The organism is Aquamicrobium terrae (genome assembly GCF_052978165.1).
The window spans coordinates 167,353-222,208 of the sequence record NZ_JBRKLZ010000002.1 but is presented as its reverse complement, the minus strand read 5'-3'; the positions used below and the strand labels follow the sequence as shown (position 1 = coordinate 222,208).

53 protein-coding genes and 1 tRNA gene (1 of these 54 cut by a window edge) are annotated in these 54,856 nt (G+C 64.6%); 22 read left to right on the top strand and 32 right to left on the bottom strand.

Annotated elements, in window-relative coordinates; genetic code table 11:
- Nucleotides 1–270, bottom strand: the beginning of a protein-coding gene (locus tag ACVCNR_RS18325) for an ABC transporter substrate-binding protein (protein ID WP_447075926.1). Its footprint begins 1,335 nt before the window's first position; 270 of the gene's 1,605 nt are visible here — the first part of the coding sequence; it begins with the start codon at nt 268–270; its stop codon lies off the left edge, out of view.
- A 422-nt stretch (nt 271–692) separates the two neighbouring features.
- Between ACVCNR_RS18325 and ACVCNR_RS18320 the strand changes: the two genes are divergently transcribed.
- From ACVCNR_RS18320 to ACVCNR_RS18300, 5 genes are all read left to right on the top strand, one after another.
- Nucleotides 693–1,730, top strand: a complete 1,038-nt coding sequence (locus tag ACVCNR_RS18320; protein ID WP_447075925.1) for a BMP family protein — start codon at nt 693–695, stop codon at nt 1,728–1,730.
- 205 nt (nt 1,731–1,935) lie between these two features.
- On the top strand, nt 1,936–3,507 hold the full coding sequence (locus ACVCNR_RS18315) for an ABC transporter ATP-binding protein (RefSeq protein ID WP_447075924.1): 1,572 nt from the start codon (nt 1,936–1,938) through the stop codon (nt 3,505–3,507).
- Nucleotides 3,497–4,546, top strand: a complete 1,050-nt coding sequence (locus ACVCNR_RS18310) for an ABC transporter permease (protein ID WP_447075922.1) — start codon at nt 3,497–3,499, stop codon at nt 4,544–4,546. Before ACVCNR_RS18315 ends, ACVCNR_RS18310 begins: the two co-directional genes overlap by 11 nt.
- The gene (locus ACVCNR_RS18305) at nt 4,546–5,490 is read left to right on the top strand and encodes an ABC transporter permease (protein ID WP_447075921.1); all 945 of its coding nucleotides are present in this window, start codon (nt 4,546–4,548) and stop codon (nt 5,488–5,490) included. Before ACVCNR_RS18310 ends, ACVCNR_RS18305 begins: the two co-directional genes overlap by 1 nt.
- Nucleotides 5,487–6,773, top strand: coding sequence for an amidohydrolase family protein (locus ACVCNR_RS18300; RefSeq protein WP_447075920.1), 1,287 nt, complete (start codon nt 5,487–5,489; stop codon nt 6,771–6,773). The genes ACVCNR_RS18305 and ACVCNR_RS18300 overlap by 4 nt, the downstream gene beginning before the upstream one ends.
- Nucleotides 6,774–6,873: 100 nt before the next feature.
- Here the strand turns inward: ACVCNR_RS18300 and ACVCNR_RS18295 are convergent, their stop codons facing one another.
- A complete protein-coding gene (locus ACVCNR_RS18295) occupies nt 6,874–8,016 on the bottom strand; it encodes an ABC transporter substrate-binding protein (RefSeq protein ID WP_447075919.1) in 1,143 nt (380 codons plus the stop codon).
- Between the two features lie 170 nt (nt 8,017–8,186).
- On the opposite strand from ACVCNR_RS18295, the gene ACVCNR_RS18290 reads away from it, so the two are divergent.
- The gene (locus ACVCNR_RS18290; protein ID WP_447075918.1) at nt 8,187–9,110 is read left to right on the top strand and encodes a MurR/RpiR family transcriptional regulator; all 924 of its coding nucleotides are present in this window, start codon (nt 8,187–8,189) and stop codon (nt 9,108–9,110) included.
- On the top strand, nt 9,111–10,427 hold the full coding sequence (locus ACVCNR_RS18285) for a type I glutamate--ammonia ligase (RefSeq protein ID WP_447075917.1): 1,317 nt from the start codon (nt 9,111–9,113) through the stop codon (nt 10,425–10,427).
- A gap of 7 nt (nt 10,428–10,434) precedes the next feature.
- On the opposite strand, the gene ACVCNR_RS18280 is transcribed toward ACVCNR_RS18285, so the two are convergent.
- From ACVCNR_RS18280 to ACVCNR_RS18260, 5 genes are read right to left on the bottom strand one after another with little or no spacing between them, the layout of a single operon-like run.
- Complete coding sequence (locus ACVCNR_RS18280; protein WP_447075916.1) at nt 10,435–11,064, bottom strand: cysteine hydrolase family protein; 630 nt, start codon at nt 11,062–11,064, stop codon at nt 10,435–10,437.
- Nucleotides 11,061–12,071 (bottom strand): branched-chain amino acid ABC transporter permease, encoded by a 1,011-nt coding sequence (locus tag ACVCNR_RS18275; RefSeq protein ID WP_447075915.1) that lies wholly within the window; start codon nt 12,069–12,071, stop codon nt 11,061–11,063. The genes ACVCNR_RS18280 and ACVCNR_RS18275 overlap by 4 nt, the downstream gene beginning before the upstream one ends.
- Nucleotide 12,072: 1 nt before the next feature.
- Complete coding sequence (locus ACVCNR_RS18270) at nt 12,073–12,963, bottom strand: branched-chain amino acid ABC transporter permease (protein ID WP_354195422.1); 891 nt, start codon at nt 12,961–12,963, stop codon at nt 12,073–12,075.
- The gene (locus ACVCNR_RS18265) at nt 12,960–13,682 is read right to left on the bottom strand and encodes an ABC transporter ATP-binding protein (RefSeq protein ID WP_354195424.1); all 723 of its coding nucleotides are present in this window, start codon (nt 13,680–13,682) and stop codon (nt 12,960–12,962) included. The genes ACVCNR_RS18270 and ACVCNR_RS18265 overlap by 4 nt, the downstream gene beginning before the upstream one ends.
- Nucleotides 13,675–14,466, bottom strand: coding sequence for an ABC transporter ATP-binding protein (locus tag ACVCNR_RS18260; RefSeq protein WP_354195426.1), 792 nt, complete (start codon nt 14,464–14,466; stop codon nt 13,675–13,677). Before ACVCNR_RS18260 ends, ACVCNR_RS18265 begins: the two co-directional genes overlap by 8 nt.
- A 126-nt stretch (nt 14,467–14,592) precedes the next feature.
- On the opposite strand from ACVCNR_RS18260, the gene ACVCNR_RS18255 reads away from it, so the two are divergent.
- Entirely contained in the window at nt 14,593–15,384 is a 792-nt protein-coding gene (locus ACVCNR_RS18255; protein ID WP_447075914.1) for an N-formylglutamate amidohydrolase, read from the top strand.
- Nucleotides 15,385–15,421: 37 nt separating this feature from the next.
- On the opposite strand, the gene doeB is transcribed toward ACVCNR_RS18255, so the two are convergent.
- From doeB to ehuR, 10 genes are all read right to left on the bottom strand, one after another.
- Nucleotides 15,422–16,408: a N(2)-acetyl-L-2,4-diaminobutanoate deacetylase DoeB gene (gene doeB / locus ACVCNR_RS18250; RefSeq protein ID WP_447075912.1), complete on the bottom strand. Its 987-nt coding sequence runs from the start codon at nt 16,406–16,408 to the stop codon at nt 15,422–15,424.
- 3 nt (nt 16,409–16,411) lie between these two features.
- Nucleotides 16,412–17,602, bottom strand: coding sequence for an ectoine hydrolase DoeA (gene doeA / locus ACVCNR_RS18245; RefSeq protein WP_447075911.1), 1,191 nt, complete (start codon nt 17,600–17,602; stop codon nt 16,412–16,414).
- 35 nt (nt 17,603–17,637) lie between these two features.
- Nucleotides 17,638–18,630, bottom strand: a complete 993-nt coding sequence (eutC, locus tag ACVCNR_RS18240; protein WP_447075910.1) for an ectoine utilization protein EutC — start codon at nt 18,628–18,630, stop codon at nt 17,638–17,640.
- Entirely contained in the window at nt 18,627–19,613 is a 987-nt protein-coding gene (eutB, locus tag ACVCNR_RS18235; protein ID WP_447075908.1) for a hydroxyectoine utilization dehydratase EutB, read from the bottom strand. Before eutB ends, eutC begins: the two co-directional genes overlap by 4 nt.
- A gap of 5 nt (nt 19,614–19,618) precedes the next feature.
- Nucleotides 19,619–20,398 carry an ectoine utilization protein EutA gene (eutA, locus tag ACVCNR_RS18230; protein ID WP_447075907.1) on the bottom strand — a complete coding sequence of 260 codons (780 nt, stop codon included), beginning with the start codon at nt 20,396–20,398 and terminating at the stop codon, nt 19,619–19,621.
- A gap of 3 nt (nt 20,399–20,401) precedes the next feature.
- The gene (gene ehuD, locus ACVCNR_RS18225) at nt 20,402–21,061 is read right to left on the bottom strand and encodes an ectoine/hydroxyectoine ABC transporter permease subunit EhuD (protein WP_447075906.1); all 660 of its coding nucleotides are present in this window, start codon (nt 21,059–21,061) and stop codon (nt 20,402–20,404) included.
- A 16-nt stretch (nt 21,062–21,077) separates the two neighbouring features.
- Nucleotides 21,078–21,737: an ectoine/hydroxyectoine ABC transporter permease subunit EhuC gene (gene ehuC / locus ACVCNR_RS18220; protein WP_447075905.1), complete on the bottom strand. Its 660-nt coding sequence runs from the start codon at nt 21,735–21,737 to the stop codon at nt 21,078–21,080.
- Between the two features lie 84 nt (nt 21,738–21,821).
- The gene (ehuB, locus tag ACVCNR_RS18215) at nt 21,822–22,673 is read right to left on the bottom strand and encodes an ectoine/hydroxyectoine ABC transporter substrate-binding protein EhuB (RefSeq protein WP_354195444.1); all 852 of its coding nucleotides are present in this window, start codon (nt 22,671–22,673) and stop codon (nt 21,822–21,824) included.
- 73 nt (nt 22,674–22,746) lie between these two features.
- A complete protein-coding gene (gene ehuA / locus ACVCNR_RS18210; RefSeq protein ID WP_354195446.1) occupies nt 22,747–23,532 on the bottom strand; it encodes an ectoine/hydroxyectoine ABC transporter ATP-binding protein EhuA in 786 nt (261 codons plus the stop codon).
- A 128-nt stretch (nt 23,533–23,660) separates the two neighbouring features.
- Nucleotides 23,661–25,046, bottom strand: coding sequence for a MocR-like ectoine utilization transcription factor EhuR (gene ehuR, locus ACVCNR_RS18205; RefSeq protein ID WP_447075903.1), 1,386 nt, complete (start codon nt 25,044–25,046; stop codon nt 23,661–23,663).
- A gap of 86 nt (nt 25,047–25,132) precedes the next feature.
- Here ehuR and ACVCNR_RS18200 point away from each other — a divergent pair, with 86 nt between their 5' ends.
- From ACVCNR_RS18200 to ACVCNR_RS18185, 4 genes are all read left to right on the top strand, one after another.
- Nucleotides 25,133–25,624, top strand: coding sequence for an Lrp/AsnC family transcriptional regulator (locus tag ACVCNR_RS18200; protein ID WP_354195450.1), 492 nt, complete (start codon nt 25,133–25,135; stop codon nt 25,622–25,624).
- Between the two features lie 229 nt (nt 25,625–25,853).
- A complete protein-coding gene (locus ACVCNR_RS18195; RefSeq protein ID WP_447075902.1) occupies nt 25,854–27,347 on the top strand; it encodes an NAD-dependent succinate-semialdehyde dehydrogenase in 1,494 nt (497 codons plus the stop codon).
- Between the two features lie 31 nt (nt 27,348–27,378).
- Complete coding sequence (locus ACVCNR_RS18190; protein ID WP_447075901.1) at nt 27,379–28,752, top strand: aspartate aminotransferase family protein; 1,374 nt, start codon at nt 27,379–27,381, stop codon at nt 28,750–28,752.
- 1 nt (nt 28,753) lies between these two features.
- On the top strand, nt 28,754–29,866 hold the full coding sequence (locus ACVCNR_RS18185; RefSeq protein WP_447075900.1) for an alcohol dehydrogenase family protein: 1,113 nt from the start codon (nt 28,754–28,756) through the stop codon (nt 29,864–29,866).
- Nucleotides 29,867–29,876: 10 nt separating this feature from the next.
- On the opposite strand, the gene ACVCNR_RS18180 is transcribed toward ACVCNR_RS18185, so the two are convergent.
- The 4 genes from ACVCNR_RS18180 to ACVCNR_RS18165 all read right to left on the bottom strand — a co-directional run bounded on the left by ACVCNR_RS18180 (nt 29,877) and on the right by ACVCNR_RS18165 (nt 34,993).
- A complete protein-coding gene (locus ACVCNR_RS18180) occupies nt 29,877–31,436 on the bottom strand; it encodes an indolepyruvate oxidoreductase subunit beta family protein (protein WP_447075899.1) in 1,560 nt (519 codons plus the stop codon).
- The gene (locus ACVCNR_RS18175) at nt 31,433–33,586 is read right to left on the bottom strand and encodes a thiamine pyrophosphate-dependent enzyme (RefSeq protein ID WP_447075898.1); all 2,154 of its coding nucleotides are present in this window, start codon (nt 33,584–33,586) and stop codon (nt 31,433–31,435) included. Before ACVCNR_RS18175 ends, ACVCNR_RS18180 begins: the two co-directional genes overlap by 4 nt.
- Before the next feature lie 11 nt (nt 33,587–33,597).
- Nucleotides 33,598–34,083, bottom strand: coding sequence for a MarR family winged helix-turn-helix transcriptional regulator (locus ACVCNR_RS18170; protein ID WP_447075897.1), 486 nt, complete (start codon nt 34,081–34,083; stop codon nt 33,598–33,600).
- 115 nt (nt 34,084–34,198) lie between these two features.
- Nucleotides 34,199–34,993, bottom strand: a complete 795-nt coding sequence (locus ACVCNR_RS18165) for a cyclase family protein (protein ID WP_447075895.1) — start codon at nt 34,991–34,993, stop codon at nt 34,199–34,201.
- Nucleotides 34,994–35,446: 453 nt separating this feature from the next.
- Between ACVCNR_RS18165 and ACVCNR_RS18160 the strand changes: the two genes are divergently transcribed.
- The 3 genes from ACVCNR_RS18160 to ACVCNR_RS18150 all read left to right on the top strand — a co-directional run bounded on the left by ACVCNR_RS18160 (nt 35,447) and on the right by ACVCNR_RS18150 (nt 38,254).
- A complete protein-coding gene (locus tag ACVCNR_RS18160) occupies nt 35,447–36,235 on the top strand; it encodes an ABC transporter substrate-binding protein (RefSeq protein ID WP_354195464.1) in 789 nt (262 codons plus the stop codon).
- Nucleotides 36,236–36,403: 168 nt separating this feature from the next.
- A complete protein-coding gene (locus ACVCNR_RS18155) occupies nt 36,404–37,081 on the top strand; it encodes an amino acid ABC transporter permease (protein ID WP_447075894.1) in 678 nt (225 codons plus the stop codon).
- 24 nt (nt 37,082–37,105) lie between these two features.
- Nucleotides 37,106–38,254 (top strand): aminotransferase class V-fold PLP-dependent enzyme, encoded by a 1,149-nt coding sequence (locus ACVCNR_RS18150; RefSeq protein ID WP_447075893.1) that lies wholly within the window; start codon nt 37,106–37,108, stop codon nt 38,252–38,254.
- Here the strand turns inward: ACVCNR_RS18150 and ACVCNR_RS18145 are convergent.
- Both ACVCNR_RS18145 and ACVCNR_RS18140 read right to left on the bottom strand, forming a co-directional pair.
- Nucleotides 38,241–38,960, bottom strand: coding sequence for a GntR family transcriptional regulator (locus ACVCNR_RS18145; RefSeq protein ID WP_447075892.1), 720 nt, complete (start codon nt 38,958–38,960; stop codon nt 38,241–38,243). The genes ACVCNR_RS18150 and ACVCNR_RS18145 overlap by 14 nt on opposite strands.
- An 84-nt stretch (nt 38,961–39,044) precedes the next feature.
- Nucleotides 39,045–40,214, bottom strand: a complete 1,170-nt coding sequence (locus ACVCNR_RS18140; protein ID WP_447075891.1) for a pyridoxal phosphate-dependent aminotransferase — start codon at nt 40,212–40,214, stop codon at nt 39,045–39,047.
- A gap of 144 nt (nt 40,215–40,358) precedes the next feature.
- On the opposite strand from ACVCNR_RS18140, the gene ACVCNR_RS18135 reads away from it, so the two are divergent.
- Entirely contained in the window at nt 40,359–41,204 is an 846-nt protein-coding gene (locus ACVCNR_RS18135; RefSeq protein ID WP_447075890.1) for an alpha/beta hydrolase, read from the top strand.
- 149 nt (nt 41,205–41,353) lie between these two features.
- Here the strand turns inward: ACVCNR_RS18135 and ACVCNR_RS18130 are convergent, their stop codons facing one another.
- The 6 genes from ACVCNR_RS18130 to ACVCNR_RS18105 are packed head-to-tail and all read right to left on the bottom strand — an operon-like array spanning nt 41,354 to nt 47,338.
- Nucleotides 41,354–42,619 carry an ABC transporter substrate-binding protein gene (locus ACVCNR_RS18130; RefSeq protein WP_447075889.1) on the bottom strand — a complete coding sequence of 422 codons (1,266 nt, stop codon included), beginning with the start codon at nt 42,617–42,619 and terminating at the stop codon, nt 41,354–41,356.
- Nucleotides 42,620–42,647: 28 nt separating this feature from the next.
- Nucleotides 42,648–43,952: an NAD(P)/FAD-dependent oxidoreductase gene (locus tag ACVCNR_RS18125; RefSeq protein ID WP_447075888.1), complete on the bottom strand. Its 1,305-nt coding sequence runs from the start codon at nt 43,950–43,952 to the stop codon at nt 42,648–42,650.
- Between the two features lie 2 nt (nt 43,953–43,954).
- Nucleotides 43,955–44,899 carry a branched-chain amino acid ABC transporter permease gene (locus ACVCNR_RS18120; protein WP_447075887.1) on the bottom strand — a complete coding sequence of 315 codons (945 nt, stop codon included), beginning with the start codon at nt 44,897–44,899 and terminating at the stop codon, nt 43,955–43,957.
- Nucleotides 44,896–45,801, bottom strand: coding sequence for a branched-chain amino acid ABC transporter permease (locus ACVCNR_RS18115; protein WP_354195483.1), 906 nt, complete (start codon nt 45,799–45,801; stop codon nt 44,896–44,898). Before ACVCNR_RS18115 ends, ACVCNR_RS18120 begins: the two co-directional genes overlap by 4 nt.
- Nucleotides 45,801–46,532 (bottom strand): ABC transporter ATP-binding protein, encoded by a 732-nt coding sequence (locus ACVCNR_RS18110; protein WP_447075886.1) that lies wholly within the window; start codon nt 46,530–46,532, stop codon nt 45,801–45,803. Before ACVCNR_RS18110 ends, ACVCNR_RS18115 begins: the two co-directional genes overlap by 1 nt.
- Nucleotides 46,529–47,338, bottom strand: coding sequence for an ABC transporter ATP-binding protein (locus tag ACVCNR_RS18105; RefSeq protein WP_447075885.1), 810 nt, complete (start codon nt 47,336–47,338; stop codon nt 46,529–46,531). Before ACVCNR_RS18105 ends, ACVCNR_RS18110 begins: the two co-directional genes overlap by 4 nt.
- 81 nt (nt 47,339–47,419) lie before the next feature.
- On the opposite strand from ACVCNR_RS18105, the gene ACVCNR_RS18100 reads away from it, so the two are divergent.
- Nucleotides 47,420–47,812 carry a RidA family protein gene (locus ACVCNR_RS18100; RefSeq protein WP_447075884.1) on the top strand — a complete coding sequence of 131 codons (393 nt, stop codon included), beginning with the start codon at nt 47,420–47,422 and terminating at the stop codon, nt 47,810–47,812.
- Nucleotides 47,813–47,958: 146 nt separating this feature from the next.
- Entirely contained in the window at nt 47,959–48,576 is a 618-nt protein-coding gene (locus ACVCNR_RS18095; RefSeq protein ID WP_447075883.1) for a rhodanese-like domain-containing protein, read from the top strand.
- A gap of 84 nt (nt 48,577–48,660) precedes the next feature.
- Here ACVCNR_RS18095 and hppD read toward each other — a convergent pair whose 3' ends face one another.
- Nucleotides 48,661–49,767 carry a 4-hydroxyphenylpyruvate dioxygenase gene (hppD, locus tag ACVCNR_RS18090; RefSeq protein WP_447075882.1) on the bottom strand — a complete coding sequence of 369 codons (1,107 nt, stop codon included), beginning with the start codon at nt 49,765–49,767 and terminating at the stop codon, nt 48,661–48,663.
- Nucleotides 49,768–49,902: 135 nt separating this feature from the next.
- Here hppD and ACVCNR_RS18085 point away from each other — a divergent pair, with 135 nt between their 5' ends.
- Nucleotides 49,903–50,361 carry an Lrp/AsnC family transcriptional regulator gene (locus ACVCNR_RS18085; protein WP_354195612.1) on the top strand — a complete coding sequence of 153 codons (459 nt, stop codon included), beginning with the start codon at nt 49,903–49,905 and terminating at the stop codon, nt 50,359–50,361.
- A gap of 152 nt (nt 50,362–50,513) precedes the next feature.
- Here the strand turns inward: ACVCNR_RS18085 and ACVCNR_RS18080 are convergent, their stop codons facing one another.
- Nucleotides 50,514–50,963, bottom strand: a complete 450-nt coding sequence (locus tag ACVCNR_RS18080) for a MarR family winged helix-turn-helix transcriptional regulator (RefSeq protein ID WP_447075880.1) — start codon at nt 50,961–50,963, stop codon at nt 50,514–50,516.
- Between the two features lie 82 nt (nt 50,964–51,045).
- On the opposite strand from ACVCNR_RS18080, the gene hmgA reads away from it, so the two are divergent.
- Genes hmgA through pcaD form a run of 3 tightly spaced genes read left to right on the top strand, consistent with a single transcriptional unit; the run spans nt 51,046 to nt 54,264 of the window.
- The gene (gene hmgA / locus ACVCNR_RS18075; protein WP_354195497.1) at nt 51,046–52,395 is read left to right on the top strand and encodes a homogentisate 1,2-dioxygenase; all 1,350 of its coding nucleotides are present in this window, start codon (nt 51,046–51,048) and stop codon (nt 52,393–52,395) included.
- 16 nt (nt 52,396–52,411) lie between these two features.
- Nucleotides 52,412–53,428 (top strand): fumarylacetoacetate hydrolase family protein, encoded by a 1,017-nt coding sequence (locus ACVCNR_RS18070; protein ID WP_447075878.1) that lies wholly within the window; start codon nt 52,412–52,414, stop codon nt 53,426–53,428.
- A 38-nt stretch (nt 53,429–53,466) separates the two neighbouring features.
- The gene (gene pcaD / locus ACVCNR_RS18065) at nt 53,467–54,264 is read left to right on the top strand and encodes a 3-oxoadipate enol-lactonase (protein ID WP_447075877.1); all 798 of its coding nucleotides are present in this window, start codon (nt 53,467–53,469) and stop codon (nt 54,262–54,264) included.
- A gap of 62 nt (nt 54,265–54,326) precedes the next feature.
- On the opposite strand, the gene ACVCNR_RS18060 is transcribed toward pcaD, so the two are convergent.
- Nucleotides 54,327–54,422: transfer RNA gene (locus ACVCNR_RS18060), tRNA-Sec, on the bottom strand.
- Nucleotides 54,423–54,856: the final 434 nt, after the last annotated feature.

Below are 54,856 nucleotides of genomic sequence, written 5' to 3'. Positions count from 1 at the left end.
CGATCCTTCCCATGCGGTGGCGAGGCGCGGCGCAAGCCCGTCCGCGCCCTCGAAAGAAGCCTCTGCCAGCGGCTCGATCACCTTGGAGGCGATGAAGAAGACGCCGTTCGAGGCGACGATGGCCGGGTTGAGGTTGCGCGGCTCGGAATCGGCGGCGACGACGAGGCGGCTGCCGCTCTGGGCGAAGCCGAACGGCGGCAGGGCCGTGGAGGCCAGCAGAAGCGCCGAGCCCTTGAGCAGCATGCGCCGGGAATGGGAAATCGGATTCATCTTCTGCTCCACCAGCCTTTAATAGAAGGAAAAACAATGTCCGGCATCTGCCGGAACGGGTGGCATTCTCCTGCAGGGGTGCTGCCCCATACAGTGATGAAATCCCACGTTTCATCGGGCGGCTAGAATTATCTGTTCCTTTTCCAGCGTCAACGGGAACCCCGTGCCGTGGCCCTATCGGTCCTGCCGGCTGGATTTACGGGAAGGAACAAACATTTGTTGCAGGCGCGCCTTGCGCTGCTGCATTATAAGAATTCCAAAATTCATCATTTTTCAATTTGTTAATTTTAATCCTTCCATGACTGCACAAGCTGAACCCTCCGGCCGGTCAATTGCCTCCCTCCCGAAAATCGACTAATGACCAAATGGTAAAAAATGGGGCGGCCCTGAAGTCCGCGCCCGCACAGGGGAGCTGGTTGACGATGCCAAAAATCACGAATCCGGGAAGCGTTTCCGGCCTGTCGCGCCGCACCGTTCTGAAGGCGGCCGGCGCCGGTGCCGCACTCGCCACCATGTCGGGTCTGCCGACCCGTTTGCTGGCCGCCGATCCGCTGAAGGTGGCCGCCGTCTATACCGTGCCGGTGGAGCAGCAATGGGTGAGCCGCATCCACAAGGCCGCCAACGAAGCCAGGGATCGCGGCGATATCGAATACACCTTCTCGGAGAACACCTCCAACAATGACTATGAGCGCGTCATGCGCGAATATTGCGAGGCCGGCCACAAGCTGATCCTTGGCGAGGTGTTCGGCGTGGAGGATGCCGCCCGCGCGGTCGCCAGGGACTATCCCGACGTCGCCTTCCTCATGGGCTCCAGCTTCAAGCCGGACGAGTCGGTTCCCAATTTCTCGCCCTTCGACAACTACATTCAGGATGCCTCCTATCTCTCCGGAATCATTGCCGGTGCGATGAGCAAGACCAAGAATATCGGCATGGTCGGCGGCTATCCGATCCCGGAGGTGAACCGGCTGATGCACGCCTTCATGGCCGGTGTGAAGCAGACCACGCCCGACACCAAATTCCAGATCGCCTTCATCGGCTCCTGGTTCGATCCGCCCAAGGCGAAGGAAACCGCCTTCGCCCAGATCGACGCCGGCGCCGACCTTCTCTATGCCGAGCGCTTCGGCGTGTCCGATGCGGCCAAGGAGCGGAATGTCCTTGCCGTCGGCAATGTCATCGACACCCAGTCCGACTATCCCGATACGGTGGTGGCTTCGGCGCTGTGGCATTTCGAGCCGACGCTCGAAAAGGCCGTGGCCGAGGTCAAGGCCGGGACCTTCAAGGCGGAGGACTATGGCGTCTATTCCTTCATGAAGAACGGCGGCTGCTCGCTCGCGCCGCTGGGCACGTTCGAAGGCAAAGTGCCCGCCGAGGTGATGGAAAAGGTTGCCGAGGCCGAGAAGGCGATCAAGGACGGAACGCTCACCGTCGAGATCAACGATTCGGAACCGAAGTCGAACTAGCAGCATGTCCCGAAAAGTGGGACCCGGTTTTCGGGCCGGATCATGCTCAAACAGGAACCGGGTCGATCGTCTGCCGGGCGGCCGGATCGTCATGAACGTCATGTGGCGGTCCGTTCGCCTTCATCGTCTTCCCCTCGTAATCGGGAGAGGATATGGACCGATCGAACCTTTCCGCAGCACCTGAGAACACTCGGCCGGCTTGCCCTTGACCAACGCTCTCCCAGAACCAGATGCCGGCCCCCAAGCTGATGCCGAGGCAACGCCGGTCCTGCGGCTCGGCAGCATCACCAAGCGGTTCGGGCCGCTGGTCGCCAACGATGCGATCTCCTTCCAACTGCGCAAGGGCGAGGTCATCGCCCTGCTTGGCGAGAACGGCGCCGGCAAGACGACCTTGATGAATATCCTCTTCGGTCACTATGTGGCCGACGAGGGCAGCGTCGAGGTCATGGGCAAGCCGCTTGCCGCCGGCGATCCGCGTGCTGCGCTCGATGCCGGCATCGGCATGGTGCATCAGCATTTTACCCTCGCCGAAAGCATGACCGTGCTCGAGAACATCGCGCTCGGCACCCAAAGCGCGTGGAAGCCGCGCTTCGACCGTTCCGCCGCCCGCCAGCGCATCGCCCGGCTGTCCGCCGATTTCGGCCTCGCGCTGGATCCGGACGCGCCGATCACGTCGCTTTCGGTGGGCGAGCGCCAGCGCGTGGAAATCCTCAAGGCGCTCTATCGCGACGCCCGCATCCTCATCCTCGACGAACCCACCGCGGTGCTGACGCCGAGCGAGACGGACGCGCTGTTCGGCACCCTCAAGCTGCTCGTCGGCCAGGGCCTGTCGATCATCTTCATTTCCCACAAGCTGCATGAGGTGATGGCCGTCAGCGACCGCGTGCTGGTGCTGCGCGCCGGCCGGCTGGTAGCCGAGCGCAAAACGGCCGGTTCCAGCCGTTCCGAACTGGCCGCACTGATGGTCGGGCAGGAAGTGGCAAGTCCGACCGTTGCCGAACCGAAGCCCGGACCGGTCGTGTTCGAATTAAAGGGCGTCTCGACGCAGGGCCAGGGCAATGCGGCGCGTCTCGACGGCGTGTCGCTGGCGCTGCGAGCCGGCGAGATCACCGGGCTCGCCGGGGTCTCCGGCAACGGTCAGGCGACCCTGGCTGCCCTGATGGCCGGAACCTTGTCGCCCGCTTCGGGCGAGATGGCGATCGGGGCGCAAGCGATATCCGACTGGTCGCCGCGCGCCGCCCTCGCTCATGGCATCGGCCGCATTCCCGAGGATCGTCACGCCTTCGGCACCATCGGCGACATGAGCGTGACGGAAAACGTGATCTCCGAGCGCTACCGCACGCCCCGCTTCAGCCGTTACGGGTTCCTCGACTGGAAGGCGGCGCGCGCCTTCGCCGAGGCGATCGTCCGCGACTACGACGTCAAATGCCCGTCGCCCGAGGCCCGCATCCGGCTCCTGTCGGGCGGCAACATGCAAAAGCTCATCCTCGGCCGGGCGCTCGATCCCGATCCGGCCATCATCCTCGCCAACCAGCCGACGCGCGGGCTGGATGTCGGCGCGGTTTCCTTCGTTCACCGCCGCTTGCTGGAAGCACGCGACCGGGGCGCGGCCATCCTGTTGATTTCCGAGGACCTCGAAGAGATCCTGGCACTGTCGGACCAGATCATCGTGATGTCGAAGGGGCGGCTTTCCACGCCCTCGAAACGGGGCCAGCGCAGTATTCGAGAGCTGGGGGAACTGATGGCCGGACAGGGAGATAGCGCCGATGCGGCTTGAACCGAAGCCCGCGCCATCGCTCGGCGTCACCTTGCTTTTTCCGGTTATGGCGATTGCCGCCACGCTGGTCGTGGCGGCGCTGCTGGTGCTCGCCGCCGGCGCTTCGCCCCTTTCCGTGTTTCCCCTGATCGTCAAGGGCGCGGCCGGCTCGCAATTCGCCATCCTCGAAACCCTGACGCGCGCCACGCCGCTGATCTTCACCGGGCTGGCGGTGGCCGTGGCCTTCCGCGCCCGCCTGTGGAACATCGGCGCCGAGGCCCAGCTCTACATCGGCGGCGTGGTTACGGTCGTTCTCGGCACCGGCGCGCTGCCCTTTCCGGCGATCGTGCTGATACCGCTGATCATGCTTGCCAGCATGGCCGCGGGCGCGCTGCTTCTGGCCGGCCCTGCCGTGCTGAAAACGCGCTTCGGGGTCGACGAGGTGGTGACGACGCTGCTCTTGAACTTCATCGTCATCCTGTTCGTCTCCATGCTTCTGGAAGGCGTGCTGAAGGACCCGATGGGCCTCGGCTGGCCGCAATCGCAAAGGGTGATCGCCGATGCGCAATTGCCGCGCATCATCCAGGGCAAGCGCCTGCATCTCGGCTTCGCCATCGCCGTCGTTGCCGCCCTCGTCACCTGGGTCGTCATGAAGAAGACCGTGCTCGGCTACGAGATGCGCGCCGTCGGCCACAATATCGGCGCCGCGCGCTTTGCCGGCATTCCCGTCAATCGCGTGCTGATGAAGACGGCGCTGCTTTCCGGCGGGCTGGCCGCACTTGCCGGCTTTTCGGAGGTCGCGGGCCTGAAGGGCAACCTCACCCTCGACCTGTCGCCCGGCTATGGCTACACCGGCATCGTGGTCGCCATGCTCGCCATGCTCAACCCGCTTGGCGTGATCGCGGCCGCCATTTTCGTCGCCGCGATCTTCGTCGGCTCCGACGCCATGAGCCGCAGCGCCGGCGTGCCGAGCTACATCGCCCAGGTCATGGTGGCCACAGCGCTGCTCACCATGGTCACCGCGCTGCTTTTGACGCGCTACCGGATAAGGTGGAAGTGATGGAGCAGGCGTTCGACATCCTCTTCCAGACCAGCTTCTGGGTGGCCGCGATCCGCATCGCCTCGCCGCTGATCTTCGCAACCATGGGCGAACTGATCTGCGAGCGCGCCGGCGTGCTCAACCTCGGCATCGAAGGCATCATGACGGTGGGCGCCTTCACCGGCTGGTTCACCGTCTATTCGGGCGGCGACCTGTGGACCGGCGTTCTCGTCGCGGCGCTCGCGGGCGCCTGCTTCGGGCTGCTGCACGGGACATTGACCGTACCGCTCGGCCTTTCGCAGCATGTGGTGGGCATCGGCATCACGCTGTTTGCCACCAGCCTCACCTATTTCACCTACCGGCTGGCATTGCCGGAGGTGACGACGCCGCCGAAGATCGTGCCGTTCCAGCCGCTGCCCATCCCCGGCCTGTCCTCCATCCCCGTTCTCGGCCAGGCATTGTTTTCGCAGACGGCACTGACCTATCTGGCCTTCGCCAGCGTGGCGATCGTCGCCTGGGTGCTCTACCGCACGCCGGTCGGGCTGGCGCTGCGGGCGGTCGGCGAGAACCCGGCGGCGGTGGAGGCGCAGGGCATCAGCGTCACCGGCATGCGCATCGGCGCGGTGGTCGTCGGCAGCGCGCTGATGGCCGTCGGCGGCGCCTTCCTGACCATGTCCGCCTTCAACTCCTTCTTCTTCGAGATGATCAACGGACGCGGCTGGATCTGCATCGCGCTGGTCGTGTTCGGTTCGTGGCGGCCGGGCAAGGCGCTCATCGGCGCGATCCTGTTCGCGGCTTTCGATGCCTATCAGGTGCGCCTCCAGCAATTGTCGGGCGGTGTCGTGCCCTACCAGCTCTTTCTGATGATGCCCTATGCGCTGTCGATCCTGGCGCTGATCCTCGTGGCGCGGCGTGCCACCTATCCGAAGGCCCTGATGATCCCCTACCAGAAAGGCGAGAGATGAGCTTTGACCTGATCGTTCGTGGCGGCATCCTGCCCGATGGCGATGTCGCCGATATCGGCATCCGCGACGGCATCATCGCCGCCATCGAGCCGCGGCTGGAAGCCGAGGCCGGCGAGGTTGTGGACGCCGGCGGCAATCTCGTCTCCCAGCCCTTCGTCGATCCGCATTTCCACATGGATGCGACGCTTTCCTACGGCCTGCCGCGCATCAACGCTTCGGGCACGCTCTTGGAAGGCATTGCGCTGTGGGGCGAACTGAAGCCGCTCTTGACCCATGAAGCGGTCAAGCAGCGCGCGCTCGACTATTGCGACTGGGCGGTGTCCATGGGCCTGCTCGCCATCCGCACCCATGTCGACACCTGCGACGACCGGCTGCTCGCTGTGGAAGCGCTTCTGGAGGTGAAGAAGGAGGTCGCGCCCTATCTCGACCTGCAGCTCGTCGCCTTCCCGCAGGACGGTTTCTATCGCTCGACGACCGCCCGCGAGAACACCATCCGCGCGCTCGACATGGGGGTCGAGATCGTCGGCGGCATCCCGCATTTCGAGCGGACCATGGCCGACGGCCGCCGGTCGGTCACCGAACTGTGCGAGATCGCCGCGCAACGTGGCCTGATGGTCGACATCCATTGCGACGAGACCGATGATCCGAATTCGCGCCATATCGAGCAGCTTGCCTACGAGACCCAGCGTCTCGGCCTGCACGGGCGGGTGAACGGCTCGCACCTGACCTCCATGCATTCCATGGACAATTACTACGTCTCGAAGCTCCTGCCGCTGATCGCCGAGGCCGGTGTGTCGGCCTGCCCCAATCCGCTGATCAACATCGTCATCCAGGGCCGCCACGACACCTATCCCAAGCGGCGCGGCATGACGCGCGTGCCCGAAATGCTGAAGGCCGGCATCAAGGTGGGCTTCGGGCAGGATTGCGTGCTCGACCCGTGGTATCCGCTCGGCACCGCCGACATGCTCGACGTTGCCTTCATGGGCCTGCATGTGGCGCAGATGACCAGCCCGGCCGACATGCGCCAGTGCTTCGACATGGTGACGAAAACCAACGCCGAGATCATGGGCCTCGATCATCTGGGGCTCGAGGTCGGCAAGGCCGCCAGCCTTGTCGTTCTGGACGCCGGCAATCCGGTCGAGGCGCTGCGCCTGCGCGCCGAGCGGCTGTGCGTCGTCTCGCGCGGCAAGGTCGTCGCTGCCCGCGAGAAGCGCGAGACGCAGCTTTCGCTTCCCGGCCGTCCCGCAAGCGTCAATCGCCGCCACAGGACGCCGCAGCAGTAGGAGATCCCGGCAAGAAAACGGGGCCGTTCAGGCCCCGCCGGCTTTCGCCATGCAGGTGCCGCGCAGTGCCGGCACCTGACCCGCTTTCGTCAAGCGCAGGCTACTGCTGCTCGGGGGTCCAGATTTCCTCGACCTTGTAGTTGCCCTGCTTGACGCTGATGATCGAGACCGGCTTCGGCGGCACCATCGAGGCGCGGGTGTAGCTGATCTCGCCGGTGACGCCCTTGAAGCCGCGCGTTTCCTTGAGCGCCTTCTGGATATCGGCGGGCTCGGCGGAATTGGCGCGCTTGATGGCGTCGGCCACCAGCATCATTGCGTCGTACCCGAGCGGCGCGAAGGCGTTCTCGGGTTCGCGGCCATATTCGGCCTTGTAGTCCTCGATGAACTTCGCAACCTCGGGCCGGTCGTCGGCGCGATAGGTGTGGGTGGAGAAGTAGACGTCGGTTGCCAGTTCCGGCCCCGGCACCGTCGTCACCAACTCGGTGTCGAAACCGTCACCGGAGACGATCGGCATGGTGATGCCCTGCTCGCGAATCTGCTTCACCGACACGCCGGCCTCGGAGGGAATGGCGGAGACGAAGACCGCATCGGGCTTGGGATCGACGGCGGCCAGCCGCGCGATCTGCGCCGAAAAATCGGTGTCGCCCATCATGAAGGAATCGGTGCCGATCACTTCACCACCCTTTTCGGTGAACCGCTCGGTGAAGAAGGCGCTCAGCGCCTTGGTGAAATCCATGGAGTTGTCGGTCCACACCACCACCTTGCGCGCGCCCAGCTTGTCATAGGCATAGTCGGCGATGGCATAGGACTGGTCGTCGTCGCCGAACGGCGTCATGAACATGTAGTCGCCGACCCATTCGGGCAGTTTGGGATGGGTGGCGCCTGAAGTCACGAAAGGCACGCCCTTTTCCTGGAACAGCGGCGCGCCGGCCATCACGAAAGTGGTGTCGGATTGGCCGATGCCCGCCACGACGCCTTCCGACAACACGCGTTGCGCGGCCTTTGCGGTCTCCTGTTGGTCGGTCTTGCCGTCGGGCGCGATCAGCTCCACCTGCTTGCCGATCAGGCCGCCGCCTGCATTGATCTGCTTGACCGCGAGCTGGGCGCCATAGAGCGAGGGTCCGTCCAGCGAGGACATGCCGCCGGTCACATTGTAGAGCGCGCCGATCTTGATGGTCTCCTGGGCGAGTGCGCTGCCCACCATTGCCGCTAACGCGACGGACGCGATGAGAAACCTTTTCATTGCCGTCTTCCCCTTTGCTGTTTTCTTGTTGGACGCACGATCCGGCATGGCGCGCGGACCCTGTCTATCATCTAGATCAACAGAGGTGCCAGGAAGAGTCAATTGAATCATACATTTTTCTTCCTATCCGGTAATTTGTCTGGTTTGATACAAATGAGGGGTGAGGACGCATGACACATTCCGAGACTGCGGATCTGGTGAAACGGCTGCGCGACGAGTTGCCCTCTCTGGGGGCCCGCGAGGCGCGCGCGGCGCGGCACCTGATGAACAACTACCCTATGGCGGGCCTGCGCACCGTGGCGGAGTTCGCCCATGAAAGCGGGGTTTCGACGGCAACCGTGCTGCGGCTGGTCAAGCGCCTGGGCTTCGGCGTCTATGCCGATTTCCAGGCGGCCCTCCACCAGCATATCGAGCAGACCCTGCAATCGCCGCTGCTGCGGTTCGAAACGCAGCCGGCGGCGGAGGAAAGCCCGTCAGGCAGCTTCCTCGACCGCTTCGTGCTCACCATGGAGGGGCACCTGAAAACGCTGCGCCAGAGCATCGCCCAGTCGGAGTTCGACGAGGTGGCGGCGCTGCTGGCCAATGACCGGCGCGATATCCATCTGGTCGGCGGGCGCTACTCGTTCAATCTCGTGCGCTATTTCGCCGACCTGCTGACGGCCTTGCGCGGCCGCGTGACCGTCATCGAGGGCCAGACGCAGACTTGGCCGCAGAACCTGCTCGACATGGGCAAGTCGAGCGTGCTCGTCGCCATCGACGTGCGCCGCTACCAGCAGGACGTGATCGAATTCGCCGCCGCCGCCGCCCAGCGCGGGGCGACCGTGGTGCTGCTGACCGACAACTGGCAGTCGCCAGCCGCGCGCTCGGCCCGCCATGTGCTGCGCTTTCCCGTGTCGTCGCCATCGATCTTCGATGTGCTGACCATTGGCCTGGCGCTGGCCGAGGCGCTGGTCGGGGCGGTGGCCATCCGGCGCGGCGATACAGGCCGCAAGCGCATGGAGATGCTGGAGGCGCTGCGCACGCCCTTCGCGCCGCGCGAATCGGAATTCAACCGCTCGCCGCAGAAGCGGGACGAGTCGACCGGAGCAGACTGAATGAAGCGCGAAGAGATCGTCATGCTGTGCACCTGCGACCTTGCCGGGCAGGTGCGGGGAAAGGGATTTCCCGCTTCCGACTACGACGTGCGGATGAGCAAGGGCATCGGCTGGACGCCGACCAACAGCATGATCACCGCCCACGGCCCCATCGCACCGAGCCCATGGGGACCGTTCGGCGATACGGTGCTTATCCCCGACCCGGCAACCCATGTCCGGGTGGATTTCGGGCCGGACCACGCCGCCGAGAACTTCATCATGGGCGACATCCGCCTGCTCGACGGCGCGCCTTGGCCGGTCTGCCCGCGTTCCTTCCTCAAGCGCGTCGTGGGCGCGCTGGAAGAGCGCCACGGCCTGCGCGTACGCGCCGCCTTCGAGCATGAATTCATCTATGACGGCGTCGATGAGCGGCCCAATTCCAGCTACGCGCTCGATGCCTTCCGCCGGCAGGACCTGTTCGCCGAAGCCTATCTCGGCGCGTTGCAGCGGGCCGGCGTGGAACTCGACACCTTCATGCCGGAATACGGGCCGACGCAATATGAGGTGACGGTCGGCCCGACGGTCGGCGTCACAGCGGCGGACCAGGCCGTGGCGGCACGGGAAATCGCCCGCGCGGTCGCCACCCGGCTCGGCAGGCGCGCCAGCTTCACGCCGATCCTGCGGCCGGATGCGGTGGGCAACGGCGTGCATGTCCATTTCAGCCTGTTCGAGGCGGCGACCGGCCGGCCCGTCAACCACGATCCCGGCCACAAGGACGGCCTGTCGGCGACTGCCGGGGCGTTCATCTCCGGCATATTGGCCAAGATGCCGTCGATCACCGCGCTGACCGCCGCCGCGACCATCTCCTATCTGAGGCTCACGCCCAATCGCTGGAGCGCGGCCTACAACAATCTCGGCTATCGCGACCGCGAGGCGGGCGTACGCATCTGCCCGGTCTTCGCCAGCGCCGGCACCGACATATCGCACCAGTATCATTTCGAGTTCCGCGCCTCCGACGCGGCGGCAAGTCCCTATCTGGTGCTGGGCGCCATCCTGGCCGCCGGGCTCCACGGGCTGGATCGCGACCTGCCCATCGCCGAAGTGTGCGAGGGCGCGCCTCAGAACCTGCCGCAACAGGAACTGGAGCGGCTCGGCATCACCCGCCTGCCGCAATCGCTGGACGCGGCGCTCGACCTGTTCGAGGCGGACGCCGACATGGACGAAATGATCGGTTCGGAACTCAAGCAGGCCTATCTCGCCCACAAGCGCTTCGAGGCCAGCCTGATGCGCGACCTGTCCGACGAGGACCAGTGCAGCCGCTACCACGCTGCCTATTGAAAGCTGGTCAGGACCCGAGTTTTTTAAGCAGGCTGTCGGTGATTTCGGTCCGGCAATAGCCCTTGAAGGCGTTGAGCGCCGCGACATGGCGCTCCTGCGTATCGGTGGCGCAGCCGTCGCTGACGCAGATCATGTGGAAACCTCGATCGGCGCCGTCGCGGATGGTGTGGTCGACGCACTGGTCGGTGAGGAAGCCGGTGACGATGATGGTGTCGAGGCCGATATTGCGCGCCAGATATTCGAAATTGGTCGAGTTGAAGAGGCTGGACGAGGTCTTGGGAATGACCATCTCGTCACCGACCGGGGCGAGTTCGTCAATCACCCTGGCGTCATGCGAACCCTTGGCGATGAAGAAGTTCGACAGCTTGTAGTCGAGGCTGCGGTCGCGGCCGTCCTGCGTGAAATTCTCCATCACCGTATAGATCACCTCGATGCCGCACCGGCGGCAGGCTGCCGCCAGCCTTTGCAGGTTCGGGATGACGGTTTCGCGCGCCTGCCGGTAGAAGGTCGGCCGGGGCTGGCGGTTGGGTTCGTCCATCACCCAGTTCTGGGCGTCGATGATCAGGAGACCGGTGCGCTCGGGCACGATCGGCTGGGCGCGCGAGGCGTAGATGTCGCGCGGGCGCGGTGCGTTCATGGCAGAAAACCTCCGAAGATGCGGCGCACGAAACGCGGCTCGCCGGACCCCAGCAGCCCGTTCGGGCGGAAGAACAGGACGAGGATCAGGCCCAGCGCCACGATGACCTGGCTGAGGCCGTAGAGGCCGAGCTTTTCCTCCAGTGGGCGCACGGCTTCCGACAATCCGGTCAGTGCGACGGCGGCGACGATGGAGCCGGTGATGCTGCCGGTGCCGCCGATCACCACCATGGCGACGAGGTTGAATGCCATCACAACGGAGTAGGATTTGGGCGTCACCACGGTGATCAGGTGCACCATCAGGCCGCCGGCAACGGCAGCGAAGAAAGCGCCCAGCACGAAGGCCAGCATGCGGATGCGATAGGTGCTGACGCCGGAGCTTTCGGCCGCCAGCGCGTTCTCGCGCGTGGCCATCATCGCCCGCCCCAGCGAGGAGAATTTCAGGCGCAGCGCCGTATAGACGACCACGGCGGCAAAGCCGAAGCACCACCAGATGCCGGTGAGCCTCGGAATGCCGTTGAGGCCGGAGCCGCCCCTCGTCAGGCCGGTCCAGTTGGTGGCCAGTCCCTGCACGATGACGATCAGGCCGAGCGTTGCCACGGCCAGGTAATGCCCTTTCAGGCGCAGCACCGGCAGGCCGACGAGGAAGGCGATGACCGCGCCGGTTATGCCGGCCACCAGCAGCGCCGGCAGCAGCGGAAGCTGGGTCGTCATCAGGAACGACGGCAGGTCCGGCAGCATGAAATCCTTGCGCCCGGGCGGAAAGGTCAGCACGGCCGAGACATATGCGCCGATGGTCATGAAGGCCGGATGACCGAGAGAGAACAGGCCGGCCAGCCCGTTGCTGATATTGAGCGACACGGCGAGCGCCATGTTGATCAGCATGATGGCAAGGAGGGTCACCAGATAGGAGCTGAGCACTGCCTGTGCCCCATAGACCAGGGCGGCGCAGGCGCCCAGAATGGCGATGCCGGCGACCGGACCGGTGAAGCTGCGGACCGCCGTCATGTCAGGCTCTTTCCTCGACATGACGCACGAACAGTCCCGATGGCTTGAGAAGCAGGATGAGGATGAGCATCGTGAACACGAACACATCGCGATAGCCGGCGAATTCCGGCGGCAGCAGGCCGACGAACAGCACCTCAGCCAGACCCAGCAGATAGCCGCCCAGCATGGCCCCGCCGATCGAGCCCACGCCGCCGATCACGCAGGCGATGAAGGCCTTCAGCCCCGGCGCGAAACCGAGCAGCGGATCGATCTGGCCGAACTTGCCGCCCCACAGCAGCCCCGCCGCGGCGGCCAGCGCCGAGCCGATGGCGAAGGCGGTGAGGATCGTGCGATTGACGGCGATGCCCATCAGCCGCGCCGCCGCTAAATTGTCGGCGGTGGCGCGCATGGCGGTGCCCAGCCGCGTGCGGTAGACGATGACGAGCAGCAGCGCGATCAGCACCACCGTCAGGCCGATGATGGTGAGATCGGTGAGCGAGGCGCTGACCGTGCCGATCTGCACGCGCTGGCGCATGAAGGCGGGAAAGAGGAAGTTACGCGGCTGACCCGACAGGATCATCAGGCCGGTGTTCTGGATGACGATCGAGACGGCCAGCGTGGCGATGAAGCCCGTGACCTGCTGCGCGCCGCGCATCGGGCGGAACACAGTCGCCTCGATGGTCATGCCGGCCAGTGCGCCGACCAGCAGCACGAACATCAGGATCAGCGGCCATGGCACGCCGTAGGCGACGAGGCCGAGCGTGGTGAAAGCGCCGATCATCACCAGATCGCCATGGGCGAAATTGATCAGCCGCACGATGCCGTAGATCATCGAAAAGCCGATGGCGACCAGCGCATAGAGGCTGCCCAGCGCCAGCCCGTTGATGATCTGCTGGAAGACATACTGGCTCATTGCGCCATCCCCAGATAGGCCTGCCGCACCCGGTCGTTGCCGGCAAGCTCCGATCCGGTTCCCGACAGGGTGATGACGCCGTTTTCCAGCACATAGGCGCGGTCGGCGATGTCGAGCGCCATGGCGGCGTTCTGCTCGACCAGCAGGATCGTCGTTCCCTGCTCCTTCAACGTCGCGATCACGTCGAAGATGCGCTCGATCATCTGCGGGGCCAAGCCCAGCGAAGGCTCGTCGAGCAGCAGCAGGCGGGGTTGCGCCAGAAGGGCGCGGCCGATGGCCAGCATCATCTGCTCGCCTCCCGACAGGGTGCCGCCGGCCGAATTCGCGCGCTCCTTAAGGATCGGAAACAGGTCGTGGACACGCTCCAGCGTGTTGCGCACTTCGTCGCGGTCGCCGCGCAGATAGGCGCCCATGGCGAGGTTCTCCGCCACGCTGAGCGAGTGGAAAATCTGCCGCCCCTCCGGCGACTGGACCAGCCCCTCGCCGACGATCCGCTCGGGCGTCGCGCGGGTGAGATCGACAGGTCCCGAGGTTCCCTTGAAGACGGCGGCTCCCGAACCGGGCCGCAGCAGCCCGGAAAGCGTCTGCAAGGTGGTCGACTTGCCGGCTCCGTTGGCGCCGATCAGCGCTGCCGTCTCGCCCTCGCGCACATCGAGCGATATGCCCTTGAGCACATGGGTGGCGCCGCGAAACACATGCAGGTCTCGCACCTCAAGCATTTGCGCCGCCACTTCGCCTTGTGCCGAGATAGGCTTCGATGACGCCGGGATCGTTCTGCACCTCCGTCGGGGTGCCGTCCGCCACCAGCCTCCCGCGATTGAGCACCTGAATGCGCTGGCAGAGCCCCATGACCAGGCGCATGTCGTGCTCGACCACCATCACGGCGATGCCGAGTTGCCGGTTGACGCCGCGTATGAGGGCAACGAGCGCTTCGGTCTCCGACGGGTTGAGACCGGCTGCGGGCTCGTCGAGCAAAAGGGCGGCCGGCTCGCTGGCCAGAGCGCGCGCGATCTCGACCCGGCGCTGGTCCCCATAGGAAAGGTCTCCGGCGCGGCGCGCCGCCATATGGGCCAGACCGGTCAGCTCCGCGATCTCCATCGCCCGCTGCCCGATCACGCCTTCAGCCCGGCGGAAGGCCGGCAGTTGCAGCAGCGTGGAGACAAAGGATGCACCGTGGCGCATATGCGCGCCGCACATGATGTTTTCCAGGACGGAAAGATCACTGAACAGGCGGATGTTCTGGAAGGTACGCGCGACGCCGCGGCGCGCCAGCGCGTTGGGCGCCCTCCCCGTAAGATCCTCGCCAGCAATACGGATGCGCCCGGAGGTCGGGCGGATAATGCCGGTCAACAGATTGAACGCCGTGGTCTTGCCGGCCCCGTTGGGGCCGATCAGGCCGACGAGTTCGCCCTGGCGCAATGCCAGCGAATAGCCCTCGACCGCCACCAGACCGCCGAAGCGGCGGGACAGGCTGTCCGCAGTGATGACGTCCGGCGCCGACACGCTCGCTATCGTTCCCCGTTTTCTGCTGCATGAAGCGTATTCGTGAATAGGCGTTTGCGTCAACCAAAAGATACAAGTACAAAGATAATAGCGATTTTGTACAATTTCGTACATCGGAGGACCATCATGTCGCCCCAGCCTTCCGCCGTCGTGCCGTCCCGGCTTCTGGGCGCTGGCGAGCCGCATCCGCTGGAGGTGTTCAATCCGCAGGGCACTTCGGACTTCTTCCTGATCTGCGAGCATGCGGGCCGGCTCCTTCCGGCCAGCCTCGGCACCTTGGGCCTCGACGAGGTGGACCGCTCCCGGCATATCGCGTGGGACATCGGCGCCCGCGATATCGCAATGGAACTTGCCACGCTGCTGGACGCGCCGCTCTACATGCAGCGCTATTCGCGTCTGGTCTGCGACTGCAACCGCCAGCCGGACGTCGCGTCCTTCATTCCTGAGATCAGCGAAACGACCGTTGTTCCCGGCAATACGAACCTGTCATCGGAAGAAATCGAGGCGCGCATCACGGAGGTTTTCCATCCGTTCCACGACGCGGTGACCGAAGCCCTCGACGCCCGCGACACGGCGGGCCGTCGAACGATCCTGGCCACGGTGCATTCCTTCACGCCGGTCTTCAAGGGCGTCGCCCGTCCTTGGCAGATCGGCGTGCTGTTCAACCGCGACACGGTGCTCGCACCGCGGGTCGTGCATTATCTTCAGGCCAACACCGACTACGCGGTAGGGGTGAACGAGCCCTATGCGGTGGGCGACGACACCGACTATGCCATTCCCGTCCATGGCGAGAAACGCGGCTATCCTTGCGTTGAGTTCGAGATCCGCAACGACCTGACGACAGGCAGAAAGGCCGTCGAGGACTGGGCCCGGCTGCTCGCTGCCAGCCTCCGGCAGGCCGCCGAAGTGGTGGCGTGACGCATCGGCGGGCAAGCGTTCGGCGGTGCGGTTGGAATTATTGCGCCACGACACACATGCAGTCGCCGGCCTTGACGAGGCCGGGGAAATGCCGGGCGACGAGAAGGCCGGGCATTTTTGCCCTGACCTTCTGCGGCGCGATACCGGTGCGGCCGAGGGAGTGGATGCGGGCAATGACCATGCCCTCGCGCACGTCCTCGCCAAGGTCCACCATGGTCTCGAACATGCCGTCGTCCTCTGCGAAAGCGAAGCAATCGTCGGACGGCATGTCCAGCCAGCGGGTTTGGGCCTTCTCGACCGCCCCATCCAGAATGCCGGCATGGCGCAGCACATTGGCGATGCCGCGCCGTGCGATGCGCACCGTTTCGGCACGGGCCGTGCCGCCGCCGCCAAGCTCGGTGGTGACGAAGACCTTGCCCATTTCCTCCGCCGCCGTGTCGTACATGCCCACGGCATCGATTTCGCGCATCTTCATCGAGAACGGTGCCGAGAAGGCCTCCACCGCCGCGAAGGCCTTCGCCTCCTGCGCCTTGTCCGGGAGGATATGCGCCGCGCAATAGGGCAGGAAATCGAGCGTACGGCCGCCCGAATGGAAATCGAAGACGATATCGGCACGCGGCAGCAGCTCGCGCTGGAAATAGTCGGCGATCTTTTCCGTCGCCGTGCCGTCCGGCCTGCCGGGGAACGAACGGTTCATGTTGCCCTTGTCGATGGGCGAGGTGCGCGTGCCCGCACGGAAGGCCGGATAGTTCATGGCCGGCACGATGATGACCGTGCCGGAAACCTGGCCCGGATCCAGCGTGCGCGCCAGTTCGTAGAGGGCCAGCGGCCCCTCATATTCGTCGCCATGATTGGCCCCGGTCAGCAGCGCCGTCGGACCTTCACCGTTCCTGACCACGCAGATCGGGATCATCACCGAGCCCCAGGCGGAATCGTCGCGGCTGTAGGGGAGGCGCAGGAAACCGTGCTGCACCCCATCGCGGTCGAAATCGACGGTCGGGGAAATGGGGGAAGGCTTCGGCATGTCCTAGTCCTTCACCACCAGCTTGCGCGGCACATTGGCGAGGCATTCGACGCCGGTCTCGGTGATGAGGATGGATTCGGTAATCTCCAGCCCCATGTCTTCCAGCCACAGGCCGGTCATGAAATGGAAGGTCATGCCGGATTTCAGCTCGGTGCGGTCACCGGGGCGCAGGCTCATGGTGCGCTCGCCCCAGTCCGGCGGATAGGAAAGCCCGATCGAATAGCCGGTGCGGTTGTCCTTGACGATGCCGTACTTCTTCAGCACCGCGAAGAAGGCGTTGGCGATGTCCTCGCAGGCATTGCCGGGCTTTGCCGCCGCCAGCCCGGCCTCCATGCCTTCCAGCGTCGCCTTCTCGGCGTCGAGGAACGCTTGCGTCGGCTTGCCGAGGAACACCGTTCGCGAAAGCGGGCAGTGGTAGCGGTGATAGCAGCCGGCGATCTCGAAGAAGGTGCCCTCGCCCGCCTTCATCGGCCTGTCGTCCCAGGTGAGATGCGGTGCGGAAGCATCGGCCCCGGACGGCAGCAGCGGCACGATGGCCGGATAGTCGCCGCCGAACCGGCCATCGGGCCCGTCCACGCCGCGCGTGCCGGCGTCATAGATCTCGGCCACCAGATCGCATTTGCGCATGCCCACCTCGACCTTGTCGAGGATGCGCTGGTGCATGGCCTCCACGATGCGAGCGGCCTTCTTCATATAGCCGATCTCGGTCGGGCTCTTGATGGCGCGCTGCCAGTTCACCAGCGCCGTCGCATCCTCGAAGCGCGCATTGGGCAAATGCTGTTGCAGCGAGGCGAAGGCTTTGGCCGAGAACCAGTAATTGTCCATCTCGACGCCGATGCGCTTCGCGCCCCACCCCTTGTCGGCGAGGATGCCGGCCAGATAATCCATCGGATGACGCTCAGTGGACTGCACATAGTGATCGGGATAGCCGATGATGTTTTCCGGGCTGAGATAGGCCGTGCGCCTTGCCCCGTTGGCGTCCTGTCCGCGTCCGAACCAGATCGGCTCGCCCTCCGGCGGCACGACCACGGCCTGATGCACATAGAACGACCACCCGTCATAGCCGGTCAGCCAGGCCATGTTGGAGGGATCGGAGCAGATCAGGAGATCGATGCCTTCCGCATCCATGGCCCGGCGCGTCTTTTCCAGACGCTCGCCATATTCCTCCCGGCTGAATTTCAGGTTGGGCTGCATTCTCGACGTTCCTCGTTAGGGCCTTGCGGCCGGCATCAGCTTTCCAGAATGGTCCCCGCCCCGACTGCCCGGGCGCGGTCGCGCGCCAGCGTGGCGATGGCCGTATCCTGCACGCCGGTGCCGGTGAGATCGGCCAGCGTGATGTCGGAGGCGGAACGGCGGCCGGGCTTGAGACCGGCGACGATCTGGCCGAGTTCCGTGACTCCGGCATCGGCGGTAACCAGCCCGGCATCGATGGCATGGTGCAACTCGCCCAGCCGGCGCGTCTGCGCGGCGCTGTCGGCGACATAAAGATCGACCATGCGGATGATCGCCGGCGCGATCTCGTTCTTGTGTTCCGCATCCGAACCCATGGCAGTGATGTGCTGGCCGGCGGAGACGAAGCCGGCATGGATGAGCGGCTCGGTCGCCGGCGTCGTGGTCACGATCACGTCGGCATCGGCGGCAGCCTTTGCCGCATCCGGCTCGGCACGCACTTCGATGCCCAGAAGTTCGCGCAGTTCGCCGGCGGTGCGTTCGGCCCTGGCCGGGTCGCGGGCCCAGATGCGCGCCTGCTTTATCGGCCGCACCAGCTTCAGCGCCTCCAGTTGCAGCTTCGCCTGCATGCCGGCGCCGAAAATGGCGGCGACGGCGGCATCCTCGCGCGCCAGATGTTTGGCCGCTACTGCCCCCGCAGCAGCGGTGCGGACATCGGTGAGGTAGCCATTGTCGAGCAGCAGCGCTTCGGTCAGCCCGGTCGTGGCCGAAAGCAGAACCATCAGCCCGTTGGTGCTCGGCAGGCCGAGCTTCGGATTGTCGAAGAAGCCGGGGCTGATCTTGATGGCGAAGCCGTCGATTCCCGGCACATAGGCCGTCTTGACGTCGACCTCGCCGCGATGCTCGGGAATGTCGAGCCGCAGGATCGGCGGCATGGCCACCTTCTGCGTGGCGAGCGCCCGGAATGCGTTCTCAACGCAGGCCACAGCGTCAAGGTCGAGCTTCACGATCTGCCGCAGGTCGGCTTCGGTGAGGATGGTCATCGACCTCATGCCGCGCGCTCCGCTTCCGCCGTCCCACATACGATGCTTCGATGCAGGCCCATGTCGATGTTGCGGCCGGACAGGACGAGGACGGTCGGCCCGGACGGCTTCACCTTTCCGGCCAGCAGTGCTGCAATGCCGACCGCCCCGGCCCCCTCCACGATCTCGCGTTCCTGCTCATAGGCATGGACGATGCCGGCGGCGATCTCATCCTCGGAAAGCAGCACCACATCGTCGAGAAGGTCGCGGCACATGGCGAAGGTCAGCCGGTTGTCGAGCCCGACGCCGCCGCCGAGCGAATCCGCCAGCGTCGGCAGTTCCTTCACCTGCACCGGCCGGCCGGCATCGAGGCTGGCCTTCATCGCCGGCCCGCGCTCCATGGAAATGCCGATGACTTTTGCCGATGGCTTCAGGCCCTTGACCGCCGCTGCCACGCCCGCCGCCAGCCCGCCGCCGGACAGCGGCACCAGCACCGTGGCCACATTCGGCACGGCTTCCCCGATTTCCAGCCCGAGCGTGCCCTGCCCCGCGATAATGGCCGGATCGTCGAAGGGCGGCACCATCGCCAGTCCCTCATCCGCCACCAGACGCTCGACTTCGACCTGGGCGTCGTCCTGGCTGTTGCCGACGATGCGGATTTCGGCACCGAGCCGGCGGATTTCATCGACCTTGTTGGCCGGCACCAGCTTCGACATGCAGATTACGGCGCGCACGCCTTCCAGCCGCGCCGCATGGGCCAGCGCCCGACCGTGATTGCCGGTGGAAGCGGCCACCACGCCCCGCGCCTTTTCCTGCGGGCTCAATGAGGCGATCGCATTGGACGCGCCGCGCAGCTTGAAGCTGCCGGTGATCTGGCGCTGTTCCAGCTTGAGATGCACCGGCACGCCGAACCGTTCGCTCAGCGATGTGGAGGAAACCGTCGGCGTCGCCACGATGCGATCGGCGATGCGTCGGCGCGCGGCTTCGATGTCATGGAGAGGGACTGTCTGCATGGCGATCAATCAAGGGCAAGCGGCAGGGTCATCAGCCGCCCCCATTGCAGGCGTGGTTCGGCATCGCCGCACAGGCGCAGGCAGTTCCATGCCGTCGCCTGATTGGAGGTCACCACCGGCCGGCCGATCGCGGCCTCGATTTCGGCGGCGACGCCGGCCGAACGCAGCGCCGTGCAGGAGATGAAGAGCGCCTCCGCATCATCGGCCATGGCTTCGCGCGCCAGATCGACCAGCGCGGAGGGCTTTATGCGCGCCATCTCCCGGTCGTCATCCAGGCCGAGGCAGGTGAAGCTTGCCAGATCGAACCCATGCCGGCGGAAATAGTCGGACATCGGCCGGCCGGTCTCCGTCACATAGGGGGTAAGCACGCTGATGCGCCGGGCGCCGAGCGCCTTGAGGCCGCGCATGGCGGCCATGGTGGGCGTCACCATCGGCACGCCGGGCTTGGCCGCGCGGATCGCCGCCTCGATCTCGCCATCGCCGATCACCACCGAGGCCGAGGTGCAGGAATAGCAGATGGCATCGAGCGGCTCGCCGGGCAGGATGAGGGAGGCACCTTCGGTCAGCGCCGGCTGCATGCGGCGCAGGTTCTCCGGCGTGGTCGGATTGGCATAGGCAATGCGCGCCACATAGACGCCGATGCGGTCGCTCGCCACCATGCGGCGGAAATCCGGCTCCGTGGTGTGGTCCGTGGCCAGGATGACGAGGCCGACGCGCCTTTCCAGCGGACGCGGATCGAGCGGCGGGCGGTTGCCGTGAAGGCGGATATCGACGGGAGCATCCATGGCCTAGCTCTCCACTCGCCCGAAACGCCGTTCCAGCCAGCGCAGCAACACCACCGAAAACAGGCTGATAACGAGGAAGAAGGCGCCCACCAGCGTCATCGGCTCGATATAGCGGTAGTAGGTGTTGGCGACGCTCTTGGCCTGGTTCATCAGTTCCAGCACGGTGATGGCCGACAGCAGCGGCGTTTCCTTGAACATGGCGATGAAATAGTTGGCCAGCGCGGGGATCATCGGCGGGATGGCCTGCGGCAGGATGATATGCATCCATGTCTGGCGCGCATCGAGGTTGCAGGCCTTGGCCGCCTCCCACTGCCCGCGCGGCACATTGTCGATACCGGCCCGGTAAACCTCGGCCGTATAGGTGCCATAGTGCAGGCCGAGCCCGATGACGCCGGCCAGCAGCGGCGGCAAAAGGATGCCGAAATCGGGCAGGATATAGAAGATGAAGTAGAGCTGCACCAGAAGCGGCGTGCCACGGATGAACTCGGCGAAGAAGCCGACCGGCCGCGACACCAGCCGGTTGGAGGAGCGGCGCAGCAGGGCGATGGCAAGGCCGACCACCGCCGCCAGCGCCGAGCCGAGGATGGTGGCGAGAACGGTGATCTTCACCCCCTCGATGAGGGTGGGCATGATCTCACGGACGAAGTTCCAATCCCATTCCATTAGCGGGCCCACTCCATCACACACGCACCCCGTCGATGCCGCGCGCAAGCCGCCGCTCGAGGCTGCGCACGCCCCAGGAGATGACCAGCGCCAGCGCGAAATAGCCGATCAGGATGGCGCTGAACGGCACCAGCGTGTTGCCGGTCTGGGCACGCACCACCTGTGCCTGGAAGGTCAGGTCGGCCAGCGAGATCAGCGACACGATCGAGGTCGCCTTCAACAGCTCGATGGCGTTGTTGCCGAAGGTCGGCAGCATGAGAAGGAAGGCCTGCGGCAGGATGACATGGCGCATGCCCTGCCAGCGGCCGAGATTGAGCGCCACGCAGGCCTCATATTGCTCCTTGCCGATGGATTGCATCGCACCACGCACCACCTCCGCCCCATAGGCGCCGACATTGAGGCCGAGCGCCAGCACACCCGCCTGCAAGGGCGTCAGTTCGATGCCGAGGAACGGCAGCACGAAATAGGCCCAGAACAGCTGCACGAAGATCGAGGTGCCGCGGAAGAACTCGATATAGGCGGTGGCCAGTGCCCTGACGGCGAAGAAGCGCGACAGCCGGCCGAGCCCCGCCACAAAAGCCATGAAGAGCGCCAGCACCGATCCCATCAGCGCCAGCTCGATGGTGACGAGCGCGCCCTGCAGCATCAGGCCGACATATCCGGACCAGTCGATCATGGAGCCCTGTCGAGTTCGATTTCCGAATTCTCTCTCACCCGCCCTTCGCCCTGCTCGGACAGAGGGCGGGTGAGGAATCAGGATTTACTGGGCAGCGCACTGCTTCTCGCGGGTCGTCGAGATCGCCGCAGCGGCCGAGAAGCCGTAGGGCTCGATAATCTTGGCGAACTCGCCGGACTCCTTCATCTTCGCCAGTTCGACGTCGAAGGCATCGCGCAGCGCGGTATCCTTTTTGTTGAAGGCCGCGCCATCGCAATAGACCGGCGCGCCCTCGACCGGCGCGATGACCTCAAGGTTTGGATCGTTGGCCTTCTGGACCAGATCGTTGATCGACAGCACCGGCAGCGAATAGGCGTCGATGCGGCCATCCTGCACCATCTTGAGGCCGCTCTGGCCGTCCGGCACCACGATCACGCGGTCGCGCGGCACGCCAGCGTTGAGCGCCAGTTTCTCCTCGGTGCCGCCGCCCGGCGCACCGATCCTGGCGGACGGATCCTTGGCGACGTCCTCATAGCTCTTGAAGCCCTTGGGATTGCCTTTCTTCACCAGCATCGCCTCGGCATCGCACAGCACCGGCTCCGAATAGGCGACCGCCGCGCAGCGCTCCGGCTTCATGAACAGGCCGGCGGTGACGACATCGAAGCGGCCCGCCTGAAGGCCGGGGATCATGGCTCCATATTCGGAGATCGAAGCGACAACGTCTTCCACCCCGAGACGCTTGAACACCTCGCGCGCCACATCGGGAGCGGCGCCGGAGACCTTGCCGTCGGCGGCCACCGCCGTATAGGGCGGCTCGTTGGCGATGGCGAGGCGGGCAAAGCCCTGCGCCTTCAACTGTTCCAGCTTGGCGTCATCGGCTTTTGCGGTGGCGGAGACGGCCAGAACGGCAGCGAAGGCCAGTCCGGCGGCGCCTGCAAGAATTCCCATTTTTCTCATTGTTCCCGGTTCCTCTTCTGTTTTCTGTCTTGCGGTTTCTGCGGCATTCGGCGCGGCAAGCCGCTCCGTGCGGTCAGACCCGATGTCCGGCCGCGATGATCTTCTTCAGGAAGCTTTGCGTGCGCTCCTGCTTCGGATTGCGGAAGATCTCCTCCGGCCTGCCCTCTTCCACGATGCGGCCGCGGTCGAAGAATAGCACGCGGTCGGCGAAGTCATGGGCGAAACCCATCTCGTGGGTGACCAGAAGCATGGTCATGTCGGTCTCGTCGGCCAGCCGGCGCATGACGTTCAGCACCTCCTCGACCAGTTCCGGATCGAGCGCCGAGGTGACCTCGTCGAACAGCATGATCTTGGGCGACAGCGCCAGCGCCCGCGCAATCGCCACGCGCTGCTTCTGGCCGCCGGAAAGCTGTGCGGGCATGGCCTTGGCCTTGTCGGCCATGCCCACCATGTCGAGCAGTTCCATGGCGCGCTTCTGTGCCTGCGCCTTCGGCACGCCCTTGGTCAGCATCGGTGCCAGGGTCACATTGTCGAGCACGCATTTGTGCGGAAACAGGTTGAAGAGCTGGAACACCATGCCGATCTTCTGGCGCATCCTGGCCAGATGCCGCTCGTCGGCGGGCACAAGCTTGCCTCCGCGCTCCATATGGTAAAGCTGCTCGCCCTCGACCTCGATATGGCCGCCGTCGATGCGTTCCAGCGTCATGAGGATGCGCAGGATCGTGGTCTTGCCGGAACCCGAGGGGCCGATCAGCGCCAGCTTCTCGCCGGGCATGACCTGCATCGACAAGCCGTCCAGCACCTTGAAGGCACCGAAGCTCTTGGTGATCGAATCGATCCTGACAATGGGTTCGGCCAATGTCTTCCCCGCTCAAGAGGATGTTCCGGTCTTTACGATGAGGACGACTTCAAATCATGTCAATTGCCAAAATAATATCATGACAATATTTGCGAGGTCGTCGAATTTCGAGCGAAAAACAGGCGCCTCTAGATGGCCAGCAGCAGGTGTTCCGGATCGGCCAGCAGCAGCCGGGTGACGACGCCCAGCCCGGTGCGCAACTCGCTCTCGGTGGTCGAGCCGAGCGAAATGCGCACCGCCGGTTGCCATGGCCCCTCCGCAATGCGGAAGGAAGCGCCGGGCGCGATGGCCACGCTTTGCAGGCGCGCCTGCGCGACGAACCCTTCCTCGGCGCGGCCATCCGGCAGCGGCAGCCAGATATGCAGGCCGTCGCGATGGGCGCGGAAGGCAATCCCCTCCAGCGCCTCCGCGGCGATGGCGAGTCGGCGGCGCACGGCTTCGCGCTGCCAGCGCACCAGCTCCATGGCGGTGCCGTCGCTCACCCATTTGGTGGCGATCTCCGCCACCATCGGCGTCGCCATCCAGTTCGTCACCAGATGCCGGTTGGCAACGGCCGTGACGTAGCGGTCCGGCACGGCCAGATAGCCGATGCGCAGGCCCGGCACGGTGATCTTGCTGAACGAAGTGACATAAAGGGTGCGTTCCGGCGCGAAATGGGCGACAGGCGGGGCGCGATCCTCGACCAGCGGGCCGAGCACATCGTTCTCGATGATGGCGATGTCGTGCCGGCGCGCCACTTCGGCCAGTTGCGAACGGCGCACCGAACCCATCAGCGAGGCCGTGGGATTGATGACCGAGGGCTGCACAAACACGGCGCGGATGTCGTTCTGGCGGCAGGCCGCATCGAGTGCCTCGGGCACGATGCCCTCGTCGTCGATCGGCAGCCCCTCCAGATTGAAGCCGAGATAGCGCGCCAGCGGCACCAGCGTATGGTGTCCGATGGCTTCGGTGGCCACGGTGGAACCGGGCGGGGCAACGCTCATCAAGGCCACCGTCATGCCTCCGGTGGCGCCGTTGGTCAGCGTGACGTTCTGCGGCGAGACCTCCAATCCGCAGGCCCGCAGCCATTCCACGGCCACAGCGCGGTGGCGGGGAAACACCATGTTGGGGCGGAACGACAGCGCCGAACTGGCCGGCAGCTCACCCGCCAGCCAGGCCAGACCCTGCTTCAGCCGCTCCAGATGCATCAGCTCGCACACCGGCTTGAGGATCGACAGGTCGATGACCTCGCCGGGGCGCTCGGGCAGATAGGGCGGGTCGGGCTCGCGGCGCTGGGTCTGCACGAAGCTGCCGCGGCCGATCTCCCCGACAACGAGGTCACGCCTGATCAACTCCTCATAGGCGCGGCTTACCGTCTGCACCGAAAGCGCCAGCTCGTCCGCCAGCGCCCTGTGGGTGGGCAGGCGCTCGCCGTTTTCGAGCCGGCCGTCATGGATGGCGCGGGCGAACTGGTCGGCCAGCGACAGATAGGCAGGGCGGCGGATCAGGGCGGGGTCGGGTCGCCATTGTGTCATGACTTCATTAGAGATCGAAATCAGTTCAATTGACAATCGAAATCATTCACCTTCATGGTGCGGTCGCAGCACGAAACCGGAACGCCATGGCCGCCACGAAGCTCGACGCGACAGACCTCAAGATCCTCGACGCCATCCAGCGCGACGGGCGCATCACCAAGCTGAAGCTCGCCGAGCAGGTTGGGCTGTCGCCAACACCGTGCTGGATGCGGCTGGCGCGGCTGGAAAAGGCCGGCATCGTCACCGGCTACCATGCCCGCGTCTCGGTGCGGGCGATTGCGCCGGTCACCAGCGTGCTGGTGGAGGTGACGCTCGCCAACCACCGGCAGGCGGACTTCGGGCGGTTCGAGCGGGTTGTGCGCGATACGCCCGAGATCGTCGCCTGCTGGTCGGTGGGAGGCGGCGTCGACTATCTGCTCAAGGTGATGACGCGCGACATCGACGCCTATCAGCGCCTGATTGATTCGCTGCTCGAACGCGAAATCGGCATCGACCGCTATTTCACCTACATCGTCACCAAGACCGTGAAGGACGACACCGTGCTGCCGGTGGCTGAACTGGCCGGCCCGGCCGGCTAGAGCATTTTTGCAGTCAGACGGAATTGTCTGACGTCGCATAAATGCGGCCAAGACAAATAGATGGAGCGGCAGCCCGGATTTATCCGGGCGTCCGCCGCTCTAAGCACAGGCAGAGACATCGCGCGTCATCCGGGCACGAAATAGAGACTTTCTCCATGCCGCCCGGCCGGAACGGACCCTCTCTCCCCTATCCCTGCCTAGACTGGTCCCGTCACAGGGAGGCCACGCCATGTCCGCGCATTTTTCCCGCCAGCAGCGCCACGAGGCGCTCGACCGTCTCGTCGACCGGCGGCTTTACCGCGAACTCGCCTATGTCGACGGCCACTGGACGGCCAGCGCGGCGGCCCGCAGCTTCGAAGTCACCGACCCGGCCAGCGGCGCGAGCCTCGCCTTCGTCGCCGCGCTGGACGAAGGACAGACCACGGAAGCCATCGCAGCCGCGTCGAGAGCGTTTCCCGCTTGGCGCGCGCTGCTGCCGCAGGAGCGCTCGCGCCTGCTGCGCAACTGGTACGAGCTGATCGTCGCCGCCAGGGAAGACCTCGCCCTGCTGATGACGCTGGAACAGGGCAAGCCGCTCAAGGAAGCGCGGGGCGAGATCGACTATGCCACCTCCTTCGTCGAATGGTATGCGGAAGAGGCCAAACGGCTCAACGTAGAGGGCGTAACCAGCCATCTGCCCGGCGCGGAAATGGCGGTGCGGCGCGAGCCGCTCGGCGTCGTCGGCATCGTGACGCCGTGGAACTTCCCGTCCGCCATGCTGACGCGCAAGGCCGCTGCTGCGTTGGCCGCCGGCTGCACCATCGTGGCGCATCCCTCCTCGCAAACGCCCCTTTCGGCTCTGGCGCTGGCCGAGCTTGGCGAACGTGCCGGCCTCCCCGCGGGCGTGTTCAACATCGTCACCGGCGCGGCAGCACCGATTGTCGATACGCTGTGCGCGAACAGCCGCGTGCGGGCGCTGAGCTTCACCGGTTCGACCGAGATCGGAAGGCGGATCGCCAGCCAGTGCGCACCAACCATGAAGCGGTTGGTGATGGAACTGGGCGGCCATGCGCCGCTGATCGTCTTCGCCGACGCCGATCCGGAACGTGCCGCGCAGACCGCGCTCGACGCCAAATTCGCCACGTCCGGGCAGGACTGCCTTGCCGCCAACCGCATCTATGTCGAGCGGCCGCTCTACGATGCCTTCTGTACGGCTTTTGCTCGCCGCATCGAGGCGCTGAAAGTAGCCGAGGGCCTGACGCCCGGCGCCGACATCGGCCCGCTGATGCATGAGCGGGCCGTCGCCAAGGTCGAGGAGCAGGTCGCCGACGCACTGACGCGCGGGGCACAGCTTGTCTGCGGCGGGTCACGCCATGAAGCCGGGCCGCTGTTCTTCCAGCCGACGCTGCTGGCCGGCGTGCCCGACGATGCGCTGATCATGCGCGAGGAAACCTTCGGGCCAGTCGCCGCCGTCACCGCCTTCGACAGCGAGGACGAGGTTGTCGCCCGCGCCAATGACACCGAATATGGCCTCGTCGCCTATGTGGTGACGCAGAACGGTGCGCGGCAGCGGCGCATGGCCAATGCGCTGGACTATGGCATGGTCGCCATCAACCGCGTCAAGATCACCGGCGCGCCGATCCCCTTCGGCGGCGTCAAGCAATCCGGGCTCGGCCGCGAAGGCTCCCGCCACGGGATCGAGGCCTTCACGGACCTCAAATATATCTGCCTCGACCTGGCGTGAGCCAGCCGGCGAATCTGCAAAGGAGACAACTATGCTCGACAAGTCCAACGAACTCGCCGCCTGGGATCGCGACCACTTCTTCCACCCCTCCACCCATATGGGCATGCATGCGCGCGGCGAGACGCCGAACCGCATCATGGCCGGCGGCGAAGGCGTGACGATCTGGGACACCGACGGCAGGAAGAGCATCGATGCCTTTGCTGGACTCTATTGCGTCAATGTCGGCTATGGCCGCCAGAAAATCGCCGACGCCATTGCCGAACAGGCCAAGGAGCTTGCCTATTATCATGCCTATGTCGGCCACGGCACCGACGCCTCGATACGGCTGGCCAAGATGATCATCGACCGTGCGCCGCAAGGCATGAGCCGCGTCTATTTCGGCCTGTCGGGCTCGGATGCCAACGAAACCAACATTAAGCTGATCTGGTACTACAACAATGTGCTCGGCCGGCCCGAGAAGAAGAAGATCATCTCGCGCTGGCGCGGCTATCACGGCTCGGGCGTCATGACCGGCTCGCTGACCGGTCTCGCCGCCTTCCACAACGCCTTCGACCTGCCGCGCGTCCCGATCCTGCACACCGAAGCGCCGTATTACTTCCGCCGCGAGGATCGCTCGCTGTCGGAAGAACAGTTCTCGCAATATTGCGCCGACAGACTGGAAGAGATGATCCTCGCCGAAGGACCGGACACCATCGCCGCCTTCATCGGCGAGCCGGTTCTGGGCACCGGCGGCATCGTGCCGCCTCCGGCCGGCTACTGGCCGAAGATTCAGGCCGTTCTCGACAAATACGACATCCTGCTCGTCGCGGACGAGGTGGTGACCGGCTTCGGACGGCTGGGCTCGATGTTCGGCTCCGACCATTACGGCATGAGGCCGGACCTCATCACCATCGCCAAGGGGCTGACCTCGGCCTATGCACCGCTCTCCGGCGTCATCGTCGGCGAAAGGATGTGGGAAGGGCTGGTCAAGGGTTCCGACGCGCTCGGCCCGATCGGCCATGGCTGGACCTATTCCGCCCATCCGATCTGTGCCGCGGCCGGCGTCGCCAATCTGGAATTGATCGACGAACTCGATCTGGTGACCAATGCCGGCGAAGTCGGTCCCTATTTCAGGGACGCGCTGCAAGAGGCGGTCGGCGGCCACGGGAATGTCGGCGAGGTGCGCGGCGAAGGCCTGCTGGCGGCGGTCGAATTCGTCAAGGATCGCGACGATCGCACCTTCTTCGACGCCGCCGACAAGATCGGCCCGCAGGTGGCGGCCGCACTGGCCGAGCGCGGCGTCCTCGGCCGGGCCATGCCGCAGGGCGACATTCTTGGCTTCGCCCCGCCGCTCTGCCTGAAGAAAAAAGAAGCTGATACCGTCGTCGCGAAGACGGCGGATGCGGTGAAGAGCGTGCTGGGCTGAAATGACAACACCTCCCCTCCTCCCCGATACCATGGCGGCCGTCCTGCTGACCGGCCACGGCGGGCTCGACAAGCTCGTCTACCGCACCGATGTTGCCGTGCCGAAACCTGCGCCCGGCGAGGTGCTGGTGAAAGTCACAGCCTGCGGCATGAACAACACCGATGTGTGGGTGCGTGAAGGCGCCTACGGCACGGAGGAGGATGCGGCCGCAGTCTCAACCTGGCGCCGACAGGGCAACACGCTGACCTTCCCGCGCATACAGGGCGCCGACACCGTGGGAACCATCGTCGCCACCGGCGAAGGCGTTCTCACGGGGCGCATCGGCGAGCGGGTAATGGTGGACTTCTCCATCTACAACCGCGACGACGATTCGCTGGCCGACATCGACTATATGGGCCATGGCCGCGACGGCGGCTATGCCGAATACCAGGCGTTGCCGGCCGAAAACGCCCATGCCGTCGATACCGATCTGACCGACGTCGAACTGGCCACCTTCTGCTGCGCCTACCTTACCGGCGAGCACATGTTGGAGCGTGCCGGGCTGAAGGAAGGCGAGCGCGTGCTGGTCACCGGCGCCTCCGGCGGTGTCGGCTCGGGCATCGTGCAGCTTGCCCGCGCCCGTGGCGCCATTCCCTATGCCGTGGTCGGTAAGGGCAAAGAACAGGCCATCCTCGATATCGGCGCGGAAAAGGTCGTCACGCGGGGCGTTGCCGACCTGCCGGAAGCGGTTGCCAAAGCCACCGGAGGCCGGCCGATCGACGTGGTGGCCGATCTGGTCGGCGGGCCGCTGTTCAACGACCTGTTGCGCATCCTGCGTCCCGAAGGACGCTACACCACCGCCGGCGCCATCGCCGGGCCGGTCGTGCAGCTCGACCTGCGCACCATGTATCTGAAGCAGCTCCAGCTTCACGGGTCCTCTCAAGGGACGCGCAAGGATTTCCGGCGTCTGGTGCGTTATATCGAGGATGGCAAGATCCGGCCATTGGTGGGCGGCGTCCATCGGCTGTCGGATTTCCACCGCGCCCAATCGGATTTCATGGCCAAGGCATTTATCGGCAAACTGGTGGTCGTGCCGGACGCGGTTCATGATGCGCAGGCGGACGGCCGCTCGTGAGCGGATAAGCCTATCCGCTCGACGGCTCGGCAAAGGACCGCACGGTGCGGATCGCGCCGTCGAGCGCGACGCCATCGGCATCGGCAAGGGCCGCCTCGCGCAATCGCCTGATCCAGTCGGCAGCGTCGGGCCGGCCGCGCAGCAGGTCCAGGCAGGACAGCACCCTGTCGAACTTGGACTGGCCGCGCTTGTGGGTATCCGAATAGCCCTTGATCAGCCGGCGGCACTTCAGCACTTCGACGCCGAGGGCATAGTCGGATGCGCGTTCCCGCTCGGCAACAGCCAGCCACTCCTCGAGATGACGGCTCTCGACCTGATGGCGCAGCAGGCCGCGGCGCCAGCGGCGCAGACCGGCAAGCGACCAGAGAGTGCCAAAGCCGAGCATGCCGTCCGTACGGATCCGGCGCCCCCTGTCGACAAGCCGGTTGAACGACTTCATCAGCCCCGGCCGCCGCTCTATCGCCGCTCCCAGCCTCGCCGGCAGCAGGCCGCAGATCTCTTCCATGCGTGGATGGAAATATTCGGTGGTCCGCAGTGTCTGACCTTCACGCAGACGGACCTCGATGCGGACCCGGGCCGCGCGCGCCGGCCTGGTCTTGAGATCGGCCACGCGGATTATGTCGTCATAGACCATGGCGTTGGCGACATATTTCGCCGCCTCGCGTGAAAAGGCCCAGCTTCTTGCCTCTTCATCGGCGGCGACGATCCGCTCCAGCCGGCCGAGATATTCGGCGCCATAGGCGGGATCGAGGAAATCCACGACCTTGACCAGACCGGGCCCGGCCAGTTCGCGCACCGGCGGCGGCAGGCGTTCGACGCGACCCAGAAGACCGTTCCACGCATCCCGGAGCCGGGCCGGCGTATTTGCAGGCTTCGGCTTCACGGCCGGGGCAGCCGGTTCGTCCTCACCATCACCACTGGCCGCGCGCTCATAGGCAAGGGCAAAGGCCCGCAAGCTGGCGTCCACGCCCTTTCCGCCGGCCTTGATGGTTTCCTCGAAGGCATCGCGCGGGAACGGCAGTTCGCCCGATCCGGCCAGGGCACCGAACAGGCTTGCCGAGACGACGCTGCCCGCCTTCTTCGCCATGGTCTCCATGTCGAAATGAATGAAACGGCGCGAGGCCTCCCCTGCCCGCCGCAGCACCGTATCCGGCGAGGCCTTGCCGTCACCCGGCACGATTTTTTCCGAAACGGCCAGCATGCGATGGCTGGATGCGATCAGCGTGGTCCGCTCGGGCGTGACGAAGCCGCGCAATACCGCCCGGCCGGCTTCCACCAGTTCGGCGGCGATCAATATATCGACGTCGCCCGGCGCAGGACTGAGCGACAACACCGGCAGGGCATCGCCGCGGGCCGGATCGCGCGGCATCATCTCGACATAGTAGATCGTGGCGCCCGTGCGCTGGGCGACGCCGGCGACGGACGTGGACTGGACATGCCAGCCCGAGCGCTCTGCGACATCGGTCACCCAGCCGGACAGGACGCCGCCACCCTGGCCGCCCACGGCCAGTATTGCGATCTTGACGATTCCCCTTGTGGCATCGTCGCCTTCCGGCAAACCGTATTTCATGGCTGCGCCACTTTGAAGGAAAGACGGCGACGCTCCCGGCTGGTTTGCAAACTCGCGATCACGCGTCCGCGCAGAGTTGACCAGAACCGCTCCCATCCGGTGGGGTTGCTGACAACATCGGCCTGATAGAAGGACGGGCACAGCACCGCCGCATCCGCCACCTCACCGCAATTGCCGCAGCCGACGCAGTTCTCGTCGATCGCAGCCACCGGATCGTCGCGCAGCGGATCGTCGAGATGCTTGACGGTCAGCGACGGGCAGCCGGAAAGGCGCATGCAGGCGTGATCGCCGGTACACACGTCCTCGTCGACGCCGAATTTGGTTCGCACAGCACGCTTGCCTTCCGCAATCGCCTTCTTCTTCAGCGGCGCCTCGCGCCGCTGGCGGTTGAGCATGCATTCCGAGGATGCCACGATGACCTTCGGCCCCTTCTCGGGCGTTGTCAGCGCTTCTTTCAGCGTGTCGCGCATCAGCCCGACATCGTAAGTGCGCTCAACATGGCGCACCCATTTCACGCCCATGCCCCTGATGGCATTGGTAATCGGATGATTGGTCGACTTGGTGCGATTGGAAGCGCGCGAGGACAGGATGTCCTGTCCGCCGGTGGCGGCCGAATAGTAGTTGTCGACCACCACGATGACGCCGTCGTTCTGGTTGAACACCGCATTGCCGATCGAGGAGGTCAGGCCGTTGTGCCAGAAACCGCCATCCCCGACGAAGGAGATGGAACGACGGCCGGCATCCGGCGCATTGAAGGCCGAGGCCGAGGCCGGCCCCAGCCCGTAGCCCATCGTCGTCGCGCCAAGCTCGAACGGAGGCATGATCGAGAACAGATGACAGCCGATGTCGGAGGCGATGTGGTGCTTGCCCAGTTCCTCCTCGGCAAGCTTGGTCGCGGCGAAGATCGGCCGTTCCGGGCAACCGACGCAAAAGCCCGGCGGCCGCGCAGGCACCGCTTTCGCAAGGTCGTCCCAGATCGGCGGAGCGGGTACGTTGGGAGCCCGGATTTCCGGCGCCAGCAGGTCGCCCGCATGCTGGCGCAGGAAACCGCCGATGCCGGCCAGCATCACGTCGCCGGAATATTCGCCGGCCATGGGCAGCATGCCCTTGCCTTCCAGCTTCACGGAGCCGCCGGCTTTGTAGAGCATGGCGCCCAGCGCCTGCTCGATATAGTCGGGCTGGCCCTCCTCGACCACAAGCACGGCGTCCTTGCCCTCGCAGAACCGGACCAGTTCATCCTCGATCAGCGGATAGGTGACGTTGAGAACATGGAGCGGCACCCGGGTTTCGCCGTAGAGGTCGGCAAGGCCCAGCCGCTGCAAGGCGCGAACGACGCCATTGTACATGCCGCCCTGGCAGATGATGCCGACCTTGCCCTCACCGCCGAAGGTCTCGTTCAGGCCATATCGCCTGATGTAGTCGATGGCCGCCGGCATGCGCTTCGATATCTTCTCCTTCTCGTGCAGGAAGGAGGCAGGCGGCAGCACGATGCGCTGCGTGTCGCGGCGCGGGTTTTCCAGCGCGTCGGCGACGGTCATGGCGGGCCGCTTATTGTCCCTGGCGATGAAGGAGCCATGGACATGGCAGCAGCGGATGCGCACCTGCAGCATGACCGGGGTGTTGGACGCTTCTGACAGTTCGAAACCATGTTCCACCGCCGCCACGATGGACGGCAGGTTGGGCCGCGGATCGAGCAGCCAGACCTGGCTCTTCATGGCAAAGGCATGGCTGCGCTCCTGCATGATCGAGGAGCCTTCGCCATAATCCTCGCCGACGATGATCAGCGCGCCGCCCGTCACCCCGCCCGAAGCGAGATTGGCGAGCGCATCCGAGGCGACGTTGGTGCCGACCGTCGACTTGAAGGTCGCGGCCCCGCGGATCGGATAATGGACCGAGGCCGCCAGCATGGCGGTGGCGGTTGCCTCGGAGGCGCTCGCCTCGAAATGCACCCCGAGTTCTCCGAGGATGTCCTGCGCGTCGGCCAGAACATCCATCAGATGGCTGATCGGCGCGCCCTGATAGCCGCCGACATAGCCGACCCCGCACTGGAGCAGAGCCTTGGTGATGGCGAGGATGCCCTCTCCGGTAAACTCCTGTCCCTCGCCCAGCTTGAGTTTCTGGACCTCCTTCGCGAAAGACCGCTCAGCCATCGGGTATCTCCTCAGAAATCATGCTTGCGGATGTTGGCCAGTATCTTCTGAAGGGTGGCGACGAAGGCTGCGTGTTCCCCGGGTTCGATACCGGCGAACATGCGCTCATAGCTGTCGCGCATGGTGGGCCACATCGTCTCGAAGGCGGCGCGGCCGGCGTCGGTGATCCAGATGCGCGTGGCCCGGCTGTCGTCGGGGTCGGGCGTGCGCCGGACCAGCCCGTTGGTCTCCAGCGCGTCGAGCGCGCGGCTCAGCGTCGAGTGCTCGATGACCGCATAGACCGCCAGCCTGCTGATAACGATGCCGTCGATGACCGACAGCACCGCCAGGCTGCGCATCTGCGGCGTGGTGAGCCCGAGCTTGGCCAGGTCTTGGCGCAGCGAGGCGTTGTAGCGCCCCATGATCCGGTTCATCAGATAGGGAGCGAACTGCTGCAAGCCGATCTCCCCGAGGCGTGGGCCGTCAATCTCGATATCGTCGGGCACACGCTCGTTCATCTGATCACCCTCGTCATTCGTCGCTTCCATTTGCCGGGCCGCCTGTTCCGGCCCGGCATCAAGGCATTCCCGCTTTCGCAGCGCGGGAATGCCGAACCTGTCCTGCCGAAACGCGTCAGCCTTTCGGCGCCAGCGCCAGCGCCCGTACCGGGCTGCCGGTGCCCCTGGCGATCTTCAGCGGAGCTGCGATGAGGATCGCGCCCTTGGGCGGCAACCTGTCAAGGTTCACGAGACTGGCGAGGCCGTATCTGTTGGCCTTGTGCAGCAGGTTGTGCGCCGGGAACGGCGGCTCGAAGCCCCCCGCTGCACCGGCATCGGTGCCGATGCACTGGGTCCCCCAGCCGATCGCGCCACGTTCGAGAATATATTCGATGCAGTCGACCGACGGGCCCGGCGAATGCGGCCCGCCGGCATCCGCATTGAGGAACAGCTCTTCCGAATGGTTGCGCTGATCCCAGTCGGTGCGCATCACCACCCATTCGCCCGGCCGGATATCGCCATGCTTCGCCTCCCAGGCCTTTACCCCTTCGGCCGTGAGCAGGAAATCCGGGTTGGCGGCCGTCTCTTGCGAGCAGTCGATCACGTTGACCGGGGCGACGAAGTTCCCGGCCGCAATCGTGTCGGTGTAGCCGTCGGCAAAGTCCTTGCCGGTGATCCAGTGGTGCGGCGCATCGAAATGGGTACCCGAATGTTCGCCCACCTTCAGCCAGTTCCACGCCCAGAACGGGCCGTTCTTGTCATATTCGGAAATCGTGTGGATCTCGATCCTCGGCGTATCCACCGCCAGTTCCGGCGGCAGTTTCAACAGCGGCGTGTCCGGCCCGAGCGTCGCGGTCAGGTCCACGACCTCGACCCCTCCCCCCACAAGCAATTCCGCAAGTTTCTCCAACGTGGCTGCGGCAGCAGTCATTGCAAATCCTCCCTTCGCTACGCGCCGATGCGCAATGGCACGGCTCCGCTCCCGCGCGGACCATGCAGCCTCCTCTTCCACAATTGAAGACTAGACGGATTTAATTGCATATGCAAATATCATTGCGGGAGAATAAGCAAAGATCGTCGAAGCTGGTTGACCTGCAAGGCAAGCCGAAACAGATGGCATGGAGGCATCCAGCGTCGCCGCTATTGGCTTTTGTATAGAAGGCCGCAGAAGAGGGCGGCCGAGGATGCGGAGGAAGTCCCTAGTGCCGGACGAGGCGAGTTTTCACCTCCCTACCGCGCAACCAGCACGATGATTAATTTGCAAATGCATACGAATATAGCTGCAAGAGCCCGGTGACACGGGTGAACCGAGGAGAACGGTGCCGATAAGGCCGACTGCGCAGCAGATCGGCGGCGCACCATGTGAGGACAGGAGGAGCATGAGATGAAGTTTTCGAGTCTATTGGCAGGTCTGGCCATGACCCTGGCCGTGGCCACACAGGCGAGCGGCCAGGAAAAGATCGTCGTCGGCGCCTATCCGGCCAACCCCCCGTGGGAGTTCAAGACCGAGGCCGGCGCCTTCGAGGGTTATGAGGTCGATGTCGCGACGGAAGTCGCCAAGCGGCTGAACAGGCAAGTGGAATTCCAGGACATGGGGTTCCAGGCTCTGTTTGCGGCCACGAGTTCCGGACGGATCGACTTTGCCGTCTCCTCTATCTCGGTGACCAACGAGCGCCTCCAGAACCAGTCGTTCACGCAGCCTTACTATGACAGCGCCGGCTCGGTCGTCGGACGTGAAGCCTCGACCGTCGCTTCCCTCGAGGACCTCAAAGGCAAGGTGATCGGCGTCGTGGCCGGAACCACCGGCGAAGCCTGGGCCAATGAAAACAAGGACAAGCTCGGCATTGCCGACATCACCAGCTATAACGCGCAGCAGGATCTGTTGCTCGACGTGCAGAACGGCCGTATCGAAGGCGGCGCCGGCGAACTCGCCGGCTTCCAGTATGCCATGACCAAGACGCCGGGCCTCAAGATACTGGTGCGCATCCCGACCGGAGAGCGTTTTGCCATGATGGCGCGCAAGGAGCATCCCCTGCTGGCGGAGGCCAACGAGGCGATCTCGGCGATGAAGACCGATGGCACCCTGGCCGCGATCCACAACAAGTGGTTCGGCGTCGATCCCGAAGCGGGCACGAGCGCCACGACGCCCATGCCGGTGCCGCAGCCCGAGTGAGGCATGAAGAAGCGCATCGGATCGAGGCTCGCCGCCTTCGGCAAATCCGATGCGCAAACCCAGAGGTCGCCTGACGCTCCCGAAGAGACAGGCGATCCGGCGCTTTGCTGTCACGAAACGATGCACCTTTCCCCGTGAGTGGAAGATGCATCCCGACCGGACCCCGCCATGCAACTGATCGAAACTTTTTTCAACTGGGAGATCCTCGTCAGGTCCTTTCCGATGCTGCTGCGCGGCGTCGGCAATACCCTCCTGCTGGGCTGTGCCAGCATCGTCATCGGCGGTGCGGTTGGTCTTCTGGTCTGTCTGATGAGATTGTACGGATCGAAGCCGGTGCGCCTGCTCGCCATCGCCTATATTGATGTGCTGCGCGCCATGCCGATCCTTGTGCTGCTGATCCTGATCTACTATGCCCTGCCGTTCGTGGGGATCAGGTTCTCGTCCTTCACCTCGGCCACGCTGGCCCTGTCGCTGGTGCTGTCGGCGTTCACCGCCGAAGTCTGCCGCGCCGGCATCGAAAGCATTCCCAAGGGGCAGTTCGAGGCGGCCTCGGCACTCGGCCTCGGTTTCTGGCGAGCGATGCACAAGGTCATCCTGCCGCAGGCGCTGCGCGTCGTCGTGCCGCCGCTGACCAGCAATTGCGCCTCGATCTTCAAGGATACCGCGCTGGCTTCCGTCGTCGCCATGCCGGATCTGCTGAAACAGGCGACCGATGCGCAGGCGCTCATGGCCAATCCCACGCCCCTCATCGGCGCCGCGCTCATCTACCTCGCCTTTCTGCTGCCGCTGGTGCGTCTCGTCAGCTATCTGGAAGAACGCGGCAAGAGGCAGCTCACGGCACGATGAGACATAAGCTCGGAAGATATGGCAATGAACACGCGCAATCCAGCCGATAACGGCTCCGGCTATTTCCTCTATCACTCGATCGGCATGTATCCGGGCAAGGCGGAGGCCATGGGCGCCGCCTTCTCGGAATTCGCGTCGAGCTGGGGCGCCTTCGACGACGGCCAGTGGATGCGCGCCCTTGGCGGACGTCAGAAGTTCATCGACCTGTGGTCTGCGGTGATCGGTGCCCCGTGCGGGACGCTGACCAGCGCGGAAAACGTTACCACCGCGCTCTACAGCCTGATCGGCGCGTTGCCGCAACGGCACCTTTCCGGCCGCAAGATACTGGTCGCGGCCGACTGTTTCCCCAGCCTGCACTTCCTGCTGGCCGGGCTGGCGCCGCGCCTCGGCTTCACACTGCACACGGTGCCGGTGCGCCCCGGCGAACACTGGGTGCGCGACGAGGACATGGTCGCGGCCTGGACGGAGGAGGTGGGGCTGGCGCTGCTCACATTCGTCACCTCGACGGCATCCCACCGCTGCGACCTCGACCGGCTCGTCGATCATGGCCGCCGCATGGGCAGCCTGGTCGGGGTCGACATCACGCAAGGCGTCGGCCTGCTGCCCTTCAAGGTCGACAAGCCTGACGTCGACTTCACCGTCTCGACCACGCTGAAATGGCTGTCCGGCACGCCCGGCGCCGGCATCCTCCATGTCGCGGCGCCGCTGCTCAAGGAATGCCGGCCAGAGTTGCGCGGCTGGTTCAGCCAGGAGAACATCTTCTCCTGGGATCTCGATGCCTTCGCCTATGCATCCGATGCCCGCCGCTTCGATCACGGTACGCCCTCGGTGCTCGCCTGTGTCGGGTCGGTGCCCGCGCTGGAATGGCATGCGACACAGGATCATGCCGAAATGCTGGCCCACAATCGTAGGCTGGGTGCGGCGCTTATCGAAGGAACCTCGGACACAGGCCTCACGCTGGCCAGCCCGCCCGACGAGCGGCAACGCGGCGGCAGCGTGATGCTCCAGTTGCCGGCTGATGCGGACGCCGCCGCCGTCGTCAACGGGCTGCGCGAGGCCGGGCTCTACACGGATTGCCGGGGCCGGATCCTGCGCCTGTCGCCGGGCCCGGTCACGACCCCCGAAGGTGTCGAGCGCCTGCTCGGACGGCTCTCCACGCTTATTTCCCGCTGATATCGGGCGAAAGGCCAGTCTCTGCGCGGCACAGATCCTGCAACAGCACCTGGGTGCCGGTGATATCGGCGATCATGTGCTCGCGGGCGGCGGCGCCGTCGCGCTGGCGCAATGCCGCGACGATGGCGTGGTGATGGTTGGCGAAGGGCTTGTGCAGCCCGGTTCCCATGCGCGGCGCTATGTAGGACGAAAGCATGCGCATATAGGGCCCGTAGCGCAGCCACAACGAATCGATGAGCTGGGCCAGCACCTGCGAGCGTGAGGCGCTGTAAATCCGGAAGTGGAAATCCCGGTTCCGCAGCAGCATGTCGTAGACATCGGCCTTGGTGCTTGCCGCCTCATGCTCGGCCATGCTCTGTTCGATGGCTTCCATCTCATGCGGCTGGACCGTTTCGGCGGCGAGTTGCGTTGCCAACCCTTCGATGGCCACCCGCGCCCGGCAGATGTCGTCAAGGCGCTCGACCGAAACCGTCGGCACGCAGGCCGAGCCGTTGGAGGCCATTTCCACCGCGTTCTCCGCGCCGAGGCGACGCAGCGCCTCGCGAACGGGCATGGGACTGGTCTGGAAGGATTTTGCCAGTGCCGCGATGGTCAGCGCCTGGCCGGGATCGAAACGGCCGGTGATCAGCGCATCCCGCAACTGAAGATAGACCCGGTCACCGATCGTGATGCGCGACGAAACCGGTCCAAGTGAATTGTCAAGCATGGCCTCTCGCATTCTCCCAATCGCCGCAACGGTGTCCGTTTAAGATCAATGGTCCCCTTTTTTCACCAAGGTTCCCTTCCACGGCTACAGGGAATTGAAGAAACCGCTCAGCCGGTTCATCGCTTCCTCGAGACGGTCGTGGTCCTGCGAGCCGAAACAGATGCGCAGGTGATGTTCTCCCAGCGGCCCGTAGAAGCTGCCCGCCTCGACGACGACATCGGTCTTCTCGAGGATGGCATCGGCGGCTTCCTGGGCCTTCAGCCCGGTTCCGCTGATATCCGGAAACGCATAGATCGTGCCTTCCGGACTGGGGCAGATCACGCCGGGCATCTGGTTGAGACGGCTCACCACGAGGTCGCGCTTGCGTCTGTCGTCGTCCACCATGTCCTGAAGCACCTCGGCGGGACCGGTTATCGCGGCAATCGCGCCATGCTGGATGAAGGTGTTGACGTGGGTGACCTCGGTGGCGGTGATCTTCATCAGCGCCGGGATCATCGACTTGTCCGCGGCGAGATAACCGAGCCGCCAGCCATCCATCGCATAGGCCTTGGTGAAGGCGAACATGCTGACCGTGCGCTCCTTCATGCCGGGCAGCGATGCGATACTGACATGCTCCGCGCCGTCGAACACGATCTGCTCGTAGACCTCGTCCGAAATGACCCAGAGATCGTGCTCGATAGCAAGATCGGCAACGATCTGAAGCTCCTCGCGGGAATAGACCCGCCCGGTCGGATTGGACGGGTTGACGAGCACGATCATGCGCGTGCGCGACGTGATCAGCGGCGTGATCAGGTCCTTGCGGATGCGGAATCCGGCCTTCTTGTCGAGCGGCGCCATCACCGGCTTCGCGCCCGCCATTTCGACCTTACCGAGATGCTGCGGATAGTAGGGCTCCAGCAGGATGGCCTCCTCCCCGTCGTCGAGCAGCGCCATGAAGGCCGCGAAGGAGGCCTGCGTCAGGCCATTGGTCACGAGGATTTCGGAAGCGCTGACGTCGATGCGATTGTAGTCGCGCACCTTGGCGGCGAGCACCTCGCGCAATTGCGGAATGCCCTGGAGATCGCTGTAGTGCACCTCTCCCGCCTGCAGCGCGCGGATCGTGGCCTGCTTGATGTGGTCGGGCGTGTCATGCACCGGCTGTCCCAATTCCAGATGAATGAGATCGCGATCTTCCTTGGCCATACCGGCGGCCTTGGCGAACATGCCATAGCTCTTCTTGGAAGTCTGCGTGATGCGTCGGGCGAATTTGGGCATTGCTGATCCAGTCTGTTAAGAGCTTGCCGGAATCGGTTGGAAACCATGCTTGAAGTTGTAGGCGAGCTGACCCATCTTGTCCGCAGATAGTCCGGGTTCTAGGGTTGCCGCGGGCAGAGATGATACGCAGGAGATGCAGGCGGCATGTCGAACAGAGAGATGGACCGCCAGTTCTCGCTGGACGACGTGGGAAACCTGGACGCTCTCTTTGCACGGCGCTCGGCGGCCGCGGAAGCGGCACTGTCTGCCTTCGACGCCGAAAAGGGCATCCCCTATGAAGACGCGCCGGGCCGCAAGCTGAACATCTTCCCGCACGCAGGCAAGGGGCATCCGGCACCGGTTCAAATCTTCATCCATGGCGGCTTCTGGCGCTCGCTGGATGCCGATCTCTTCAGCTTCCTCGTGCCCGGCTTCGTGCCGTTCGGCGCGATGCTGGTGGTTGTCGACTATCCGCTCATGCCCGCATGCCGCATGGCGGACGTGGTGGACGCCTGCCGCATGGCGGTCGGCTGGACTTACAGGAACTGTGCCCAGTTCGGCGGCGATCCCGACCGCATCTTCATTTCCGGCAATTCGGCCGGCGGCCATCTGGTGGCCGAGCTTGCCGACCGCACGTGGCTCGACGGCTACGGACTGCCGCGCAACGTCATCAAGGGTACAACCGCGATCAGCGGCATCTTCGATCTGGACCCGGTCCGGCGCTCCTTCCAGAACGACGCGCTTCTCCTGACCGACGAGGAAATCCGCGCCTTCAGCCCGCTTTACAGGAAGCTCGATATTGCCGGCCCGTTGATCGTCACGGTCGGCGGCGAGGAAACGGCGGAATTCCTGAGGCAGTCGGCCGCCTTCGCGCAGCATGCGACAAGCTGCGGCGCGACCGTCTCGCATATGCCTGTGCCTCAAACCAACCATATCACCATTGTCCTCGATGCTCTGGCCGAGCCCGGCCATCAATTGAACCGCGCCGTGCGCACCCAGATGGGCCTCTAAAGCGTGTCGCGATCTTTCAGATTCGCTCCTTACGCTTTGAGTTGTTGTTCTTACGCATATCGTTGTCCCGAAACCGGTTCCCACTTTCGGGCGACATGCTTTGACCGTCTCGGGGCACCGGCGGCAAACGGCCGATGCCCCGGCTTTTCTTACTGGCCGATCTCACCGATCGTTGCCGTCACCCTTTCATTGTCCCACTTGTCGAGAGTGACCAGCTTGCCGTCCTTCACGCCCCAGATCAGGTAGGGGCCGACGACGTCGCCGTTCTCGTCGAACTCGAGCGGGCCGGTGGCGCCGACATAGCGGATCGCCTTGCCTTCCGAGATAAGCTGCTTGGCCTTCTTGAAGCCTTCCACGCCGGGGAAGATCTGCTCGCCGTCGCCGCTCGTCACCTGGCGGACGTTGTCGCGGATCGCCGTGCCGGTCGCTTCGCCGGCCTGTTCCATGGCCAGCAACGCCACGGCGGCAGCATCATACATGGTGTGCAGGCCGGGGCCGTTGGGTTCGCTGCCAAATTTTTCCTGCCAGTCGCTGTTGAAGGTGGTGACAGACTCGCCTTCGACCTGGGCGTTGTCGATGCCATAGGCTTCGGTCAGGTAATCCGCGCCCACCGCTTCCACGAATTCATCCGCCCGCAGCGCGTTGCTGAAAACGAATTTCTGCGGGCCGCCGAAGGAAATCCATTCGCGGGTCACCGTCGCCCCGTCGGCGGGAAACGCGATCAGAACCAGCGCTTCCGGCTCGCCCTGGAGGGCAGCGTTCACTTCGGCGCGATAAGAAGCCTGCTCCTGATTGTAGGCGACCATGTTGGTCACCGTCATGCCCAGCGTTTCCGCATCCTTCCTGAAGCTGCCGGCGAGGCTGACGCCGTAGTCGGAGTTCACATGGATGATGGCGAGCTTCTTGTAACCGCGATCGGCCGCGATCTTGGCGAGCACGGCTGCCTGCGGACGATCGGTGGGCAGGGTCCGGAACCAGAAGCCCTTGGTGCCGCCTTCCCTGGCCAGGGCGGTGAAGGACGGCGCGCTGGAGCAGCACGAGATCTGGGTGACGTTGGCCGGTACGGTCACCGACGTGAGAATGGGCAGCGAGACGCCCGATTGAATGGCGCCGAGCAGCACCGGCACGCGCTCGATCTCGACCAGCGTCTTGGCCGCGTCGACACCCACATTGGGCGAGCCCTGATCGTCGCGCAGCACATATTTGACGGTGCAGCCATTGACGCCTCCGGCCTCGTTGAACTGGTCCACCGCCAGTTTTCCGGCGTCGCCGATGGCCGACCCGATGGAGGCCATGGAGCCGGTGATGGACAGGACCGATCCTACGACGACCTCGCAGGACTGTGCGTTCGCCACGGCTGCCGAGCCCATGAGCAGGCCCGCGCCTATGGCGGCGGATGCGATGAAATGTTTCATGCTATTTCCCCTTTCGACATTGGAGTGTTCAGCACTTCGCGGCCTTCTTTCTTGTCGTTCGCCAGTCGTTCCAAAGGCCCCGAACCAGGAAGGCCGACGGGGCGGCCCGCGCCAAGGCGCGCATCGGCACGGGAACCGGTTCCGAGACCGGCACCGGCAGATCGTCGGGCGCGGTTCCGGTAAGTGCATCGGCGAGGACCTCGCCGAACATCGTGGTCATCGCCACGCCCCTGCCGTTGCAGCCGGTGGCGCCGAGAAATCCCGGCCCCAGCCGGTATATGTGCGGCAGGAAATCCGTGGTCACCGCCGCCGTGCCGCGCCATACATTCTCCACCCGTGGCACAGATGCCAGGCGAAGCTCGCGCGCCAGCCGGCGGGCGATGCGCTGCCCCATGCGCGTCTCCGCGCCCCAGGGCACGATGGCCATGCCGCCGGAAATCAACCGGTTGTCGGCGTCCAGCCGGAAGGTGAAGATGTTTGAGCGCGTGTCCGACACCGGCTCCCGGTTTGGCGAGAAGCGATCGGTGACGGCGCGGGAAAGCGGCTCCGTCGCGATCTGGTAGACCTGGAGCGGGATCACCTGGCGTGCCAGCCGGTGCGCCACGCCCTTGTCATCGGCATTGGTGCACAGCACCACCTTGCGGGCGCGGATTAGGCCGCTTGCGGTTTCGACGCGCCAGCCTCCGCCGGCCTCCGTCACCTCGGTGACGAGGGTTCCCTCGACGAACTGCGCGCCGGCTGCCTGCGCCAATCGGGCCAGACCCCAGGCATAGGCGAGCGGATTGATCATGCCACCGGAAGAATCCGCCAGCGCGCCATGATAGATGCCCATGCCCGTGCGGGCGGCCGTTTCCCCGGCATCCAGCCAGTGCACGGTATCCCTGAGCGCCTGCCAGTCGCGAACCCTCTGGCGGAGGGCAGTTGCCGTGGCGGCCGAATGTGCGGGCTGCAACCAGCCGTTCTGCTCCGCCTGGCGGCCGAGCCCTGCTTCCTCGGCCAGCGAGAACACGCGCTCCCCGCCGCGTCCGACGAGTTCGAGCAGCCCCCGGCCCTTGTCTGGTCCGAGCCGCGTCATGACCGAGGCAGGATCCGCCTTGGAAAAATTCGGAACCACGAAGCCGGCATTGCGGCCGCTGGCACCCCAGCCGATCTCGTGAGCCTCGACGAGCATGACCTCGACGCCGCGGCGGGCCAGATGAAGCGCCGCGCTCAGTCCCGTAAAGCCGCCGCCAATGACGACCACCTCCGCCTCGGCATTGCGGTCGAGCCGGCCAAGGACGGGCCTGCTTCCCGCGGTGCGACGCCATAAGGTGTCTGGAGGCCGCGCTTCCATCGCTATCTCGTGTGCCGCGAGACGGCCTGCGTCTCGCCGATCAGGCCGCGCGGGCGGAAGATCAGGGTCAACACGATCAGCAGTCCGATCAGGATGACCTGGATGGCGCCGCCCTGCGATTGATAGGCGACCGGCAGCAGGCGGCTGATGGCCAGCCCGCTCATCGTCCACAGGCCCCAAACGCCGGCCGCGCCCACGATCGCGCCCAGATTGTTGCCGCTGCCGCCGACGATCAGCATGGCCCAGATCTGGAAGGTGAGGATCGGCAGGAAGTCGAGCGGGCTTATGTAGCCGATAAAACCGACATAGAGCCCGCCGGCTAGCCCCATCAACGTGCAGCCGAGGATAAAGACCTGCAAACGGATCGCGGCCGGGTTCTTGCCGAGCGAGCGGGCCGCCACCTCGTCCTCGCGCACGGCCTTGAGCATACGTCCCCACGGAGAACGGACAGCGACTTCCAGCGCGAAGTAAATCGAGGCAGCGATGACGGCGACGACGCAGAGATAGAAGAAGTTGTAGCTGCCGGGCGACCCGAAGGTTTCGAACAGGGGCCTTGGAAGGCCGACCAGTCCCTGGGCCCCGCCCGTCAATGCCTCGAAGTTGAGCGCCACGAGCTGGATGCTTATGGCGATGCCGAAGGTGGCAATGGCAAGATATTCCTCGCGCAGCCGCAAGGTCGCCAGTCCGACAATGAGGGCGGCAAGGGCGGCGAACGCCATGCCGCCCAGCACGGCGACCGGGAACGGCAGGCCGAAGCCGCCGATGAGCTGGGCCCGGTCGGGACCGACCAGGATCGCCGTGCCATAGGCGCCGATGGCGAAGAAGCCCACTACCCCAGCATTGAACAGGCCCGTATATCCCCATTGCAGGTTGAGGCCCATCGTGACGATCGAATAGGTGAGCACGATGATCAGGAAGAAGACAATGTAGGCCGCGAACCCGCTCATTTCAGGCCTCCTACGGTTCCTGGGAAGATGCCTGTGGGGCGCACGTAGAGCACCAGAAGCAGGATGATGAAAGGCACGGCCATCTTGTAGCCGGTGGGCACGATGAGCACGGCGAAGGATTCGGCAAGGCCGACAATGAGCCCGCCGACCACCGCCCCGAAGACATTGCCCACGCCGCCGAGGATGACCGCCGCGAACAGCGGCAGGATGAGATGGAAGCCGATCTCGGGGCGAAGCTGGACAGTGAGCCCATAAAGCACCCCGGCCACGGCGGCGAGCGAGGCGCCGATCACCCACGTCCAGCGCACCACCATGCGCGTATCCAGGCCATTGACCCGGGCCAGTTCGGGATTCTCGGCCAGGGCGCGCATGGCAAGGCCAAGGCGCGTCTTTTGCAGGAACAGGTGAAGGCCGATGACGATGGCCGCGGTAGTGACCAGGGTAAACATCTGGTCCGGCAGGATGCGCATGCCAGGCATCACCGGCACCGCGATCTGCAAGGTGCGCGAGTAATATTGCGCGGCACCGCCGAACAGCAGGAGGATCACCATGCGCACCAGAAGCGATACGCCGAAGGAACCGAAGACGAGTGTGAGATGGTTGGTCTGGTTGCGCAAGGGGCGGTAGACCAGCCAGTCGATGGCCAGCGCCAGCAGCGAGGTGAGCCCGGCGGCAACCAGGGTCGCCAGTATAAGCGGTATGCCGAACGAGAACGGCCCGATCGGCCCCAGGAACGCGCCGGTCAGCCCCAGCACGGCCAGCGCCATATAGGCTCCCCAGGTGACCAGTTCGGCATGGGCAAAATTGGCGAAACGCAGGATTCCCATGGTGAGGGTCAGGCCCACCGCACCGAGCGCGATGATCGAGCCGCTGAGAATTCCGTCGGCAAGAGCTTGCAGCATCAGCGTTTGCGCCCTCCCGCGCCAAGATAGATGGATGCGACTTCCGGATTTTCGGCGATCTCCCGCGAAGGCCCGTCGATCCGATTGCGACCTTCGGCAAAGACATAGGTACGGTGCGAAATGGCGAGCGCTGCCTTGGCGTTCTGCTCGACCATGAGAATCGCCACGCCGGTCTCCACCAGCAGTTTCAGGCGCTGGAACACTTCCGACACCATCAGCGGCGAGAGCCCCGCGCTCGGCTCGTCCAGCATGACCAGCCGCGGCTCGGTGAGCAGCGCGCGCGCCACGGCCAGCATCTGGCGCTGGCCGCCCGACAGAACGCGCGCCTTCTTGTGACGATAGTCCTTCAGCACCGGAAAGCTCTCATAGGCGCGTTCCACCCGGCGCAACGCGTGCGCCTTGGGCAGGGAGGATGCGCCGACCGCCAGGTTCTCGTTGATCGTCAGCGTGGTGAACACATTGCTGGTCTGCGGCACATAGGCGATCGAGGCGCCGGCAAGCGCGTGGGTGGGAAACCGCGTGATGTCGCGGCCGGCCAGTGAAACGTGGCCGGAAGACACCGGCACGATGCCCGCTATCGCCTTGATGAGGGTCGATTTGCCGGCGCCGTTCGGGCCGATGATGGTCACCATCTCGGCTTCGCCCACATCGAGCGAGAGGCCATGGATGATGGGCAGGTCCGGACGATAGCCGGCGACCACGCGATCGACCTGGAGCAAGGGCACACTCATTCGACCGCGCCCCCGAGATAGGCTTCGATCACCTGCGGGGCGGCGGTGACGCTGTCGGGCGTGCCGCGCGCAATCACCTTGCCCGTCGCCATGACGACGACCGCGTCGCAAAGCGACATGACGAATTCCATGTTGTGCTCGATGATGAGGAAGGTCAGGCCCCGCCGGTTGAGCTCGACGATCCGGTCCACGATCGTATCCAGCAAGGCTGGATTGACGCCGGCGCCGGGCTCGTCCAGCAGAATGATCCTGGGATCGGCCATCAGCACGCGGGCCAGCTCGACAAGTTTTTGCTGGCCGCCCGATATGGCGCCCGCAAGCTGCCGTTCGACCGGCGACAGGCCGCAGAATTCGATGATCGCCCGCGCCCGCTCGAAGATTTCCTTCTCCTGGCGCGCGACGAGACCGGGCCTCAGCCACGTGTTCCAGAAGCGCTCCCCATGCTGGCCGGAAGGCGCAAGCATGACATTCTCGAGCACGGTCATGCGGGCAAACGGCCGCGGAATCTGAAAGGTGCGCGCCAGGCCCTTCTCGAAGACCTTGTAGGAGGGAAAGCTATCGATGCGGGTGCCGTCGAGCAGCACCTCGCCTGCATCGATGGGAATGTCACCGGCAATGGCGTTGAAGAGCGTCGTCTTGCCGGCACCGTTGGGGCCGATCAGGCCGGTGATGCGGCCCGGTTCCGCCGTGAAGCTCACCCCGTCGACGGCCCGGTTGGCGCCGAAGAGCTTCTCCACACGCTTGACTTCCAGTCGCCCGGCCGTGCCTGCGCACACACTCCGGTCCGGCAGCGGACTTGCGCCCATTCTGCGTTCCCCTTGTTTATTGACCATGGAGAATAGGTGTGATCATATGATCAAGTCAATATTGCTTTGAGGTTAAAGTTTATGTCGTCGCCAAAACGCTGGACCGTGAATTCAGGCTCGAAATTCGAGGAAATGGCCGGCTATTCGCGCGCGGTGGTCGACGGCGAATGGGTCTTCGTATCGGGTACGGCCGGCTATAATTTCGAGGATGGCAGCATTTCCGACGACGCCGCCGAGCAGACGCGGCAATCGCTGCGCACCATCGCGCAGGCGCTGGAAAAGGCCGGCGCGACACTGGCCGACATCGTGCGGGTGCGGGTTTTCGTGGCCGATCGCGCCGATGTGATGGATGTCTCGCGCGTGCTGGGCCAGACGTTCTCGGACCCTCGTCCCACCAATACCACCATCGTTTGCGGCTTTGCCGAAGAAGCGATGAAGGTCGAGCTTGAAGTCACCGCACTGAAGCGCCCCTAAGCCAGGCTGCGCGGCACCCCTATGCCTTCCAGGGCACCCAGGCCCTCCAGCCGTCATTCGTGAAAAATGGATGATCGGGAAAACGGCCTGACATTCGCAGCGCCTTGTGGCACGGAGAAAGCCTGCATGGAGGAGTTGCAGGGGCAATGCCCATTCGACAGGTGACGGCCGCATTCACAACCCTGCCCTGGGCAAGAGCGCTGCTCGGCGCCCTTGCCCTGCTGCTTGCCGGGCACATTACCTGCCTTGCCGATGAGCCGGTGTTGTTCGATGCCGAGACAGGGCTGCGCATCGACCATTATCGCGCCCCGCTTCCCGCCGCCATAGAAGGCGCTAAGACGGTCGATCTGGAGGATGTCGAGAAGCTGGCCGCGCAGGGCGCGGTGCTGATCGACGTGCATCCGGCCAAGCTGCCGCTGGAGCCCCTGCACGAATTGTGGCCGGCAGCCGAGACCCGCGCGATCATTCCGGGCGCCGTCTGGCTGCCGGAGGTGGGGCGCGGGCGCCCCGACCCGGCGTTCCTTTCCTATTTCGAAACCGCGCTGGTCGAACTCACCCGTCAGGACCGGGAGCGTGCCATCGTCCTGTTTTGCGAGACGGATTGCTGGATGAGCTGGAACGCCGTCCACCGGGCGCTGCGGCTGGGCTATCGGGCGGTCCACTGGTTCCCGGCCGGCATCGATGCTTGGACAAAGGCCGGCCGCGCGCTTCGTTCCGCGGAGCCTTACCGGCTTTCGGACCAGGCATCGGCGCCAGAAGAGTGAACTGAGGCGCTGCTTCGAAGTCGATGTGATTTCAGGGAGTGGACGGCTGGATCGGGATCCGGCCGCCACGCCACATCGGCCGGACTAGGCGGATAGCCGGATCACGCCCCGCCTGATCTGGTCTTCCTCGATGGATTCGAACAGGGCGCGGAAGTTGCCCTCGCCAAACCCCTCGTCGCCCTTGCGCTGGATGAACTCGAAGAAGATCGGCCCGATGACGGTCCTGGAGAAGATCTGCAGCAGGATTTTCGTCATGCCGCCGTTCACCACGCCCTCGCCATCGATGAGGATGCCGTGCGTCTTCATGCGCTCAATCGGCTCATCATGGCCGTTCACGCGGTCGTGCGACATCTCGTAATAGGTGTCGGGCGGGCCCGGCATGAATTTCAGCCCGTTGCCTGCCAGACGGTCGGTGGCGTCATAGATGTTTTCCGTGCCGACGGCGATGTGCTGGATGCCTTCGCCCTTGTACTTCTTCAGGTACTCGGCGATCTGGCTGGTATCGTCCTTGGACTCGTTCAGCGGAATGCGGATCTTGCCGCAGGGCGAGGTGATCGCCCGCGAGACGAGCCCGGTGATGCGCCCGTCGATATCGAAGAAATGGATCTGCCGGAAGCCGAACAGCTCCCGGTAGAAGTCCCACCACTTGTCCATATTGCCGCGATAAACGTTATGGGTGAGGTGGTCGAGATAATAGAAACCGACGCCTTCGGGCTTCGGATCGCGCTCGCCCAGCCATTCAAACTCGGCATCATAGGCCGAGCCCTTGGCGCCATATGCCTCGATGAAATAGAGCAGCGAGCCACCGATGCCGACGACGGCCGGCACGTCGAGCGTCTTGTCGTCGCCTTCATAAGGCGTCGCGCCCCTGGCAACGGCATGGTCGAAGGCATGCTTCGCATCGACCACCCGCCACGCCATCGACGGCGCGCAAGGGCCGTGCTCCTCGACGAAGCGCATGGCGTGGGAGCCCGGTTCGGCATTGACCACATAATTGATGTCGCCCTGGCGCCAGACCGTGATGTTCTTCGCCTTGTGGCGGGCTACGGGCACGTAGCCCATGCGGGTGAACAGTTCAGAGAGCTTTTCCGGCTCGGGATGCGCGAATTCGACGAACTCGAAACCGTCGGTGCCGGCCGGATTGTCGGCGCTGATCTTGGCCGGAGGCGCATCGTGCGGAAACGGGCCCATGGTCTATCCTCCCAGGGAATTGAAATCGCGCACATATTGCGCCTGTTTCGATGCAATGTTCTTGCAATCAGGGCCCATTTCAGCCGAATTATGCGTGAACCATGCACGGATAAGGAATATCATGCAGTGAACGACATGCTGGACCAGTTCGATCTCAAGATTCTGCGCGAATTGCAGCGCGACGGTCGGCTGACCAACAACGAGTTGTCGGAACGGATCGCCCTGTCGGCCTCGCAATGCTCGCGCCGTCGGGCGCGGCTGGAAGCGGAAGGCTTCATCAAGGGCTATCAGGCCATGCTCGACCGAGAGCGGCTGGGGCTGGACCTGCTGGTGGTGATTTCGGTGACGCTCGCCAATCACAACCGCGACAACGCCCAGCGCTTCGCGCGTCTGGTCAACGACCTGCCCGAGGTGCTGGAAGCCTACTCGCTGACCGGCGAGATGGATTATCACCTCAAGGTAGTGGTGCGGGGGCTTTCGGACCTGTCGCGCTTCGTCAACGAGGTGCTGCTGCCACATGATGCCGTGCAGCATGTGAAATCCGCCATCGTCCTCACCACGCTGAAGCAGGCCGGACCTTTACCGATCGGCTAAAGCATGTCGCCCGAAAGTGGGGACCGGTTTCGGGATAACGACATGCGTAAAAACAATAACTTAAAGCGCAAGGAGCGAATCCGAAAGATCGCGATGCGCTTTAGGATGGCGGAGCGTGGCCGCCCTCCCGGCCGGTAAGTCTCGTGAGGGTCCTACGCCTGCTGTCTGTTCACCAGTGCCCGTTCCACCTCTGAAAGTCCGGCCTCGATACGCTCGATGGCGCCGGCGCCCAGCAGGCGGTCGAGATTGGCCTGATAGGCGCGCGCGAGGTCCGCGACCTCGCGATAGGCCTTGTAGCCCTGCGGTGTCAGTTCGAGATGCTCGACCCGGCGATCGGCTTCGTTGGGCCGTCGCTTCAGCCAGCGCCTTACCTCCAGCGCCCGCACCGCGCGGCTGACCTTGGTCTTGTGCATGCTGGAATGCGCGCCGATCTCGGTCGCCGTCATGCAGCCGACACTGCCGAGCGCGGCCAGCGCCCGCCATTCGGGTCGTGTCATCTGGAACCGCTGCCTGTATTCGCGCGCAAAACTTTGGCTGACCGCCTCGGTCACCCGGTTCAGCCGATAGGGAAGAAAGCTCTCCAGATCGAACGGCTCGGCCATCGCTTTCCTTTGATAGTTACAAAATAGATGGTTACATTTGCAACCATATCATGAATTCACGGCATCAGGGAGGTACAGGCCGATGCTGGACAAAACCACGAAACAGGCGACGCTCGCCAACGCGACCGGCTACATGCCGGGCTTCGGCAATGACTTCGAGACCGAGGCGCTGCCGGGCGCCTTGCCGCAGGGCCAGAACAGCCCGCAAAAATGCAATTACGGCCTCTATGCCGAGCAATTGTCGGGCTCGCCCTTCACCGCGCCGCGCGGCACCAACGAGCGCTCCTGGCTCTATCGCATCCGGCCGAGCGTTCGCCATACACGGCGCTTTTCCAATGCCGCCTATCCCCACTGGAAGACCGCGCCCTGCCTGGACGACCATTCGCTGCCGCTTGGCCAGTTGCGCTGGAACCCGCTGCCGGAACCGAAGGAGAAGCTGAATTTCCTGCACGGCATCCGCACCATGACGACGGCGGGCGACGTGCTGACCCAGACCGGCATGGCAGCGCACGCCTATCTCTTCAACGACGACATGGTGGACGACTATTTCTTCAATGCCGATGGGGAGTTGCTGATCGTGCCGCAGGTCGGCGCAATCCGCGTCTTCACCGAAATGGGCGTCATCGATGTCGCGCCGCTGGAAATCTGCCTCGTGCCGCGCGGCATGATGTTCAAGGTGTCGCGGCTGGGCGACGACGCCTTCTGCCGCGGCTATGTCTGCGAGAACTACGGCGCCAAGTTCACGCTGCCGGATCGCGGGCCGATCGGCGCCAATTGCCTTGCCAACCCACGCGACTTCAAGACGCCGGTGGCCGCCTTCGAAGACAAGGAAACGCCCTGTCGCGTACACGTCAAATGGTGCGGCAAGTTCTACGTCACCGAAATCGGGCATTCGCCGCTGGATGTGGTGGCCTGGCACGGCAATTATGCGCCGTTCAAATACGACCTCAGCACCTATTCGCCGGTCGGCGCCATTCTCTTCGACCATCCCGATCCGTCGATCTTCACGGTGTTGACGGCGCCTTCGGGCGAGGAAGGCACGGCCAATGTCGATTTCGTCATCTTCCCGCCGCGCTGGCTGGTGGCGGAGCACAGTTTCCGCCCGCCCTGGTATCACCGCAACATCATGAGCGAGTTCATGGGCCTGATCCACGGCCAGTACGACGCCAAGGAAGAAGGCTTCGTGCCCGGCGGCATGAGCCTGCACAACATGATGCTGCCGCACGGGCCCGACGCCATGGGCTTTGAAAAGGCTTCAAATGTGGAGTTGAAGCCGGTCAAGCTCGACCATACCATGGCCTTCATGTTCGAGACCCGGTTTCCCCAGCAATTGACCCGCTTCGCCGCCGAACTGGAGACGCTGCAGGACAATTACATCGAATGCTGGGACGGGCTGGAGCGCAAGTTCGACGGCACTCCAGGCATCAAATGAAGGCGAAAGGGCAGGCATGAAGCTGGCGACACTGAAGGACTCCATTCGCGACGGCCGCCTGGTCGTCGTTTCGAAGGATCTCACCCGCTGTTCGGAGGTGGGTCACATCGCCCGCACATTGCAGGTCGCGCTCGACGACTGGAGGCATGTCGGGCCACGCCTTGCCGGTGTTGCCGAAGGCCTCGAAACCGGGGCGCAGCCCGCCATGCGCTTCCATGAGCATGAGGCGACCTCGCCTTTGCCACGTGCCTTCCAGTGGGCGGATGGCTCGGCCTATGTGAACCATGTCGAGCTGGTGCGAAAGGCGCGCGGCGTGGAAATGCCGGCCAGCTTCTGGACCGATCCCCTCATCTATCAGGGCGGTTCGGACAGCTTTCTTGCCCCCCGCGATCCGATCCTGATGGCCGACGAGGCCTGGGGCATCGATTTCGAGGGCGAGGTGGCGGTAATCGTCGATGACGTGCCGATGGGCGCCTCGGCGGCAGAGGCGCGGGAAGCCATCCGCCTCGTCATGCTGGCCAACGACGTGTCGCTGCGCGGCCTCATCCCGGACGAGCTTGCCAAGGGGTTCGGCTTCTTCCAGTCCAAGCCCTCCACGGCGTTTTCGCCCGTTGCCGTCACGCCCGACGAGCTGGGCGATGCCTGGGACGGCGGCCGGCTTCACCTGCCGCTGCTGGTTTCACTCAACGGGCAACCCTTCGGCCGCGCCAATGCCGGCATCGACATGACCTTCGATTTCGGCCAGCTCGTTGCCCACGCGGCGAAAACCCGGCCTCTGGTCGCGGGGTCCATAATCGGCTCGGGCACGGTGTCGAACAAGCTGGACGGCGGCCCCGGCAAGCCGGTGGCCGAAGGCGGCGCCGGCTATTCCTGCATTGCCGAAATGCGCATGGTGGAAACCATCGCAAAGGGAGTGGCCGCAACGCCGTTCCTGAAATTCGGCGACAGCGTGCGCATCGAGATGCAGGATCAGGCCGGCCACTCGATCTTCGGCGCCATCGAGCAGACCGTGGCCAGATACGACCGCGCATGAGGTTAATGTCGTACCGGCCGGCCTATGGGAGATTGGCAGTGCAGTTCACCGATATTGACGGCGTGACGCTGCACTTTGCGCATCGGCCCGTGGCGGGCCGCCGTCATCTGGTCTTCATCAATGCGCTGGGCACGGATTTCCGCATCTGGAATGCCGTGACCGAGGTGCTGGGCGACGAAGTTTCGACGCTCGTCTATGACAAGCGCGGGCACGGCCTCTCCGATCTCGGCACCACGCCCTATTCGATCGAGGATCATGTCGACGACCTTGCCGGGCTGATCGACCGCCTCGGCATCGAGGATGTGGCGCTGTGCGGCCTGTCGGTCGGCGGCCTCGTTGCCCAAGGGCTGTATGCGCGCCGCCCGGAACTGGTGAGCGGGCTGGTGCTGTGCGACACCGCGCACAAGATCGGCACGCAAGAAAGCTGGAATGCCCGCATCGCCACGGTGAAGAAGGACGGCATCGAGGCCATCGCCGACGCAGTGATGAAGGCCTGGTTCACACCGGGCTTCCACGCGCAACGCACCAATGAACTGGCCGGCTGCCGCAACATGCTGGTGCGGCAGAACGTGGATGGCTACATCGCGACCTGTGTCGCCCTGCGCGAGGCCGATTATACGGGTGTGGCGGCTTCCATTGCCGCGCCCACGCTATGCGTCGCCGGCGATCAGGACGGTTCGACGCCTCCCGATCTGGTCCGCAGCCTGGCCGATCTCATCGCAGGCTCGCGCTTCGAGGTCATTGCCGATGCCGGGCATATCCCCTGTATCGAACGGCCCGAGGCGCTGGCAGCGCTGCTGCACGCCTTCCTTGCCGATCTGCCGGCCGGAAACTGAACATCACCGGCCCCTGGATTGCGTGCAGAGCCAAACGCCTCTCACGCCTCCTTGCATGAAAGTGGCGGAGGAGAGTGGGAGTCGAACCCACCTGAGACCGGCTCGCAGCCCCACCCGGATTTGAAGTCCGGACATGCCACCAGGCATGCTTCCCCTCCCCGATACTGATTTTATTTGACTTTCAACGGCGCCGCAGATCCCCTCCCCTTCAATTGCTACCCTTTTCCTTCGATCTTTCCAACCGGCTGCCAATCATATCATCAATTTGCGCGGGGGCATCGGTCGGCACTCCCATCAAGGCTGTTTTTCTTATTCGTCAAGGGGTTAGAAAAATGGAATGCCGAAAGTCTTCAATTTTTCAGATGTGAAGAACTAGATACTGTCCCACCTTGGGTGCAAGATTCGATCGGTGAGGTCACCGACTGACCTGCAGGATTCTTGCGAGGAAATTGTTGCGGCGGCAATATGGTGTGGTTCGCCTGAGACCGTTAGCTTCGCGCCGTCGAATTAGCCGCTTACCCGATGTCGAAGCGGTCTCACAAGCTGACCGTCTATCTTCCTTTTTTACGCGGTCAGCGGCAGCACCCCACAT

What these genes read in the sequence shown, in the direction of transcription:
- ehuR (WP_447075903.1), bottom strand. Translation starts at nt 25,046, where the DNA reads ATGACACAATGGCGACCCGACCCCGCCCTGATCCGCCGCCCTGCCTAT.
- doeB (WP_447075912.1), bottom strand. Translation starts at nt 16,408, where the DNA reads ATGCCGAAGCCTTCCCCCATTTCCCCGACCGTCGATTTCGACCGCGAT.
- ACVCNR_RS18285 (WP_447075917.1), top strand. Translation starts at nt 9,111, where the DNA reads ATGAAGCGCGAAGAGATCGTCATGCTGTGCACCTGCGACCTTGCCGGG.
- doeA (WP_447075911.1), bottom strand. Translation starts at nt 17,602, where the DNA reads ATGCAGCCCAACCTGAAATTCAGCCGGGAGGAATATGGCGAGCGTCTG.
- ACVCNR_RS18080 (WP_447075880.1), bottom strand. Translation starts at nt 50,963, where the DNA reads ATGGCCGAGCCGTTCGATCTGGAGAGCTTTCTTCCCTATCGGCTGAAC.
- ACVCNR_RS18105 (WP_447075885.1), bottom strand. Translation starts at nt 47,338, where the DNA reads ATGGGCGCAAGTCCGCTGCCGGACCGGAGTGTGTGCGCAGGCACGGCC.
- ACVCNR_RS18190 (WP_447075901.1), top strand. Translation starts at nt 27,379, where the DNA reads ATGCTCGACAAGTCCAACGAACTCGCCGCCTGGGATCGCGACCACTTC.
- ACVCNR_RS18115 (WP_354195483.1), bottom strand. Translation starts at nt 45,801, where the DNA reads ATGCTGCAAGCTCTTGCCGACGGAATTCTCAGCGGCTCGATCATCGCG.
- ACVCNR_RS18300 (WP_447075920.1), top strand. Translation starts at nt 5,487, where the DNA reads ATGAGCTTTGACCTGATCGTTCGTGGCGGCATCCTGCCCGATGGCGAT.
- ACVCNR_RS18320 (WP_447075925.1), top strand. Translation starts at nt 693, where the DNA reads ATGCCAAAAATCACGAATCCGGGAAGCGTTTCCGGCCTGTCGCGCCGC.
- ACVCNR_RS18295 (WP_447075919.1), bottom strand. Translation starts at nt 8,016, where the DNA reads ATGAAAAGGTTTCTCATCGCGTCCGTCGCGTTAGCGGCAATGGTGGGC.
- ACVCNR_RS18270 (WP_354195422.1), bottom strand. Translation starts at nt 12,963, where the DNA reads ATGAGCCAGTATGTCTTCCAGCAGATCATCAACGGGCTGGCGCTGGGC.
- ehuC (WP_447075905.1), bottom strand. Translation starts at nt 21,737, where the DNA reads ATGATCGACTGGTCCGGATATGTCGGCCTGATGCTGCAGGGCGCGCTC.
- ACVCNR_RS18150 (WP_447075893.1), top strand. Translation starts at nt 37,106, where the DNA reads ATGAACACGCGCAATCCAGCCGATAACGGCTCCGGCTATTTCCTCTAT.
- ACVCNR_RS18160 (WP_354195464.1), top strand. Translation starts at nt 35,447, where the DNA reads ATGAAGTTTTCGAGTCTATTGGCAGGTCTGGCCATGACCCTGGCCGTG.
- ACVCNR_RS18145 (WP_447075892.1), bottom strand. Translation starts at nt 38,960, where the DNA reads ATGCTTGACAATTCACTTGGACCGGTTTCGTCGCGCATCACGATCGGT.
- ACVCNR_RS18120 (WP_447075887.1), bottom strand. Translation starts at nt 44,899, where the DNA reads ATGAGCGGGTTCGCGGCCTACATTGTCTTCTTCCTGATCATCGTGCTC.
- ACVCNR_RS18280 (WP_447075916.1), bottom strand. Translation starts at nt 11,064, where the DNA reads ATGAACGCACCGCGCCCGCGCGACATCTACGCCTCGCGCGCCCAGCCG.
- hmgA (WP_354195497.1), top strand. Translation starts at nt 51,046, where the DNA reads ATGCTGGACAAAACCACGAAACAGGCGACGCTCGCCAACGCGACCGGC.
- hppD (WP_447075882.1), bottom strand. Translation starts at nt 49,767, where the DNA reads ATGGGCCCGTTTCCGCACGATGCGCCTCCGGCCAAGATCAGCGCCGAC.
- ACVCNR_RS18100 (WP_447075884.1), top strand. Translation starts at nt 47,420, where the DNA reads ATGTCGTCGCCAAAACGCTGGACCGTGAATTCAGGCTCGAAATTCGAG.
- ACVCNR_RS18195 (WP_447075902.1), top strand. Translation starts at nt 25,854, where the DNA reads ATGTCCGCGCATTTTTCCCGCCAGCAGCGCCACGAGGCGCTCGACCGT.
- ACVCNR_RS18130 (WP_447075889.1), bottom strand. Translation starts at nt 42,619, where the DNA reads ATGAAACATTTCATCGCATCCGCCGCCATAGGCGCGGGCCTGCTCATG.
- ACVCNR_RS18175 (WP_447075898.1), bottom strand. Translation starts at nt 33,586, where the DNA reads ATGGCTGAGCGGTCTTTCGCGAAGGAGGTCCAGAAACTCAAGCTGGGC.
- ACVCNR_RS18290 (WP_447075918.1), top strand. Translation starts at nt 8,187, where the DNA reads ATGACACATTCCGAGACTGCGGATCTGGTGAAACGGCTGCGCGACGAG.
- ACVCNR_RS18110 (WP_447075886.1), bottom strand. Translation starts at nt 46,532, where the DNA reads ATGAGTGTGCCCTTGCTCCAGGTCGATCGCGTGGTCGCCGGCTATCGT.
- ACVCNR_RS18095 (WP_447075883.1), top strand. Translation starts at nt 47,959, where the DNA reads ATGCCCATTCGACAGGTGACGGCCGCATTCACAACCCTGCCCTGGGCA.
- ehuD (WP_447075906.1), bottom strand. Translation starts at nt 21,061, where the DNA reads ATGGAATGGGATTGGAACTTCGTCCGTGAGATCATGCCCACCCTCATC.
- ACVCNR_RS18200 (WP_354195450.1), top strand. Translation starts at nt 25,133, where the DNA reads ATGGCCGCCACGAAGCTCGACGCGACAGACCTCAAGATCCTCGACGCC.
- ACVCNR_RS18165 (WP_447075895.1), bottom strand. Translation starts at nt 34,993, where the DNA reads ATGACTGCTGCCGCAGCCACGTTGGAGAAACTTGCGGAATTGCTTGTG.
- ACVCNR_RS18135 (WP_447075890.1), top strand. Translation starts at nt 40,359, where the DNA reads ATGTCGAACAGAGAGATGGACCGCCAGTTCTCGCTGGACGACGTGGGA.
- ACVCNR_RS18305 (WP_447075921.1), top strand. Translation starts at nt 4,546, where the DNA reads ATGGAGCAGGCGTTCGACATCCTCTTCCAGACCAGCTTCTGGGTGGCC.
- ACVCNR_RS18265 (WP_354195424.1), bottom strand. Translation starts at nt 13,682, where the DNA reads ATGCTTGAGGTGCGAGACCTGCATGTGTTTCGCGGCGCCACCCATGTG.
- ACVCNR_RS18140 (WP_447075891.1), bottom strand. Translation starts at nt 40,214, where the DNA reads ATGCCCAAATTCGCCCGACGCATCACGCAGACTTCCAAGAAGAGCTAT.
- ACVCNR_RS18310 (WP_447075922.1), top strand. Translation starts at nt 3,497, where the DNA reads ATGCGGCTTGAACCGAAGCCCGCGCCATCGCTCGGCGTCACCTTGCTT.
- ACVCNR_RS18185 (WP_447075900.1), top strand. Translation starts at nt 28,754, where the DNA reads ATGACAACACCTCCCCTCCTCCCCGATACCATGGCGGCCGTCCTGCTG.
- ACVCNR_RS18085 (WP_354195612.1), top strand. Translation starts at nt 49,903, where the DNA reads ATGCTGGACCAGTTCGATCTCAAGATTCTGCGCGAATTGCAGCGCGAC.
- ACVCNR_RS18155 (WP_447075894.1), top strand. Translation starts at nt 36,404, where the DNA reads ATGCAACTGATCGAAACTTTTTTCAACTGGGAGATCCTCGTCAGGTCC.
- ACVCNR_RS18125 (WP_447075888.1), bottom strand. Translation starts at nt 43,952, where the DNA reads ATGGAAGCGCGGCCTCCAGACACCTTATGGCGTCGCACCGCGGGAAGC.
- ACVCNR_RS18275 (WP_447075915.1), bottom strand. Translation starts at nt 12,071, where the DNA reads ATGACGGCGGTCCGCAGCTTCACCGGTCCGGTCGCCGGCATCGCCATT.
- ACVCNR_RS18180 (WP_447075899.1), bottom strand. Translation starts at nt 31,436, where the DNA reads ATGAAATACGGTTTGCCGGAAGGCGACGATGCCACAAGGGGAATCGTC.
- eutB (WP_447075908.1), bottom strand. Translation starts at nt 19,613, where the DNA reads ATGCAGACAGTCCCTCTCCATGACATCGAAGCCGCGCGCCGACGCATC.
- ACVCNR_RS18255 (WP_447075914.1), top strand. Translation starts at nt 14,593, where the DNA reads ATGTCGCCCCAGCCTTCCGCCGTCGTGCCGTCCCGGCTTCTGGGCGCT.
- ACVCNR_RS18070 (WP_447075878.1), top strand. Translation starts at nt 52,412, where the DNA reads ATGAAGCTGGCGACACTGAAGGACTCCATTCGCGACGGCCGCCTGGTC.
- eutC (WP_447075910.1), bottom strand. Translation starts at nt 18,630, where the DNA reads ATGAGGTCGATGACCATCCTCACCGAAGCCGACCTGCGGCAGATCGTG.
- ACVCNR_RS18170 (WP_447075897.1), bottom strand. Translation starts at nt 34,083, where the DNA reads ATGAACGAGCGTGTGCCCGACGATATCGAGATTGACGGCCCACGCCTC.
- ehuB (WP_354195444.1), bottom strand. Translation starts at nt 22,673, where the DNA reads ATGAGAAAAATGGGAATTCTTGCAGGCGCCGCCGGACTGGCCTTCGCT.
- eutA (WP_447075907.1), bottom strand. Translation starts at nt 20,398, where the DNA reads ATGGATGCTCCCGTCGATATCCGCCTTCACGGCAACCGCCCGCCGCTC.